General features: G+C 69.4%; 51 protein-coding genes (2 of these 51 running past the window's edge). 18 read left to right on the top strand and 33 right to left on the bottom strand.

Annotated elements, in window-relative coordinates; translation table 11 throughout:
- The 7 genes from dut to JJL56_RS07835 all read left to right on the top strand — a co-directional run.
- A protein-coding gene (gene dut, locus JJL56_RS07805; RefSeq protein WP_200484827.1) for a dUTP diphosphatase crosses the window boundary here: on the top strand, positions 1-40 show its final stretch. Its footprint begins 455 nt before the window's first position; the window shows 40 of its 495 coding nt (coding positions 456-495); the start codon falls outside the window, past its left edge; the stop codon is at positions 38-40.
- The gene (locus tag JJL56_RS07810; RefSeq protein ID WP_014238770.1) at positions 40-495 is read left to right on the top strand and encodes an RrF2 family transcriptional regulator; all 456 of its coding nucleotides are present in this window, start codon (positions 40-42) and stop codon (positions 493-495) included. Before dut ends, JJL56_RS07810 begins: the two co-directional genes overlap by 1 nt.
- A 75-nt stretch (positions 496-570) precedes the next feature.
- Positions 571-1,530 carry a cysteine synthase A gene (gene cysK, locus JJL56_RS07815; RefSeq protein ID WP_145623054.1) on the top strand — a complete coding sequence of 320 codons (960 nt, stop codon included), beginning with the start codon at positions 571-573 and terminating at the stop codon, positions 1,528-1,530.
- Between the two features lie 309 nt (positions 1,531-1,839).
- On the top strand, positions 1,840-2,652 hold the full coding sequence (locus JJL56_RS07820; RefSeq protein WP_145623055.1) for a hypothetical protein: 813 nt from the start codon (positions 1,840-1,842) through the stop codon (positions 2,650-2,652).
- 74 nt (positions 2,653-2,726) lie between these two features.
- Positions 2,727-3,515, top strand: a complete 789-nt coding sequence (locus JJL56_RS07825; protein ID WP_200484828.1) for a HesA/MoeB/ThiF family protein — start codon at positions 2,727-2,729, stop codon at positions 3,513-3,515.
- Between the two features lie 25 nt (positions 3,516-3,540).
- Positions 3,541-3,978 carry a DsrE family protein gene (locus JJL56_RS07830; RefSeq protein WP_145623057.1) on the top strand — a complete coding sequence of 146 codons (438 nt, stop codon included), beginning with the start codon at positions 3,541-3,543 and terminating at the stop codon, positions 3,976-3,978.
- A gap of 5 nt (positions 3,979-3,983) precedes the next feature.
- On the top strand, positions 3,984-4,241 hold the full coding sequence (locus JJL56_RS07835) for a hypothetical protein (RefSeq protein ID WP_145623058.1): 258 nt from the start codon (positions 3,984-3,986) through the stop codon (positions 4,239-4,241).
- 163 nt (positions 4,242-4,404) lie between these two features.
- Here JJL56_RS07835 and phoB read toward each other — a convergent pair whose 3' ends face one another.
- The 17 genes from phoB to ccoN all read right to left on the bottom strand — a co-directional run bounded on the left by phoB (position 4,405) and on the right by ccoN (position 24,145).
- A complete protein-coding gene (phoB, locus tag JJL56_RS07840) occupies positions 4,405-5,109 on the bottom strand; it encodes a phosphate regulon transcriptional regulator PhoB (protein WP_145623059.1) in 705 nt (234 codons plus the stop codon).
- Between the two features lie 31 nt (positions 5,110-5,140).
- On the bottom strand, positions 5,141-5,941 hold the full coding sequence (gene phoU / locus JJL56_RS07845) for a phosphate signaling complex protein PhoU (protein WP_200484830.1): 801 nt from the start codon (positions 5,939-5,941) through the stop codon (positions 5,141-5,143).
- Between the two features lie 45 nt (positions 5,942-5,986).
- On the bottom strand, positions 5,987-6,772 hold the full coding sequence (gene pstB / locus JJL56_RS07850) for a phosphate ABC transporter ATP-binding protein PstB (protein WP_174444024.1): 786 nt from the start codon (positions 6,770-6,772) through the stop codon (positions 5,987-5,989).
- A gap of 37 nt (positions 6,773-6,809) precedes the next feature.
- On the bottom strand, positions 6,810-8,108 hold the full coding sequence (gene pstA / locus JJL56_RS07855; protein ID WP_200484831.1) for a phosphate ABC transporter permease PstA: 1,299 nt from the start codon (positions 8,106-8,108) through the stop codon (positions 6,810-6,812).
- A complete protein-coding gene (gene pstC, locus JJL56_RS07860) occupies positions 8,101-9,483 on the bottom strand; it encodes a phosphate ABC transporter permease subunit PstC (protein WP_145623062.1) in 1,383 nt (460 codons plus the stop codon). The genes pstA and pstC overlap by 8 nt, the downstream gene beginning before the upstream one ends.
- Positions 9,484-9,575: 92 nt before the next feature.
- Positions 9,576-10,619 (bottom strand): substrate-binding domain-containing protein, encoded by a 1,044-nt coding sequence (locus tag JJL56_RS07865; protein WP_200484833.1) that lies wholly within the window; start codon positions 10,617-10,619, stop codon positions 9,576-9,578.
- A gap of 192 nt (positions 10,620-10,811) precedes the next feature.
- A complete protein-coding gene (locus tag JJL56_RS07870; RefSeq protein ID WP_145623064.1) occupies positions 10,812-12,323 on the bottom strand; it encodes an ATP-binding protein in 1,512 nt (503 codons plus the stop codon).
- 153 nt (positions 12,324-12,476) lie between these two features.
- On the bottom strand, positions 12,477-14,747 hold the full coding sequence (locus JJL56_RS07875; protein ID WP_145623065.1) for an NADP-dependent malic enzyme: 2,271 nt from the start codon (positions 14,745-14,747) through the stop codon (positions 12,477-12,479).
- A gap of 218 nt (positions 14,748-14,965) precedes the next feature.
- On the bottom strand, positions 14,966-15,628 hold the full coding sequence (locus JJL56_RS07880; protein ID WP_247889243.1) for a Crp/Fnr family transcriptional regulator: 663 nt from the start codon (positions 15,626-15,628) through the stop codon (positions 14,966-14,968).
- 180 nt (positions 15,629-15,808) lie between these two features.
- Complete coding sequence (gene ccoS / locus JJL56_RS32990; protein WP_237904913.1) at positions 15,809-15,949, bottom strand: cbb3-type cytochrome oxidase assembly protein CcoS; 141 nt, start codon at positions 15,947-15,949, stop codon at positions 15,809-15,811.
- Positions 15,903-18,386, bottom strand: a complete 2,484-nt coding sequence (locus tag JJL56_RS07885) for a heavy metal translocating P-type ATPase (protein WP_200484834.1) — start codon at positions 18,384-18,386, stop codon at positions 15,903-15,905. The genes ccoS and JJL56_RS07885 overlap by 47 nt, the downstream gene beginning before the upstream one ends.
- 48 nt (positions 18,387-18,434) lie before the next feature.
- Entirely contained in the window at positions 18,435-18,959 is a 525-nt protein-coding gene (locus JJL56_RS07890) for a FixH family protein (protein ID WP_200484836.1), read from the bottom strand.
- Positions 18,960-19,005: 46 nt separating this feature from the next.
- Positions 19,006-20,544 carry a cytochrome c oxidase accessory protein CcoG gene (gene ccoG / locus JJL56_RS07895; protein WP_145623069.1) on the bottom strand — a complete coding sequence of 513 codons (1,539 nt, stop codon included), beginning with the start codon at positions 20,542-20,544 and terminating at the stop codon, positions 19,006-19,008.
- Positions 20,545-20,822: 278 nt separating this feature from the next.
- On the bottom strand, positions 20,823-21,710 hold the full coding sequence (ccoP, locus tag JJL56_RS07900) for a cytochrome-c oxidase, cbb3-type subunit III (protein WP_145623070.1): 888 nt from the start codon (positions 21,708-21,710) through the stop codon (positions 20,823-20,825).
- Between the two features lie 3 nt (positions 21,711-21,713).
- Positions 21,714-21,875 carry a cbb3-type cytochrome c oxidase subunit 3 gene (locus tag JJL56_RS07905; RefSeq protein ID WP_014238792.1) on the bottom strand — a complete coding sequence of 54 codons (162 nt, stop codon included), beginning with the start codon at positions 21,873-21,875 and terminating at the stop codon, positions 21,714-21,716.
- Positions 21,876-21,888: 13 nt separating this feature from the next.
- Positions 21,889-22,629: a cytochrome-c oxidase, cbb3-type subunit II gene (gene ccoO / locus JJL56_RS07910; RefSeq protein ID WP_145623071.1), complete on the bottom strand. Its 741-nt coding sequence runs from the start codon at positions 22,627-22,629 to the stop codon at positions 21,889-21,891.
- A gap of 19 nt (positions 22,630-22,648) precedes the next feature.
- Positions 22,649-24,145, bottom strand: coding sequence for a cytochrome-c oxidase, cbb3-type subunit I (gene ccoN / locus JJL56_RS07915; RefSeq protein ID WP_145623072.1), 1,497 nt, complete (start codon positions 24,143-24,145; stop codon positions 22,649-22,651).
- A gap of 246 nt (positions 24,146-24,391) precedes the next feature.
- Here ccoN and JJL56_RS07920 point away from each other — a divergent pair, with 246 nt between their 5' ends.
- Positions 24,392-24,922: a hypothetical protein gene (locus JJL56_RS07920; RefSeq protein ID WP_200484837.1), complete on the top strand. Its 531-nt coding sequence runs from the start codon at positions 24,392-24,394 to the stop codon at positions 24,920-24,922.
- Positions 24,923-25,038: 116 nt separating this feature from the next.
- Positions 25,039-26,247, top strand: a complete 1,209-nt coding sequence (locus JJL56_RS07925) for a class I SAM-dependent rRNA methyltransferase (RefSeq protein WP_145623074.1) — start codon at positions 25,039-25,041, stop codon at positions 26,245-26,247.
- Between the two features lie 75 nt (positions 26,248-26,322).
- On the opposite strand, the gene JJL56_RS33910 is transcribed toward JJL56_RS07925, so the two are convergent.
- From JJL56_RS33910 to JJL56_RS07940, 3 genes are read right to left on the bottom strand one after another with little or no spacing between them, the layout of a single operon-like run.
- Positions 26,323-27,663, bottom strand: coding sequence for a methyltransferase (locus tag JJL56_RS33910; RefSeq protein WP_200484839.1), 1,341 nt, complete (start codon positions 27,661-27,663; stop codon positions 26,323-26,325).
- Positions 27,660-29,066, bottom strand: coding sequence for a multicopper oxidase domain-containing protein (locus tag JJL56_RS07935; RefSeq protein ID WP_200484841.1), 1,407 nt, complete (start codon positions 29,064-29,066; stop codon positions 27,660-27,662). The genes JJL56_RS33910 and JJL56_RS07935 overlap by 4 nt, the downstream gene beginning before the upstream one ends.
- Before the next feature lie 7 nt (positions 29,067-29,073).
- Positions 29,074-29,490, bottom strand: coding sequence for an acyl-CoA thioesterase (locus JJL56_RS07940; protein WP_145623077.1), 417 nt, complete (start codon positions 29,488-29,490; stop codon positions 29,074-29,076).
- Positions 29,491-29,652: 162 nt separating this feature from the next.
- On the opposite strand from JJL56_RS07940, the gene JJL56_RS07945 reads away from it, so the two are divergent.
- A complete protein-coding gene (locus tag JJL56_RS07945) occupies positions 29,653-29,895 on the top strand; it encodes a hypothetical protein (RefSeq protein WP_014238802.1) in 243 nt (80 codons plus the stop codon).
- A gap of 12 nt (positions 29,896-29,907) precedes the next feature.
- Here the strand turns inward: JJL56_RS07945 and JJL56_RS07950 are convergent, their stop codons facing one another.
- Positions 29,908-30,717 (bottom strand): ABC transporter permease, encoded by an 810-nt coding sequence (locus tag JJL56_RS07950; protein WP_145623078.1) that lies wholly within the window; start codon positions 30,715-30,717, stop codon positions 29,908-29,910.
- A gap of 10 nt (positions 30,718-30,727) precedes the next feature.
- A complete protein-coding gene (locus JJL56_RS07955; protein WP_200484842.1) occupies positions 30,728-31,612 on the bottom strand; it encodes an ABC transporter permease in 885 nt (294 codons plus the stop codon).
- A 169-nt stretch (positions 31,613-31,781) separates the two neighbouring features.
- Between JJL56_RS07955 and JJL56_RS07960 the strand changes: the two genes are divergently transcribed.
- The 3 genes from JJL56_RS07960 (at position 31,782) to JJL56_RS07970 (ending at position 34,650) form a co-directional block, all read left to right on the top strand.
- Positions 31,782-32,180 (top strand): DUF2946 family protein, encoded by a 399-nt coding sequence (locus tag JJL56_RS07960; protein ID WP_186452775.1) that lies wholly within the window; start codon positions 31,782-31,784, stop codon positions 32,178-32,180.
- Positions 32,181-32,475: 295 nt separating this feature from the next.
- Positions 32,476-33,003, top strand: a complete 528-nt coding sequence (locus JJL56_RS07965) for a YcnI family copper-binding membrane protein (RefSeq protein ID WP_145623081.1) — start codon at positions 32,476-32,478, stop codon at positions 33,001-33,003.
- Positions 33,004-33,018: 15 nt separating this feature from the next.
- Entirely contained in the window at positions 33,019-34,650 is a 1,632-nt protein-coding gene (locus JJL56_RS07970) for a copper resistance CopC/CopD family protein (protein WP_200484844.1), read from the top strand.
- Positions 34,651-34,656: 6 nt separating this feature from the next.
- Here the strand turns inward: JJL56_RS07970 and JJL56_RS07975 are convergent, their stop codons facing one another.
- From JJL56_RS07975 to JJL56_RS08015, 9 genes are all read right to left on the bottom strand, one after another.
- The gene (locus JJL56_RS07975; protein ID WP_145623083.1) at positions 34,657-35,718 is read right to left on the bottom strand and encodes an ABC transporter ATP-binding protein; all 1,062 of its coding nucleotides are present in this window, start codon (positions 35,716-35,718) and stop codon (positions 34,657-34,659) included.
- 241 nt (positions 35,719-35,959) lie between these two features.
- On the bottom strand, positions 35,960-37,144 hold the full coding sequence (locus JJL56_RS07980) for an extracellular solute-binding protein (protein ID WP_186452776.1): 1,185 nt from the start codon (positions 37,142-37,144) through the stop codon (positions 35,960-35,962).
- A 193-nt stretch (positions 37,145-37,337) separates the two neighbouring features.
- Positions 37,338-38,867, bottom strand: coding sequence for a chromosomal replication initiator protein DnaA (dnaA, locus tag JJL56_RS07985; protein ID WP_200484846.1), 1,530 nt, complete (start codon positions 38,865-38,867; stop codon positions 37,338-37,340).
- A 632-nt stretch (positions 38,868-39,499) separates the two neighbouring features.
- Positions 39,500-39,760 carry a 30S ribosomal protein S20 gene (gene rpsT / locus JJL56_RS07990; protein WP_014238814.1) on the bottom strand — a complete coding sequence of 87 codons (261 nt, stop codon included), beginning with the start codon at positions 39,758-39,760 and terminating at the stop codon, positions 39,500-39,502.
- Between the two features lie 173 nt (positions 39,761-39,933).
- A complete protein-coding gene (locus JJL56_RS07995) occupies positions 39,934-40,710 on the bottom strand; it encodes an enoyl-CoA hydratase (RefSeq protein WP_145623085.1) in 777 nt (258 codons plus the stop codon).
- 80 nt (positions 40,711-40,790) lie between these two features.
- On the bottom strand, positions 40,791-41,252 hold the full coding sequence (locus tag JJL56_RS08000) for a hypothetical protein (RefSeq protein WP_145623086.1): 462 nt from the start codon (positions 41,250-41,252) through the stop codon (positions 40,791-40,793).
- Positions 41,253-41,266: 14 nt separating this feature from the next.
- Positions 41,267-42,109 (bottom strand): bifunctional DNA-formamidopyrimidine glycosylase/DNA-(apurinic or apyrimidinic site) lyase, encoded by an 843-nt coding sequence (mutM, locus tag JJL56_RS08005; RefSeq protein WP_145623087.1) that lies wholly within the window; start codon positions 42,107-42,109, stop codon positions 41,267-41,269.
- A 99-nt stretch (positions 42,110-42,208) separates the two neighbouring features.
- Entirely contained in the window at positions 42,209-44,227 is a 2,019-nt protein-coding gene (locus JJL56_RS08010; RefSeq protein ID WP_200484848.1) for a tetratricopeptide repeat protein, read from the bottom strand.
- Positions 44,228-44,287: 60 nt separating this feature from the next.
- Positions 44,288-46,180, bottom strand: a complete 1,893-nt coding sequence (locus JJL56_RS08015; RefSeq protein WP_200484850.1) for a tetratricopeptide repeat protein — start codon at positions 46,178-46,180, stop codon at positions 44,288-44,290.
- 138 nt (positions 46,181-46,318) lie between these two features.
- Here JJL56_RS08015 and JJL56_RS08020 point away from each other — a divergent pair, with 138 nt between their 5' ends.
- The 3 genes from JJL56_RS08020 (at position 46,319) to JJL56_RS08030 (ending at position 49,540) form a co-directional block, all read left to right on the top strand.
- On the top strand, positions 46,319-47,128 hold the full coding sequence (locus JJL56_RS08020) for a class I SAM-dependent methyltransferase (RefSeq protein ID WP_247889245.1): 810 nt from the start codon (positions 46,319-46,321) through the stop codon (positions 47,126-47,128).
- 4 nt (positions 47,129-47,132) lie between these two features.
- Positions 47,133-48,674 carry a 2-polyprenylphenol 6-hydroxylase gene (gene ubiB / locus JJL56_RS08025; protein WP_247889246.1) on the top strand — a complete coding sequence of 514 codons (1,542 nt, stop codon included), beginning with the start codon at positions 47,133-47,135 and terminating at the stop codon, positions 48,672-48,674.
- A gap of 119 nt (positions 48,675-48,793) precedes the next feature.
- Complete coding sequence (locus tag JJL56_RS08030; RefSeq protein WP_200484851.1) at positions 48,794-49,540, top strand: cytidylate kinase-like family protein; 747 nt, start codon at positions 48,794-48,796, stop codon at positions 49,538-49,540.
- On the opposite strand, the gene JJL56_RS08035 is transcribed toward JJL56_RS08030, so the two are convergent.
- Positions 49,495-51,303, bottom strand: coding sequence for an extracellular solute-binding protein (locus JJL56_RS08035; RefSeq protein ID WP_200484852.1), 1,809 nt, complete (start codon positions 51,301-51,303; stop codon positions 49,495-49,497). The genes JJL56_RS08030 and JJL56_RS08035 overlap by 46 nt on opposite strands.
- A 148-nt stretch (positions 51,304-51,451) precedes the next feature.
- Here JJL56_RS08035 and ppa point away from each other — a divergent pair, with 148 nt between their 5' ends.
- The gene (gene ppa / locus JJL56_RS08040; RefSeq protein WP_200484854.1) at positions 51,452-52,009 is read left to right on the top strand and encodes an inorganic diphosphatase; all 558 of its coding nucleotides are present in this window, start codon (positions 51,452-51,454) and stop codon (positions 52,007-52,009) included.
- 93 nt (positions 52,010-52,102) lie between these two features.
- On the opposite strand, the gene JJL56_RS08045 is transcribed toward ppa, so the two are convergent.
- Entirely contained in the window at positions 52,103-53,044 is a 942-nt protein-coding gene (locus JJL56_RS08045; RefSeq protein ID WP_200484855.1) for an L-lactate dehydrogenase, read from the bottom strand.
- 299 nt (positions 53,045-53,343) lie between these two features.
- Here JJL56_RS08045 and JJL56_RS08050 point away from each other — a divergent pair, with 299 nt between their 5' ends.
- Positions 53,344-55,956, top strand: the 5' portion of a protein-coding gene (locus JJL56_RS08050; protein WP_145623095.1) for a bifunctional acetate--CoA ligase family protein/GNAT family N-acetyltransferase. It continues 72 nt past the right edge of the window; 2,613 of the gene's 2,685 nt are visible here — the first part of the coding sequence; its start codon is at positions 53,344-53,346; its stop codon lies off the right edge, out of view.

Below are 55,956 nucleotides of genomic sequence, written 5' to 3' on the forward strand. Positions count from 1 at the left end.
CCAGTTCGCGCCGCCCTCCCCCGCGCAGGAGTCGCGCTGATGCTCCGCATTTCCAAGAAGCTGATGTTCGCGATCGAGGCGGTTCTGGACATCGCCTACAACGCCGGCACCGAACCCGTGCAGTCCGGCGAGATCACGCGCCGCCAGGGCATTCCCAAGCGCTATCTGGAGCAGGTTCTCCAGCAGCTCGTCCGCGACGGCGTTTTGGCCGGCGTGCGCGGGCCGCGCGGCGGCTACCGGCTGGCCCGCGAGCGCCGGCGGATCACGCTGGGCGAGATCGTGAAGGTCGTCCGCTCCATGGAGACCGCGACCGACCCCATCGAGGAGCCGGCAGGCTCCATCCTGGGGCACAAGGTGGTGCGCCCGCTGTGGAACGAGCTTCAGGAGGAATGCATGAAGAAGCTCGACGACATCACCATTGAGGATCTCTGCCTGCGCGCCCGCACCGCCGGCGTCGAGAGCGAGACCGAAGACCGCATCGATTTTACGATTTGATCCCACCCGGAAAACGGTTAAATTCTACACATGCTGTAGAAAGTGGGAAAATACCACATACCGGAGGAGTGAAAAATGCCGGGTTCCGAGTTTCGCGGTAAGATCTACGACAGCATTCTCGACACCGTCGGCGCCACGCCGCTGGTGCGCGTCAACCGGCTGGCCGAGGACGCCGGGGCCAAGGCCCAGATCGTCGGCAAGCTGGAGTTCTTCAACCCGCTGGCCAGCGTGAAGGACCGCATCGGCTTCGCCATGATCGACGCCGCGGAGCGCGCCGGCGCCATCGAGCCGGGCCGCACCACCCTGGTCGAGCCGACGTCGGGCAACACCGGCATCGCGCTGGCCTTCGTCGCCGCCGCCAAGGGCTACCGGCTGATCCTGACCATGCCGGAAAGCATGTCGGTTGAGCGGCGCAAGATGCTGAAGCTGCTCGGCGCCGAGCTGGTGCTGACCCCGGCGGCGGAGGGCATGAAGGGCGCCATCCGCCGGGCCGACGAGATCGTCGCCACCGATCCGAACGCCTACATGCTCCAGCAGTTCAAGAACCCCGCCAACCCGGAGATCCACCGCAACACCACCGCGGAGGAGATCTGGAAGGACACCGACGGTCAAGCCGACATCCTGATCTCCGGAGTCGGCACCGGCGGCACGCTGACCGGCGTGTCGGAGGTCCTGAAGGCCCGCAAGCCCGGCTTCCGCACCATCGCGGTGGAGCCGGAGGACAGCCCCGTCCTGTCCGGCGGCATGCCCGGCCCGCACAAGATCCAGGGCATCGGCGCCGGTTTCGTGCCGGACGTCCTGAACAAGGACCTGATCGACGAGGTCGTCCGCATCTCCAACCAGCGCGCCTTCGAGACGGCCCGCAAGGTGGCGAAGCTGGAAGGCATCCCGGTCGGCATCTCCTCGGGGGCCGCGCTGGCGGCGGCGCTGGAGATCGGCTCCCGTCCGGAGAACGAGGGCAAGCTGATCGTCGTGATCCTGCCCTCCTTCGCCGAGCGCTATCTCTCCACCGCCCTGTTCGAAGGGCTGGAGTAAACCGGTCTCCCCTCTCCCATATCCGCCTGCGGCCGTGGGAGAGGGATGTCCGGCTTGCTGGCCGCGCAACCGGGCGGCGAATATTGCGCCGTCGCGCATCCTGTTGTAGAATGGGCTCCGTCCGGTCTTTGCGCCCGCCGTTGTCATCGGGCGGCGCTTTGACAAAAAGATTGGATTTTAGTAATCTAAACTGTCGGCGCCGGGGGTTTCGGCCGGCGCGGCTCCGCCGTTTCAGGCGACGGCCCGGCTTGCGGCACGGCCGCCCGACGATGCGGAGCTGACGGCACAGGACCAGCGGGGGAGGCCACCATGGGCGTTGCGATTCCGAATGCCTCGACGATGAACTGGTTCCAGTTCCGCGGCATCACCAACGAATTGGACTCCAACCTCGCATCCACCGACTACCGCCAGTTCACGGTGTCGAAGACCGGCGAATTCAATTTCAAGATCGCCGACATCAACACCAACATCAAGATCGTCGACCAGAACAACAAGGTCGTCGCCGAAGCCAAGGCGAAGAACGAGTCGGCGCAGACCAGCGCGAAGCTCGGCCCCGGCACTTATACGGCGGTCATCTCCCAGGCCGTGCGCGGGGTGAACGAGCGGGAATACACGCTGGACATCACCGAACGCCAGAGCGTCATGATGGTGGGGAGCGGCGCCCAGATGAAGGGCATCGCCCGCGCCGTCGTGGGCAACGACAGCGGCGTGCAGAAGCACTCGCTGACCGTCGCCCAGGGCGGTGAGTTCGTCGGCAACATGTCCCTGCCCTACACGCGCTGGGCCGTCATGAGCAAGGAGGGCAAGGTCGTGGCCTCCGGCGACACGATGGACCCGGCGAAGTCGGGCGAGGACATGCTGAAGAAGCCCAGCTTCAAGATCGAACCCGGCCAGTACGAGCTGGTGATCGTCCCGCCGAAGAACGTGGTCGGCGAAATCCCCTATCAGCTCAACTTCGTCCAGAAGGTGGCCAAGTCGCCCGACGACACGAGCGAGGAGCGCCCATTCGACAAGATCATGCGGGAACGCGAGGCCCGTCTGAAGCAGTGGGCGGCGGAGGATGCGAACAAATCGTCCAGCACGTCGAAGACCACCCCCTACAAGATGAGCCTGCTGGCCTGACGCTTCCGCCCGCGGCGGGGCTCTGAGCAAGGGGGCTTGCGCGGCACGGGGCGTTCCGCGCTATTCTGCGGACCATGGATTTCACCGACACCCAGCTTCACCGCTATTCCCGCCACATCATCCTGCCGGAGGTCGGCGGCGTCGGGCAGGAGGCGCTGCTGCGTGCCCGCGTCCTGGTCATCGGGGCCGGCGGGCTGGGCGCGCCGTTGCTGCTCTACCTCGCCGCGGCGGGGGTGGGCACCATCGGCGTCATCGACGACGACACGGTGGACCTGTCCAACCTGCAACGGCAGGTGATCCACGATGAGTCGTCGCTCGGCGTTCCGAAGGTGGAGAGCGCCGCCGCCCGCATCCGCGCGCTGAACCCCGACGTGGCGGTGGAGGTGCACAAGACGCGGCTGACCAGGGACAACGCGCTGGACCTGATCGGCCGCTACGACATCGTGGCCGACGGGTCGGACAATTTCGCCACGCGCTTCCTGCTGAACGACGCCTGCTACTTCGCGGGTAAGACGCTGGTGTCGGCGGCGATCCTGCGCTTCGACGGGCAGGTGTCCACCTTCAAAGCGCATCTCGGCGCCCCGCACCCCTGCTACCGCTGCCTGTTCCCGGAGCCGCCGCCGCGCGGGCTGGTGCCGTCCTGCTCCGAGGGCGGCGTTCTGGGGGCGCTGGGCGGCTTCGTCGGCTCGCTCCAGGCGACCGAGGTGCTGAAGGAGATCCTGGGCATCGGCGAGGGCCTGTCGGGCAGCCTGATGATGCTCGACACGCTGCACGCCTCGTTCCAGCGCATCACGGTGCGCCGCGACCCGGACTGCCCGCTGTGCGGCGCCCACCCGACCATCCACGACCTGTCCGCCCACTGAGCGGCGCTTGGGAGAGCCCTGACCCATGGAAGGTCCTGAAAACCTGTCCATCGTCCTGTTCGCGGGCGGCTTCGACCGGGTTCACTACGCCCTGGTGATGGCCAGCGCGGCGGCGGCGACCAACCGCAAGGTCACGCTGTTCTTCACCGGCCGCGCCCTGAACACGCTGCTGGCCGAGGACGCGGACGGCGCGCCGGGCTGGCACCGGCTGGACCCCGCCGACGACGGCCGCCGCCCGGCGGAGCGCGACGCCGCCTTCACCGCCGACGGGCTGGCCGGCTTCGAGGAGTTGCTGGAAGCCTGCGTGATGCTGAAGGTCACGGTCATGGCCTGCGAGATGGGGCTGCGCGCGCTCGGCCTGCCCGTTGGCGCCCCGCTGCGCCCCGACGTGCCGGTGAAGACCGGCGGAGTCGTCACCTTTCTGAACGACGCGCCGAAGACCGGCGCGATCCTGTTCGTGTGAGCGCCATGACCGACGACCACAGCTTGGTGATCGAACACGCGAACCGCTTCGAGGCGATCGCCGCAGAGGGTTTCGAGGGCCGGCCCTACCGGGACGCGCTGGCCCATCTGGCGCAGCATGTGACGGCGCATCCCGATCTCGCCCCGCGGGTGGCGTACGCCCTGCGCATGATGATCGGCTTCATCGAGGACAGCGACCCGGCGAAGCGCTTCGGCCCGAAGGTGGAGATTTTGCGGGAGGCGGTGGGGCTGCTGGAGGGGTGAACAGCTCCGCCACGTGGCCCCCACCCTTCCCACGCTTGCGCGTGGGCCCCTTCCCTCCCCCGCTTCGCAGGAGAGGGAGATGGTCGCGAAGCGGCGGCAGTCCCCTCCCCTGCGAAGCGGGGGAGGGTAAGGGTGGGGCAAGGTCAGCGTCCGGGCATTTCGGTTAGATGGACTTGCTGTCCAGCGCGTAGCCGGCCGAACGGACGGTGCGGATCAGGTCCATCTCCGTCTCCTCGTTCATCGCCTTGCGCAAGCGGCGGATGTGCACGTCCACGGTGCGCGGCTCGACATAGACGTCGTGGCCCCACACCACGTCGAGCAGCTGCTCGCGCGAGAAGACTCGGCCGGGATGCTGCATGAAATGGCGCAGCAGGCGGAACTCGGTCGGACCCAGATGCACGTCGCGGCCGTTCCGGCGCACCCGGTGGGCGGCCAGATCCATGGTCACGTCGGCGAACTGCAGCGTCTCGTCGGTCATGCCAGGCGCCGAACGGCGCAGCACGGCGCGCATGCGGGCGACCAGCTCGGTCGGGGAGAAGGGCTTGGTGATGTAGTCGTCGGCGCCGGAATTCAGGCCGCGCACGCGGTCCGCCTCCTCGCCGCGGGCGGTCAGCATGATGATCGGGATGTCGCGCATCTTGCTGTTGCGGCGCATCTGGCGGCAGACCTCCAGCCCCGACATCAGCGGCAGCATCCAGTCGAGCAGGACGATGTTCGGCGTCTGCTCCCCGGCCAGCAGAAGGGCTTCCTCGCCGTCGGTGGCGGCGTTAACCCGGAAGCCTTCCTTCTCCAGATTGTACTTCAGCAGCGTCACGATGTCGGCTTCGTCCTCGACGACGAGGACGAGCGGCTTCAGCGCCGAATTCATGCTTGTCCCGCTCCCACTGCGCGTCTCGCCGTCACGCGGCATGTCCCGCTCCATCGTTATCCGGGCCGCCGTCCCGCGGCAATCCCCGTTCCACCGCCTCGGTGGCCGCATCCATGACCGAACCGCCCGGCTCGACCACGGCGAAGCTGCTGCCGTCGTTCTTCGGACGCGCCGCGCGCAGCGTCGTCCCGACCACCAGATAGTGGATGGTCTCGGCGATGTTGGTGGCGTGGTCGCCGATCCGCTCCAGGTTCTTCGCCATGAACAGCAGGTGCGTGCAGGGCGTGATGTTGCGCGGGTCCTCCATCATGTAGGTCAGGACCTCGCGGAACAGGCTGGTGTAGAGGTCGTCCAGTTCCTCGTCGCGCTCCCAGGCGGCGATGGCGCGCTGGACGTCGCGCTCGATGTAGGCGTCCAGCACGTCCTTCATGATCGACTCGACCAGCCGCCCCATGCGCGGGATCGCCACCGCCGGGCGCACCACCGGCACCTGGGCCAGCGCCAGCGAGCGCTTGGCGATGTTGGAGGCGTAGTCGCCGATCCGCTCCAGGTCCGACGCGATCTTCAGCGCCGACACGATCTCGCGCAGGTCCTGGGCCAGCGGCTGGCGCAGGGCGAGCAGGCGCACGGCCTCGGCGTCGATGTCGCGCTCGTAGGCGTCGATGCGCAGGTCGGCCTGCATGACCTGGGCGGCCAGCGCGACGTCGCGGCGGGCCACCGCCTTCACGGCGGCGTCCACCTGCGCTTCGGCGACGCCGCCCATCTGGGTGATCAGGTTGGACAGGCGCTCAAGTTCGTGCGCGAAGGAACGCACGATGTGTTCGTTGCTCATGCTTCACGTCCTTCGCTGATGGAAGAGTAGTGGCGATGCCGGGGATCAGCCGTAGCGGCCGGTGATGTAGCCCTGGGTGCGCTCGTCCCGCGGGTTGGTGAAGATTTCCTCGGTGTCGTCGCACTCGACCATGTCGCCGAGATGGAAGAAGGCGGTCTTCTGGGAGACGCGGGCCGCCTGCTGCATGTTGTGGGTGACGATGACGATCGTGTAGTTCTCGCGCAGCTCGTCGATCAGCTCCTCGATGTGGGCCGTCGCGATGGGGTCGAGCGCCGAGCAGGGCTCGTCCATCAGGATCACCTCGGGGCTGACGGCGATGGCGCGGGCGATGCACAGGCGCTGCTGCTGGCCGCCGGACAGGCCGGTGCCCGGCTCGCGCAGGCGGTCCTTCACCTCGTTCCACAGGCCGGCGCGCTGCAGCGAGGTCTGGACGATCTCGTCCATCTCGTCGCGGTGGCTGGCGATGCCGTGGATGCGCGGGCCGTAGGCGATGTTGTCGTAGATCGACTTCGGGAACGGGTTCGGCTTCTGGAAGACCATGCCGACGCGGGCGCGGAGCTGCACCGCGTCGATGTTCTTGCCGTAGACGTCCTCGCCGTCGAGCGCGATCAGTCCCTCGACGCGGCAGTTCTCGATGGTGTCGTTCATGCGGTTCAGGCAGCGCAGGAACGTCGACTTGCCGCAGCCGGACGGGCCGATCAGGGCCATCACGCGGTTTTCCTGGATCTCCAGGTTGATGCCCTTGAGCGCCTGTTTGGCCCCGTAGAACACCTTGACGTCACGGGCGACCATCTTGGTGCCGTGGATGCCGGCGGCGGGACGCGAAGCCATGGCCGTGGCCGGGATGTGGGTCTGGACGCTCATGGGGTTACCAACGCCTCTCGAATTTCTTGCGCAGGAAGACGGCCAGGCCGTTCATCAGGATGAGGAAGGCGAGCAGGATCAGGATCGCCGCGGAGGTGCGTTCCGTGAAGGCCCGCTCGGGGCTGTCCGCCCACATGTAGATCTGCACCGGCATGGCCGTGGCGCTGTCGGTCAGGCCGCCCGGGATGTCCACGATGAAGGCCACCATGCCGATCATCAGCAGCGGCGCCGTCTCGCCCAGCGCGCGGGCCATGCCGATGATGGTGCCGGTCAGGATGCCCGGCAGGGCCAGCGGCAGGACGTGGTGCGTCACCGTCTGCAGCGGCGAGGCGCCGACGCCCAGCGCCGCTTCGCGGATCGACGGCGGCACCGCCTTCAGCGCAACGCGCGAGGCGATGATGATGACCGGCAGGGTCATCAGCGCCATCACCAGACCGCCGACCAGCGGGGCGGAGCGCGGCAGCCCGAAGAAGCCGAGGAACACCGCCAGACCGAGCAGGCCGAAGATGATCGACGGCACCGCGGCGAGGTTGTTGATGTTCACCTCGATCAGGTCGGTCCAGCGGTTCTTCGGCGCGAACTCCTCCAGATAGACCGCGGCGGCGATGCCGATGGGCACCGACAGCAGCATGGTCACCACCAGCGTCAGGGCGGAGCCGACGACGGCCCCCAGGATGCCCGCCTGTTCCGGCTCGCGGCTGTCGCCGGCGGTGAACAGGGTGGTGTTGAAGGTGCTGCGGATCGACCCGTTGGCGACCAGCGCGTCGATGGCGGTGATCTTGACGTCGCTCAGCCGGCGCTCGCTCTCCGGCACGTCGCGCCGGATGAAGCCCTTCATGAACTGGTCGATCTCGTCGTCGGCGCGGACCCAGACCGTCTGCGTGGTGCCGACGATGGACGGGTTGGCGTTGACCATCGCCTCCAGCTCGTACGGCGCGCCTGAGGACAGCAGGTCGTTCAGCGAGCGGCGGGTGGCGCGGTCGGTGGCCGCCGGGACCTGGGCGTAGAGCGCCTGCCGGACGATGGCGGTGTAGTTCCGCTCCTCGACCTGCTGCTTGTCGAGCGTCACCTCCAGCCGGATCTGCGCCTGCCAGAAGGCGGTGTAGCCCTTGCTGACGATGGAGCCGAGCAGAACCACCAGCATCAGAGACGCGATCCCGACGGCGAGCATCCCGGCGATCCGGAACCGGCGCTCCGCGGCGTAGCGGCGGCGCAGGCGGGCGGAGAACTCCTCGCTCTGGTAGCGCGACTTGGTGACGGCGACCGACATGGCCCGCGTATCCTGTTCCACGAGGTCAGTCATATTTCTCTCGATACTTCTGGACCACCCGGAGGGCGACCATGTTGAGGGTGAGGGTCACGACGAACAGGACGAGGCCCAGCCCGAAGGCCGACAGCGTCTTGGGGCTGTCGAACTCCTGGTCGCCGACCAGCAACGTGGCGATCTGCGTCGTCACCGTGGTCACGGCGTCCAGCGGGTTGGCGGTCAGGTTGGCGGTGAGGCCGGCGGCCATGGTGACGATCATCGTCTCGCCGATGGCGCGGCTGACCGCCAGCATGATGGCGGCGACAATGCCCGGCAGGGCGGCGGGCAGCACGACCAGCCGGATCGTCTCCGACTTGGTGGCGCCCAGCCCGTAGGAGCCGTCGCGCAAGCTCTGCGGCACCGCGTTGATGACGTCGTCCGACAGCGAGCTGACGAAGGGGATGATCATCACGCCCATCACGAAGCCGGCGGCCAGCGCCGATTCCGAGCTGACGCTCAGCCCCAGGCTGTTGCCCACGTCGCGGACGAAGGGCGCCATGGTCAGGGCGGCGAAGAAGCCGTAGACCACGGTCGGGATGCCGGCCAGCACCTCCAGGATCGGCTTCAGCCAGGTGCGCAGGCCCGGGCTGGCGTATTCCGACATGAAGATGGCCGCCATCAGCCCGACCGGAACCGCCACTGCCATGGCGATGCCGGTGATCAGCAGCGTGCCGGCGAACAGCGGGATCGCGCCGAAGGAGCCGCTGGAGCCCACCTGGTCGGCGCGCATGGCCATCTGCGGGCTCCAGTGCGTGCCGAACAGGAACTCCAGGGGATTGACCACCGCGAAGAAGCGGATCGCCTCGAACAGAAGCGACAGCACGATGCCGATGGTGGTCAGGATGGCGACCAGCGAGCAGATGACCAGCGCGATGTTGACCGTGCGCTCCACCCGGTTGCGGGCGCGCAGGTCGGGGTCGATCCGGCCGCGGGCGTAGAGCAGGCCGCCGATGGCGATGCAGCAGCCGATGACCAGCAGGCTCCAGTCGCCGAGCGCGTGCAGCCGCAGATAGCGCTCCGCCGCGGCGACCACCTCCGGATCGGGCTCGCGGCCCGTGGTGACGCCGTGGGCGAGGTTCAGGATGTCGGCGCGCAGCAGGCCGAGCGACTGGGCGTCGCCGTTGACCAGCCGGTCCGGCAGGCCGGACAGGACCATCTGCATGACCAGCCAGCCTTCCGACGCCCCCCAGAAGGCGAAGAGCAGCAGGGCCGGAAGCCCCGCCCAGAGGGCGACGTAGAAGCCGTGGTAGGACGGCACCGAATGAAGCTCGACGATGCGGCCGCCGACGGAGGCGACGGCACGCGACCGGCCCATCTGGTAACCGATCACTGTGAGCAGGGCCAGAATGATGAGCAGTACCGTGAGCTGCATGCGAAACCGCCGGAAATGGGCTGAAAACGGGCTCTTGGCACAAACGGGAAACCGGCGGCCCTCCGAGGAGAGCCGCCGGTCGCGTCAGCCGGTCAGAGCTGGAGCGGGGTCAGGTTGGTCGCCGAGGTGCGGGCGGCGTCGCGCTCCGCCTTCGGCAGGGAGATCAGACCCTTGTCGGACAGGTAGCCGTCCTCGCCCATCGCGCGCTCCGAGGTGAACTCGGCGACCAGCTCGCGGATGCCCGGGATGACGCCGGCGTGGGCGTTCTTGATGTAGATGAACAGCGGGCGCGACAGCTCGTACTTGCCGGCCTGGACCGCTTCCGGCGACAGATCGACGCCGTCCATCTTGGCGGTCTGCAGCTTGTCGCGGTTCTGGTCGTAGAAGCTGTAGCCGAACACGCCGAAGGCGTCGGGGTTGGCGGTCAGCTTCTGGACGATCAGGTTGTCGTTCTCGCCGGCCTCGACGTAGCCGCCGTCCTCGCGGATGGTCATGCAGGCCTTTTCACGGGCCTTCTCGTCGGCGACGATGGTCTTCACCTCGGCGACCTTCTTACAGCCTTCGAGCATCACCAGCTCGTTGAAGCTGTCGCGGGTGCCGGACGTCGGGGGCGGGCCGAGAACCTCGATCTCCTTGTTCGGGAGCTTCGGGTCGATGTCCGACCACTTCTTGTAGGGGTTGGCGACCATCTTGCCGTCGACCGGCACGTCCTTGGCCAGGGCCTTCCACAGGACCTGGGTGGTCAGGTCGGTGTGCGGGGCCTGCTTGGAATAGGCCAGCGCGATGCCGTCGTAGCCGATCTTCAGCTCGGTGATCTGGGCGACGCCGTTGGCGGCGCACTGCTCGACCTCGGACTTCTTGATGCGGCGCGAGGCGTTCGCGACGTCCGGATGCTGCGGGCCGACGCCCGCGCAGAACAGCTTCAGGCCGCCGCCGGTGCCGGTCGACTCGACGACCGGGGTCTTGAACTTGCCGCCCTTGCCGAAGGCCTCGGCAACCGCCGTGGTGAACGGGAACACGGTCGAGGAGCCGACGGCGCGGATCTGGTCGCGCGACTGGGCGTTCGCAGCACCCGCGAAGGCGGCGGTCATGGCGACGACCGCAGCGGCGGTGACGGCGAGCTTCTTGGAATTCACGGTGATCCCTCCGATGGTCCGGATGTCTCTTTACCGGGGAACGCGATGGTCCAACCCCGTGCCGCTTCCCCCAGGGGCGGGCGGCTTGCGGGGCGGACACTAGTCGGGGTCCGCGACGCGCTGATTACGGTTTTATGACAGTTTCATGACGACGCCCACTTTCGGTCACGCCGATGGGGGTAACCGCAACCTCTACGCTTGGCGCCGCGCGGGCTCCGCGGCGCGGCCCTCTGCGGACTCCTCCGACGCCGCCGGCAGATAGACCGTGAAGGTGCTGCCCACCCCGACCGCGCTCTCGATGGTCAGGCGGCCGCGGTGGCGGTTCACGATGTGCTTCACGATGGCCAGCCCCAGCCCGGTGCCGCCCATCGCCCGCGACCGCGCGGCGTCGACGCGGTAGAAGCGTTCGGTCAGGCGCGGCAGGTGGGTGCGGGCGATGCCCTCCCCCTGGTCGCGCACGGCGACGGCGACCATCGGCATCCCACGGCCGGCGCGGCCCGCCGGGCCGGATACCCCGACCGCCATGCCGTCGGCGAGCGACACGGCGACGGTCACGTCGGTGTTCTCGCGCGTGTATTTGATCGCGTTGCTGACGAGGTTCTGGAAGACCTGGGTGAGCTGGTCCTCGTCGCCGACCACCGCGGGCAGGCCGTCCGGCGCCTCCAGCGTCAGGCGGATGCGGCGGCTGGCCGCCTTCAGCTCCAGCGCCGCCATCACCCCGTCCAGCCGGTCCAGCACGTCAACCTTTCCGGCGGGGGGCATGTGCTCGTCCAGCTCGATCCGCGACAGCGACAGCAGGTCGTTGACGAGGCGGGCCATGCGGCTGGCCTGATCCTGCATGATCGACAGGAAGCGCTCGTGCGCCTCCAGATCCTCGCGGGCGGGGCCGCGCAGCGTCTCGATGAAGCCGAGCAGGGAGGACAGCGGCGTGCGCAGCTCGTGGCTGGCGTTGGCGATGAAGTCGGCGCGCATCTGCTCCGACCGGCGCAGCGCGGTGATGTCGTGCAGCGTCAGGATGACCATCCGCCCCGGAACGGTTCCGGCGGCGGCCGGCGACCCGTCCTCGCCGGGGATCGGGCGGGGGACGCGCCGCTGGAAAGGCTTGACCCGCACCTCGAACATGCGTTCCACCGGCACCGGCAGGCTGAATTCCAGAATGCGCGAGGCGCCGCCCTTCAGCACCGCGTCCACCGCCTCCAGCACCGCCGGGTTGCGCAGCGAGGCGGCAAGGTCGCGGTCGAGGATGCGGTCGCCGAACAGGGCGCGCGCCGCCTGGTTGGCCCGCGCCACCTGCCGTTCCGCCCCCACCAGAACCAGCGGGTCGTGCAGCGCCTCGATGATGGATTCGTTGGCTTCGAGCTGGGCCAGCGCCAGTTCGGTGCGGGCGTTCATCACCCGGTGCAACCGCACCGCCGCCGCCGCCGCCGCCCGCACCGGACCGGACGCCGCGACGGGCAAGGACGGGACCGGCTCCGTCGGTCCGGCGGCGAGCTGCGCGGCGTGGGCGGCCACTGTCCGCAGGTCGCGGACATAGAGCTGGAGCATCAGCGCCACCCCGCCGATCCCGGCCAGCCCGCCCACAACCGCCACCACCGGACCGATCGCCCCCTGCCGCCACAGTCCCCACAGGGCCGGCAGCAGCGGCGCCAGCACCAGCGCGGCGGCGAGGATCAACCGGAGGGGCGGCATCGGCTTGGGAGTCATGGACGGCGCTTCTCGTGCGTCATGCGGACGGTTTTAGAGACGGAACTCCGCTTTTACACCATCCCGCAAGCCGGTGAGCGGGCGTCACAAAAGATTAACGCGCGGGCCGGGGAAATGCCCGACCCGCGCGTCCATAGGAAACCGCCTGTCCGCTTACCAGGGCAGCGAGTCGTGGGCCGCCAGCGCCGCCGCGGTGACCAGATCGTTGACCGAGGCGCCCATGGTGACGATCTGCGCCGGCTTGTCCAAGCCGATCAGCAGCGGACCGATCATCTGGCCGCCGGCCATCTTGTTGAGCAGCTTCGCCGTGATGTTGGCCGAATGCAGGCCGGGCATGATCAGCACGTTGGCCGGGCCGGACAGCCGGCAGAAGGGGTAGACCCGCTTCATCAGCTGGTAGTCCAGCGCCACGTCCGCCGACATCTCCCCGTCATACTCGAAATCGACGCGGCGGCTGTCGAGGATGGAAATGGCCTCGCGCAGCGGGTCGGTGTGGGGGTGCGGGTGCTGGCCGAAGTTGGAGAAGGACAGCAGCGCCACCCGCGGCTCGTGCCCCATCTGGCGCGCCTTGGCCGCGGCGCCGATGGCGATGTCGGCCAGCGTCTGGCCGTTCGGGCGGACATGCACCGTGGTGTCGGCGATCAGCACCGTGCGGTTGCGCGTCAGGAAGACGTGCAGGCCGAAGACCGGCTCGTTCGCCTTGGCGTCGATGACCCGGCGGATCTCCTCGAAGGCGACGCCGAAGGTGCGGGTCAGGCCGGTGACCATGGCGTGGGCGTCGCCCTGCGCCACCATCAGCGCGGCGAAGACGTTGCGGTCCTGGTTCACCATGCGCTGGCAATCGCGCAGCAGGGCGCCCTTGCGCTGCATCCGGCGGTACAGATAGTCGCTGTAGCGGCGGTTGGCGTCGGAGACGCGGGCGTTGTGGATCTCCAGCGAGACGGCGGACTGCCCCATCGCCGCCAGCTGCTCCTTGATGACCGCCTCGCGCCCGATCAGCACCGGCGTGCCGAATCCGGCGGCGCGGAAGGCCAGCGCGGCACGGATCGTCCGCTCCTCCTCGCCCTCGGCGAAGACGACGCGGCGCGGGTTGGCCTTCACCTTCTCCAAGATGAGTTGGAGGCTGTCCGCCGTGGGGTCGAGACGGGTGCGCAACGAATTCCGGTAGCCCGCAAGGTCGACGATGGGCTTGCGCGCCACGCCGGTTTCCATGGCGGCCTGGGCCACCGCGGCAGGAACCGTCACGATCAGCCGCGGGTCGAAGGGCACCGGGATGATGTATTCCGGCCCATAGCGCAGGCGGCGGCCCGAGTAGGCGGCGTCCACCTCGTCCGGCACGTCCTCGCGCGCCAGGGCGGCCAGCGCCTTGGCGGCGGCGACCTTCATCGCCTCGTTGATGGTGGTCGCCCGCACGTCGAGCGCGCCGCGGAACAGGTAGGGGAAGCCCAGGACGTTGTTGACCTGGTTCGGGTAGTCGGAGCGGCCCGTCGCCACGATGGCGTCGGAGCGGACGGCCTTCACCTCCTCCGGGGTGATTTCCGGATCGGGGTTGGCCAGCGCGAAGATGATCGGCTTCGCCGCCATCGACTTGACCATTTCCGGCGTCATCGCGCCCTTGGCCGACAGGCCGACGAAGACGTCGGAGCCGGCGACCGCCTCCTGGAGCGTGCGCTTGTCCGTCTCCACCGCGAAGGACGACTTCCACTGGTTCATGCCGTCGGTGCGGCCGCGGTAGACGACGCCCTTGGTGTCGCACAGGATGATGTTCTCGCGCGGCACGCCCATGGTGGTGAACAGCTCGGCGCAGGCGATGCCCGCAGCACCGGCGCCGTTGACCACCATCGTCACGTCCTTGAGGTTCCGCCCGGTGATGTCGCAGGCGTTGATCAGGCCGGCGGCGGCGATGATGGCGGTGCCGTGCTGGTCGTCGTGGAAGACGGGGATGTCCAGCAGCTCGCGCAGGCGCTCCTCGATGATGAAGCAGTCCGGCGCCTTGATGTCCTCCAGGTTGATGCCGCCGAAGCTCGGCCCGAGGAAGCGGACGCAGTTGACGAACTCGTCCACGTTCTTCGTATCGACCTCCAGATCGATGCCGTCCACGTCGGCGAAGCGCTTGAAGAGCACCGCCTTGCCTTCCATCACCGGCTTGGAGGCGAGCGCGCCGAGGTCGCCCAGGCCCAGCACCGCCGTGCCGTTGGAGATGACGGCGACGATGTTGCCCTTGGCCGTGTAGTCGTAGGCCGTGCTGGGGTCTTCCGCGATGCGCAGGCAAGGAACGGCCACGCCCGGCGAATAGGCCAGCGACAGGTCGCGCTGGGTCGTCAGCGGCTTGGTCGGCGCGATCTCCAGCTTGCCCGGACGCCCGGAGGAGTGCAGCAGAAGGGCTTCTTCGTCGGTGACGCGCTTTGTATCGGGTTCGGTCATCGGGGTTCGGTTCCTGAGCGTAGGCTGTTGCAGCCGTTCTTCTTTGGGCCGGCCGTCGTTGTTGTGATTGGTTCCGGCCGGTCGGGCGGCGGATGTTAGCCCGCGCGGGCGCGTCCCGCCAGAGCGGGATCGCACGAAAGATGCGAATTTTTCCTGGAATACGACATATCAGATCACGAACGATGATCGAAGCAATCGTTTCGTGTCCGGAAAGAGGCTCAGCAGCCCTCGGCCATGTCGTAGATGGCGTCCATGTCGCTGATTAGGACCTTGTTGCCTTCCTGCAGCGAGATGGTTCCGGCGGTCTTCAGCTGGGTGAAGGTGCGGCTGACCGTCTCGGTGGTCAGGCCCAGGTAATCGGCGATGTCGGCCCGGCTCATCGGCACGTAGACGGGGTTTTCCTTGTGCCCGCGCCGGGCGGCGCGCTGGGACAGCATCAGCAGGAAGGAGCAGATCTTCTCCTTCGCCGTCTTGCGGCCGAGCAGCAGCATCTGGTCCTGCGCCGCCGCCAGCTCGTTCGAGGCCATGGAGAAGAGACGGCGCTGCATCTTCGGGAACTCGTCCATCAGCGCGTCGATCTTCTTGCGCGGGAAGCGGCAGAGTGTCGCCGCCGTGACCGTTTCCGCGGTGTAGGCGTAGCTGTCGTTGACCGCCAGCCCCAGGAAGTCGCCGGTGACGAGGAAGCCGGTGATCTGGCGGCGCCCGTCCGGCAGCAGCTTGTAGAGCTTCACGGTGCCGGCGGTGACGTTGTAGAGCGCGTCCGCCGCGTCGCCTTCGCTGAACAGGGTCTGTCCGGCCTCGACGCGGGAGGTCTGGAGGATATCGGCGAGACGGCGCAGTTCCTCGGGGTCCAGGGCGGCGCAGACGGTCAGACTGCGCACGGGACAGGCCCCACAGGGATTCATCTCACTCGCCGCGCCCTTTTCGCGGGCGCGCCCCATGTCAAAGGGTGGCATGGCATGACCCAACCCTTAGCCGTACAACGCGCCCATAATCGTCATATTCGGTCTGTTTCGCAACGGTGCTCGCAGTGGCCGTCGCCGAATTGCCATACGAACGCCTTATGAGCGCCCCTTCGGCGGGCTGGACGGCTCGGCGTTGGGGCGCGGCGGCTCGTCGTCGAACAGGATGCGGTGGGCCGCCCCGTCGAGATCGTCAAACTGCCCGGACTTGAGAGCCCACAGGAACGCCCCCAGGCCCATCAGCCCCAGGCTCAGCGCGATCGCGATCAGATAGAGAAGCTCGGTCATCGGTCAGGTCCTTGGTCACCGCGCCACGGCTGAGCCGCAGGGCGTTGGCGATAACGATCAGGGAGGAGGAGGACATGGCCAGCGCCGCCAGCAGCGGCGTCAGCATGCCCGCCATGGCGATGGGCACCGCGAACAGGTTGTAAACCAGCGCGATACCGAAATTCTGGCGCACCAGCCGCCCAGAGCGGCGGGACACCTCGAACGCCTCCAGGATGGGGCGCAGGCGGCGGCCCTGGAACACCACGTCGGCGGCGGTCTGGCTGACGTCCACCGCGGTGGACGGCGACATCGACACGCTGGCCGCGGCCAGCGCCGGGGCGTCGTTCAACCCGTCGCCGACCATCAGCACCTTGCGGCCCTCGGCGGCGAGCGCGTCCAGAACGGCGGTTTTGTCGGCGGGCGTCTGGCCGGCCCGCCAGTCCTCGATGCCCAGCTGCGCGGCCACCGCGGCCACAGCACCACGGCGGTCGCCGGACAGCAGCCGGACGTCCAGGCCCCGCGCCTTCAGCCCGCGCACCACCGCCGCGGCGTCGGCGCGCGGCGCGTCGAGGAAGGTGATGCGGACCGGGGCGGCGCCGGGACGGGCCAGCCACAGCTCCGGCCCCGCGGCGTCCTCCGCCGCGTCCGGCGCGCCGGTGAAGGCGCGGCTGCCCAGCCGGATCTCCCCCCCAGAGCCATCCAGGGCGGAACCATCCAGGGCGAGGCCGGCGCCGGGAACCTCGCGCACGCCGGCGGCGACGGGAACGTTGGGCAGCGCGCGGGTCAGGGCGCGGGCCAGCGGATGGCGGCTGGCCCCGGCGAGCGCGGCGGCGAGGCGCAGGTCGTCCTCGGCCACGCCGTCGAGCTGCGGGACGGGGCGTCCCTCGGTCAGCGTGCCGGTCTTGTCGAAGACCACCGTGTCGATGACGGCCAGCCGCTCCAGCGCCGTGGCGGTCTTCAGCAGGATGCCCTGCCGCATCAGCCGCCCGCTGGCGATCACCTGGACCACCGGCACGGCCAGGGCCAGCGCGCAGGGGCAGGTGATGATCAGCACGGCGACGGCGTTCATCAGCGAATCCTGCCAGGGCAGCCCGCCGAGAATCAGCCAGCCCAGAAAGGTGCCCAGCGCCGCCACATGGACGACCGGGGCGTAATGGCGCGACACCCGGTCGGCGATGGCGACGTATTTTGCGCGGCCCTGCTCCGCCACCTCCATCAGCCGGACGATCTCGGCCAGCAGCGTGCCCTCCCCCACCGCGGTGACGGTCACGCGCAGCGGAGCGGTGAGATTCAGCATGCCGGCGAACACGCGGTCGCCGGGGCGAACGCTGCCCGGCACCGTCTCGCCGGTGATCAGGGCGGTGTCGAGGTCGGACACGCCGTCGGCCACCGTGCCGTCGACCGCGACCCGCTCACCCACCGCCACCAGGATGGTGGAGCCGGGGCTGACCTGATCCGGCGGGACGATGGCGCTTCGCCCGTCCTCGTTCAGCACGGTCACCGAGGTGGCGTGCAGGCCCAGAAGCTGCTCCGCCGCCGAGCGCGCCCGGCCCCGCGCCCGCTGGTCGAGATAGCGCCCGATCAGCAGGAAGAACAGCAGCATCATCGCGCCGTCGAAATAGGCGTGCTGGCCGCTGTTGATCGTCTCGAACAGGCTCATGCTGGTGGCGAGCAGGACACCGATGGTGATCGGCACGTCCATGTTCGTCCGCCCGCGCCGCAGCGCCTGGAAGGCCGAGCGCGCGAAGGGCCGCAGGGCGTAGGCGATGGCCGGCATGCAGACCAGCGCCGACAGCCAGTGCATCAGGTCGCGGGTGGCGGAGCCCATGCCCGTCGCGTGACCGGCCCAGACCGACACCGACAGCAGCATCACGTTGCTGGCGCCGAAGCCGGCGACGGCCAGCGAGCGCAGAAGTTCCTTCTCCGTCTTCGCTTGAGCGTCGCCCAGCCGCTCCGGATCGAAGGGAACGGCGCGGTAGCCGATGCGGGCGACGGTGTCGACCACCGTGTTGGCGTCGGTCTCGGACTCGCGCCAGGTCACCGACAGGCGGCGCGTGGTCATGTTCAGCCGCGCGTGGGTCACCCCCGGCTGGCGGGCCAGCGCCGTCTCGATCAGCCAGACGCAGGCCGCGCATTGCAGCCCGTCGACCATCAGGTGCAGCGAGGCGGTGCCGTCCTCGGCGTGCTTGGCGTGGGGGGCGTAGTCGAGCGGCGGTGCCTCGCCGTCCGGGCGCAGGGGCCGGGCGGCGGGATCGACGCAGCGCCGCTCGTAATAGCGTTCCAGCCCGAGCCCGCGGACGAGATCGTAGGCCGCCGCGCAGCCGGTGCAGCAGAAGGGGCCGGCGCCGTCGGAGGCGGTGGTGCCGGTGCCCTCGGGATGCTCCTGCCCGCAGTGGAGGCAGACGGTCATGTCACGAAACCCGTGTGCTGGTGTGCCGTAGGTTTGGGCGCTGGGCGCTTACTTGATGAAAAGGCGCTGCTCGTCCTGGTAGTCGCCCGTGGCGTGGTGGATCTCCACGCGCAGGTCCCACTGGCCGGGCAGCGGCAGCGACACCGGGGCGGCGAAGCGGCCCTCGCCCAGATAGGGCAGGTCGAGACGCACGTCGTGGCCCTCGCTGGTCGGGCGGATGAAGGCGACCTTCACCTCGGCGTCCTTCAGCAGGTTGCCGTACTTGTCGTGCAGCGTCAGCGCCAGGATGCCCTTCTGCGCCTCGGTGGCGGTGAAGTCGGTGGCGACCTTCCAGCCGCGCTCGGCCTGGGCGCGGGCGCCGGCCAGATCCTCGTTGTACTTCAACCCCTTCATGAAATGCTGCTCGGTCTGGACGCCGGTCCAGCTCGACAGGGCGAAATGCAGCATCACGCCGTTGACCGCGATCACGACGGCGAAACCGGCCACGAAGATCCAGGGGATGTACCAGCCGGGCTGGCGGCCGGTCCGGCGGGGCGGGGTGCGGCGGGTTCCGGCGTCGGTGGACAGCGTCATCGTCGTCTTGACCTTTGGTGAATGCAGCGCAAAGAGCCGGTCGGGATCAGTTGGCCGGCCCCATGAAGACGGAGTCATAGGTCGCCACCTCACCATCGGCCGAGGTAAGCCTGAAGGTAAGGGGCTGTGAGGCGCCTTGCAAACCGGTGCGCGGCGCGGTCACGAAAATTCTGTAGGTCGCCACCATGTCCGCACCGGCGGTCAGGCGCTGGGTGCCGGCCTGCTCGTCCTGACCGTCGCCGGCCACCGACAGGCTGGCCCCCGTCACACCGGAAACCGCCAGCGTGTAGGCGCGCGGGTCGCGGGTCATGTTGGAGATCTTGAAGGTGTAGGCGTTGCGCACCGACCCGTCGGACAGGGCCACGAACAGCGGGGCGCGGTCGCGCAGGACGCTGATGTCCAGCCCCGGCTTCAGCAGAAGCCCGACGCCGATGCCGCCGGCGATGACCAGCATCATCAGCGTGTAGAGGATCGTGCGCGGACGCAGCAGGCGGAAGGGCACCGGCTGCCCGCCGGTGGCGACGGCCACCTGGCTGGTCTGGGTGTCGAATGTGATGAGGCCGGTCGGCCGCCCGACCTTGGTCATGATCTCGTCGCAGGCGTCGATGCACAGGCCGCAGCCGATGCACTGCATCTGCAGCCCGTCGCGGATGTCGATGCCGGCGGGGCAAACCTGGACGCAGTTGAAGCAGTCGATGCAGTCGCCCAGCCCCTCGGCCCTGCGCTCCTCCCAGCTCTGCGACTTGCGCAGCAGGCTGCGGCCTTCGCCGCGCCAGTCCTGGTAGGTGACGATCAGGCTGTCCTCGTCGATCATCGCCGACTGGAAGCGCGGCCACGGGCACATGTAGGTGCAGACCTGCTCCCGCGCGAAACCGGCCAGCAGGTAGGTTGTGGCGGTGAACAGCCCGATGAAGCCGAGGGCGGTGGAGGACACCTCGAACCGCAGCATCTCGCCCAGCAGGGTCGGCGCGTCGGTGAAGTAGAAGATCCAGGCGCCGCCGGTCGCCAGAGCGATCAGCAGCCAGATCAGGTTCTTCAGAACCTTCCGCCCGGCCTTCCGGGCGGTCCAGGCGCCCTGGTCGAGGCGGATGCGCTCACCACGGTCACCCTCGACCAGCCGTTCGACCCAGACATAGAGGTCGGTCCACACCGTCTGCGGGCAGGCGTAGCCGCACCAGACGCGGCCCGCCAGCGAGGTCGCCAGGAAGAGGCCCAGCGCCGCCAGGATCAGCGCGCCGGTCAGATAATAGATCTGCTGCGGCCACAGCTCCACGAAGAACAGGTAGAAGCGGCGGTTGGCGAGGTCGAGCAGAACCGCCTGGTCGGGCGCGTTCGGCCCGCGGTCCCAGCGCACCCAGGGCAGCACGTAGTAGATCGCCAGGAGAACCGCCAGCGCCGCCCATTTGATGCGGCGGAAGGTGCCGTGCACCGCCTTGGGATAGACCTTCGAATGCTTCTGGTACATGGAGCGCGCGGCACGCCGCGGCGCCTTCGGAGAAGGGGCGGCGAGGGGGTCCCCGGCGACCGCCACCGGGCGTTCCAAGAGATCGGTCTGGGGCGGTTGCTGTTCGGTGGTCGTGCTCATGACCTCGCCTTCTTCCTCCGGCGTCCGCCGCGGGGCGGCTTGGCCATGCCGACATGGTTCGGCCGTGGCGAGGGGACTATGGCGTCAGAACGTCACAGGGGCATTGCGCTGGATCAAAGGATTTTCGGGCGGATTTTTCAGGCGCCGTCGCCCTTCCCTATCCCCCAGTCGCGGCCCGGAAAAAGAAAATGCCGGGGAGTCGCCTCCCCGGCACCGAAGTCCGGCGAACCCGCCGGGGAGGTATCCCCCTCCCGGCCGGCCGCTCCTGGCTGGGCGGCTTACTTGCCGCCGCCCAGGTTGTGGACGTAGACGGCCAGCGACTTGACCGTCGCGTCGTCCAGACGCTTCGACCAGGCGGGCATCACGCCGGCGCGGCCGTTCGTGATGGTCTCCACCAGCGTGGCCTTGTCGCCGCCATACAGCCAGTTGGCCGTGACGAGCGGCGGAGCGCCGACGTCCATGCCGACCGCGACCGAGCCCTGGGCGCTGTCGCCGTGGCAGGCGGCACAGTTCTCGTCATAGACGGTCTTGCCCTTCTCGGCGGCGGCCGCGTCGGTCGACCGCTTGTTCAGCGACAGGACATACTCCGCGACCTGAGCGATCTGCTCGCGGTTCAGGATGCCGTCCTTGCCGAAGGCGGTCATGCCGATGCCGACCGTTCCGCGGGTGTCGCCGTCATCCGCACGGATGCCGTGCTGGATGGTCTTGTAGATGTCGGCGGTGGTGCCGCCCCACAGCCACACGTCGTCGGCGAGCGTCGGGAAGCCCTTGGCGCCCTGACCGCCGGCGCCGTGGCAGGCCGCGCAGTTCTCGTTGAAGTAGGAGCGGCCGCCGGCCATCGCGAAGGCAAGGAGGTCCTTGTTCTTCTGGATGTCCTCGACGGAGGTCGCCGCGATGGCCGTCAGGTACTTTTCCTGAGCCTTCTTGCCCTCGGCGACCTTCTGCACCAGCTCCTCGCGCTGCGAGTAGCCGAGCAGGCCCTTCGTGTAGCTCTTGCCCAGCGGCCAGGCCGGGTAGAACACGTAGTAGACGAGGGACCACGCGATGCAGACGTAGAAGATGTACAGCCACCACTTGGGCAGGGGGTTGTTCAGCTCCCGCAGGCCGTCCCACTCGTGGCCGGTGGTCTCGACGCCGGACAGGGCGTCCTTTTCTTTCTGTGCCATGGCCTAAAACTCCTGACCATCTTCCTTGAGCGGGATCCGGGAGGCGTCTTCGAACTTGCCCCGGTTGCCTGGCCACATGGCGTAGACCACGATGCCGGTGAAGAGCAGGGCCAGCCAGACGGTCCAGAAGGACCGCAGGGCGACAGTGATCGAATCCAAATCCATGGACCCCTCCCGGTTACTGCTGGAGCTGCTTGGGCGACTGGTACTTGGTGAAGTCCACCATGGTGCCCAGGACCTGCAGGTAGGCCACCAGCGCGTCCATTTCGGTGACGCCCTTGTTGCCCGTGAAGTTCGCCACGACGGCCTTCGGGTAGCGCTTCATCAGCCCGGCCGTGTCGGCGTCCGGGTTCTTCTGCGCTTCGAGGTCGGCCTTGGCGCTGGCGATCTGCTCGTCCGTGTAGGGGACGCCGACGATGCGCAGGGTCTTCATGTGATCCTGGATGTCGGAGTACTTCAGCGGACGGTCCTTCATCCAGGCGTAGCCCGGCATGATCGACTCCGGCACCACGGCGCGCGGTTCGACCAGATGGGCGACCTGCCAGTCGTTGGAGTACTTGCCGCCCACGCGGGCCAGGTCCGGACCGGTGCGCTTGGAGCCCCACTGGAAGGGATGGTCGTACATGCTTTCCGCGGCCAGCGAGTAGTGACCGTAACGTTCCACCTCGTCGCGGAACGGACGGATCTGCTGGCTATGGCAGTTGTAGCAGCCTTCGCGGTAGTAGATGTTCTGGCCAGCCAGTTCGAGCGGCGAGTAGGGACGGACCCCATCCACCTTCTCGATCGTCGACTCGATCGTGAACAGCGGGACGATCTGGACGAGTCCGCCGATCGACACGGTGATCAGGATCAGGACGATGAGCAGAAGCGTGTTCCGCTCGATCGTGTCGTGACTAAAGCCCTTTTTTTGCTCAGCCATTTTCTCAGTTCCTCCGGCGTCAGGCCGCACCGACCGCCGCCTTGTGCGGGGCGGAGGCATAGGGCTTCTCGATGCGGACGTCACCCTTGGCCGTGCGCCACAGGTTGTAGACCATGATCAGGGCACCAGCCAGGAACAGGACGCCGCCCAGAGCACGGATCACGTAGAAGGGATGCATGGCCGCGACCGTCTCGACGAACGAGTACTGGAGGAAGCCGAGGTTGTCGTAGGCGCGCCACATCAGGCCCTGCATGATGCCCGACACCCACATCGCGGTGATGTAGAGCACGATGCCGATGGTGGCGGTCCAGAAGTGGTAGCTGACCAGACGCAGGCTGTAGAGCTGCGAGCGCTTCCACAGGACCGGGACCAGATAGTAGATCGCGCCGAAGGAGATGAAGGCCACCCAGCCGAGCGCACCGGAGTGCACGTGGCCGATCGTCCAGTCGGTGTAGTGCGACAGGGCGTTGACCGGCTTCACCGACATCAGCGGACCCTCGAAGGTCGACATGCCGTAGAAGGCCACCGACGTCACGAGGAAGCGCAGGACCGGATCGGTGCGCAGCTTGTCCCAGGCACCCGACAGGGTCATGATGCCGTTGATCATGCCACCCCAGGACGGCATCCACAGCATGACCGAGAAGGTCATGCCCAGCGTCTGCGCCCAGTCCGGCAGAGCCGTGTAGTGCAGGTGGTGCGGGCCGGCCCAGATGTAGAGGAAGATCAGCGTCCAGAAGTGCACGATGGACAGGCGGTACGAATAGACCGGCCGCTCCGCGCGCTTCGGAACGAAGTAGTACATGATGCCGAGGAAGCCGGCGGTCAGGAAGAAGCCGACCGCGTTGTGGCCGTACCACCACTGCACCATGGCGCTCTGCACGCCCGAGACGAACGGGTAGGACTTCATCCCGGTCAGCGACACCGGGACGTTGACGTTGTTGCCGATGTGGAGGATCGCGACGGTCAGGATGAACGCCATGAAGAACCAGTTGGCGACGTAGATGTGCGACTCCTTGCGGGTCATCACCGTGCCGACGAACTGGATGGCGTAGAGGACCCAGATGACCGTCAGGTAGAGGTCAAGAATCCACTCCGGCTCCGCATACTCCTTGCCCTGGGTGTAGCCGAGCACATAGCTGAGCGCCGCCAGGACGATGAAGATGTTGTAGTTCCAGAAGACGAACTTCGCGAGGCCTTCGCCGCCGAACAGGAACTGGCGGCTCGTGCGCTGCACGGAGTAGAGCGAGGTGGCGAACAGGACGTTGCCGCCGAACGCGAAGATCACGGCCGAGGTGTGGACCGGCCGCAGGCGCCCGAAGCTCGTCCACTCAAGGCCGAGATTCAGCGCCGGAAAAGCAAGCTGCAGTGCGATGAAGACGCCGGCCAGGAAGCCGACGACACCCCAGAACACTGAAGCGATGACGAAGAGTCGGACGGCGTCTTCGTAGTAACGCACATTTTCCGACACCCGCTGGCTGCCCAGGGCGGCCCCTGGCGTCAGAGTCGCTGATGTCATTCAATCTCTCCCGTTTGCCCCGGGCGGCTCGGGCCGCTTCCCCTGAGGTTGCACCACCGCTGGGTACGTACTGTTAAGGAGGGGGGCAGGTTCACATACGATGCACTTCTTATGCGGACGCCGGTTGCGCCTGCCTCCAATAATCCCAATATGTGTAGGGGTGGACCTTGCAACATTGATCTACGTCAACGACCGGTCTTACCGGTGCCTGCCATCGTTCACCGTCCTTCACGCGGTCGGACGGGCATGGACGAAAGCTTCATCGCGAAACCTCTCGGTCAGCGTCAGATCGACCAGGCCTATCCACTGGTGCGGGCCATCTTCCCGGACCTGCCGGTGGAGCAATGGCGCGCATTTGCCGCAGCACTTATCGGGCCGGTTGATACCCCCGCGACGCCAACCGGCATCATGACCGTGCAGAACGCACGGGGGTACCTCCATGGGCTTTTCTCATACGCTATTGCGGCGCATCTATGCCATGGCCGAATTCTGGCCGTGGAGAATTTCGTCGTGCTCGACCTGTTCGACATGACGGGTCCGGCGGAGACTTTGTTGCAATCCATGGACCGGCTGGCGCGCAGTCATGACTGCGCGGCGATCCATACCTCCCTGCCGGAATCATTGGCCGGACAGGCCGGGTCGCGCAGCTCCCTGCTGACCTGCTTTCACCAGGACGGGCACCGCACGGAAACCTTGCGGTTGTGCAAGGCGATGGACGGCGCCAACGACAACCGCGCGCATCGGTCGCAGGCGGAAAGCCCGTTCGGCATTCCGTAAGACACGCCGGAACGGGCCGGCACCCCGTCCCATCCCGCGAATCCGCTCCCCGTTTCCCACGACTCCGGCGACGTGACCGTTTGCTCGGCGGGCGCGAGCGGCTAGGATGCGCCATCATGACCGACACCCCCACCACCCCCGTCAAATACCGGGCGATCCATCTGCAGGCCGGCCGCCAGCGGCGCGTCCTGCACGGCCACCCCTGGGTCTATTCCAACGAAGTCCTGATGGACACGGCGGCCAAGGCCATTCCGCCGGGCAGCCCGGTGCGCCTGCTGGACCCCAGCGGGAAACCGCTGGGCATCGCCACCTTCAACCCGCACACCCTGATCGCCGCGCGGATGCTCTCCAGCGACCCAGGGGCGGTGGTTGACCACGCCTTCCTCGCCGGGCGGCTGAGGAGTGCGGTGGCGACGCGCGAGGCGCTGTTCGACCGGCCCTACTACCGCGTCGTGCACGCGGAGGCCGACGGGCTGCCGGGCCTGATCGTGGACCGCTACGGCGACGTGGTGACGGTGCAGGCCAACAGCGTCTTCATGGATCAGCGGATCGACGCCATCCTGGCCGCCATCGACGAGGTGCTGGCCCCGCGCGCGGTCATTCTGCGCAACGACAGCTCCCAGCGCGCGCTGGAGGGGCTGCCCGAGGAAAGCCGGCTGGTGAAGGGTGAGATCGACGGCCCGATCCGGCTGGAGGAGAACGGCGCCACCTTCTTCGCCGACCCGCTGGGCGGGCAGAAGACCGGCTGGTTCTACGACCAGCGCGACAACCGCGCCTTCATCGCCAAGCTGGCGAAGGGCAAGCGGGCCATCGACTTCTTCAGCTACAACGGCGGCTTCGGCGTGCTCTGCGCGGTCGAGGGCGCGTCGTCGGTGGTGTCGGTCGACCGCTCGCAAGGCGCGTTGGACAACGCCGCCCGCGCCGCGGAGGCCAACGGGGTGGCCGACCGCTTCGAGGCGCGCCGCGCCGACGCCTTCGAAGAGATGGAGCGGCTGAACGCCGAGGGCGAGCGGTTCGGGGTGGTCATCGCCGACCCGCCGGCCTTCGTGAAGGCCAAGAAGGACCTCGCCGTCGGCTGCCGCGCCTACCGCAAGATGACCCGTCTGGCCGCCAAGATCACGGCGCCGGGCGGCTTCCTGCTCTGCGCGTCGTGCAGCCACAACGTGGACCCGCCGACCTTCGCCGAGCAGGTCGCCCGCGGGCTGCACGACGCCGGGCGGACGGGGCGCATCCTGCGCAGCGCCGGGGCGGGGCCGGACCATCCGGTGCACCCGCACCTGCCGGAGTCGGCTTATCTCAAGGCCATCGTGATGCAGTTGGACTGAGGGTGACTCACCACGAAGGCACGAGGATGGTGATGGTCGTCGTGCCTTCGTGCTTCCCCGTCCCCCTCGCAGCACCTACGGGCGGCTGAACACCCCGACGACCTCGACGTGGGCGGACCACAGGAACTGGTCCACGGGGTAGACGCGGTTCAACACGTACCCGCCATCCACCAGGGCGCGCGCGTCGCGGGCGAAGGTCGCGGGGTTGCAGGACACCGCCACCACGCGGGGCACCTTCGACCCCGCCAAGGCCTGCGCCTGGGCGGCGGCGCCGGCGCGCGGCGGGTCGAAGACCACAGCGTCGAACCGGGCCAGTTCCTTCGCCGTCAGCGGATTCTCGAACAGATCGCGCCGCTCCGTGGTCAGGCGCAGCGCCCCCGCCGCCTTGTTCAGCGCGGCCAGCGCCGGGGCGTCCCCCTCCACCGCATGGACCGCCGCCTGCCGGGCCAGCGGGACCGCGAAGGTGCCCAGCCCGGCGAACAGGTCGGCCACCCGCTTCGGCTCCCCGATGTTGGCGAGGACGGCGGCGACCAGGGCGGCCTCCCCCTCGGCGCTCGCCTGGAGAAAGGCGCCGGGCGGCGGGGTCACCGGCAGGCCGGCGAAGGACACCGCCAACGGGCGGCGGTGGGCGATGGGTTCCGGCGTGCCGCGGCCATCCGGCTGTCTTTCATCGGCTTGCCAGGAGATGCGGGCCACCCCCTCCGCCTCCCCGAAGGCCACCAACCGTTCCCGCGCCGCGCGGTCCAGGCTGCGCGGGCCGACCAGAACGAGGTCGATTCCGCCCTCCAGTTCGGTGGCGATCACGTCGCAGCCGCCGCCGTCCGGCAGCACCGACAGCAGCAGCCCGCGCAGCGGCTCCACCAGGGCGAACAGGCCGGGCCGCAGCACCGGACACTCCGTCAGGTCGGTCAGCCGGTGGCTCATCCGCTCGTTGAAGCCGAACCAGACGCGGCGCCCCCGCTTCAGCGCGGCGAAGCGGGCGCGGCGGCGCGCTCCCGGCGGCGTCCGGGACAGCGGTTCCAGAGCCGCATCCCCCAGCCCGACACGGGCCAGCGCGCCCTGCACCAGCCCGACCTTCCAGGCGGCGTAGGCCGCGTCCTCCATATGCTGAAGCGTGCAACCGCCGCAGGTTCCGAAATGGGAACAGGGCGGCTCGGCGCGTCCGGGGCCGGGCTCCAGGATCTCCAGCAGGTCGGCGCGCAGCCCCTCCCCTTTGGCGTTGGCGGGCTCCTTCACGGCCACCCGCACGCGATCGCCGGGAACGGTCAGCGGCACGAACAGCTTGGCGCCGTCGAAGACGGCAATGCCATCGCCGCGGGCGCCAACCTCGGTGACGGTCACTTCGGCAACACGGGGGGCGGTGCGGGGTTCGCCACTGTGGGGGGACGGGCGGTGTTTGGGGGCGGGTCGTTTCACGCGGTCACTCTCAGAACGGCCATCATGCCGGTTTCCTGATGCTCCAGAACATGGCAGTGGAGCATCCAGTCGCCGGCCTCCTCGGCCACGAAGGCGATCTCGGCCGTCTCACGGGGGCCGAGCAGGACGGTGTCGCGCCACGCGCGGTGCTCGGCCGGCTGGCCGTTGCGCGAGAGGACGCGGAAGGGAAAGCCGTGCAGGTGCATGGGATGCCACCAGCCGGTCTCGTTGACGAAGGCCGTCACCTGCGTTTGACCGCGTTTGACGGTGATGAGCGGTTCCAGATGGTGGCCCATGGATTGATGCCCCATCGCCGCCACGCCGTTCAACGCCCAGAAGGGGCCGCGCGGCCCGGCGTTCTTCGGCATGGCGCCGTGCATCCCGCCGTCCAGAACCACGTCCTGACGGACGGCGCCGGCAAGGTCGGGTTCGGGCAGCGGGTTGGCGGCCAGCGCGATCGGGGCATCCAGCGGCGAGTCGCGCAAGGGCGCCTCGCCGCTGTAGCTCAACCGGGTCAGCCGGTAGGCCATGCGCGGGTAGAAGCCGTCCACCACGTCGAACCCCTCGCCGGGCTTGCCGGCCATGTCGATCACGAGGTCGGCGCGCTGGCCGGGCCCCAGCACCACCTTGCCGTCCGGCGGGGCGTGCGGCGTCACCGGCTGGCCGTCGAGCGCGATCACCTGCGGCGCGTGCCCCTGGAAATCGAGCGCGAAGACGCGGGCGTTCGCCGCGTTGATCAGGCGCAGGCGGACACGCTCGCCGGCGCGGACCGGCACGCTGTCCCGGACGGCGCCGTTGATGGTGACGGTGTTGCCGATGCGCCCGGCGTGGGTGGCGTCCATGGGATGGCCGAAGCCGCCGGCCAGTTCCGCCTCCTTGGTCAGCCGCCAATCGCCGAGCAGCCAGAGCAGGTCGCGGTCCACGCGGATCGGCTCGCGCTCCTCCACGATGAAGGCGCCGGTCAGGCCATGGGCCACCTGCACCCCGCTGTTGACGTGCGGGTGGTACCAGAAGGTGCCGGCGTCCTTCAGCGGGAATTCATAGTCGAACCGCCCGCCCGCCGGCACCGGCGGCTGCGACAGGCCGGGCACCCCGTCCATGGCGTTGGGAACGCGCAGGCCGTGCCAGTGGATGGTCGTCGGCTCCGGCAGGGTGTTGGCGAAGGCGATGCGCGCCGTGTCGCCCTGGCGGAAGCGCAGCTCCGGCCCCGGAATCCGCCCGTCATAGGCCCAGACCGCCGTGTCGGGAAAACCCTTCCCCACGAGATTGACACGGGCCGGGCCGGCGGACAGGCGCACCGCACCGCCCTGCCCCACAGCGGCACGGGCCGCGCGTGGCAGCAGAGCGGCCCCGGCCAGCAGGGCGGAACCGGTCAGCAGGGTGCGGCGGGTCAGCGGGAGCACGGCGTCCTCACACGTAACGGGCCAGGGCGTCGCGCAGGTCGGCCGGCACCGGGGTCGGGCGGTGACTGTCCTTGTCCACGATCACGCAGACGGCCTCCTGCACGGCGATGCAGCGGTCGCCCTCGAAGATCGCCGCCCCCAGGACGACGGAGGTGTTGCCGACCTTCGCGACCCGCGCGCCGACGCGGATGTCCGCCGGGAACAGCAGCTCCGCCTTGTAGTCGATGACGCTGCGCGCCAGAACCACGGTCCAGGGGGACTCGCCGCGGAAACCGCCGCAATCGTGGACCAGCGACACGCGAAGCTGCTCGAAATACACGCCGATGGCGTTGTTGTTGACGTGGCCGAGCGCGTCGAGGTCGGCGAAGCGCACATGCTCCGCGATCCAGAAGCGGTAGAGGTCGGGGCGGGTCGGATCGGTCATGGTCGCCTGTCGAATGATGGTTCCGGCCGAATGTGGCCGGTGGCCCGGGCGGGAGCAAGCCCGCGAATGACGGTCATTCCCCGCAACGTCCCGATTTGCCGCGCCAAGCCGGGCGGGCCGGTGTTATAGGAGTCGCACCATACACCCGCAACGGACCGCAAGATGAGCAAGGACAGCACCAACCAGACGGCCGAAGCCCTGTTCGAGAAGGCCCTGTCGGTCGCCGAGAAGCATCTCGACGCGGCGATCAAGGAAGGCGGGGTCCTGGGCCCCTACATCGCCGTCGCCATGATCGAGGCCGCCGTGAACACCGCCGTGGACGAGACCAGCCACGAGGACGTCATCGACATGCTGCGCGATCTGGCCGCCCAGATCGAAGCGGATGCGGACGAAAGCGAAGAATAAGGTCTGCCGCCGTCACGCGGGGTCCGGCTGCCGGCGCGCTTCGCGCCGGCGCAGGATTTCGTAGACGACGGCGCCCAGGATGGTCAGTGCGATCAGGATCAGCGACAGCGCGTTGACCGCGGGTGTCAGGCCCGTCCGCACCTTCGAGGCGATGTAGACCGTCAGCGTGGTGTCCAGCCCGCGCACGAACAGCGTCGTGTTGTAGTTCTCGAAGCTCTGCAAAAAGGCCAGGAAGGACGCCGACAGGATGGCCGGCGTCAGATAGGGCAGCGTGATCCGCCGGAACACCTGCCCGTGGGTGGCGCCCAGATCCAGCGCCGCCTCCTCCAGCGTCTGGTCGAACCGTTGCAGCCGCGCCAGGAACAGCAGCATCGCGTAGGCCGCGATGAAGCTGGACTGCGCCAGGATGGTCAGGAACAGGCCGCCGGTCACCCCGAACCACTCCCGCCAGAAGACCAGCGTGGAGATGCCGACAATCACCCCCGGCGTCAGCAGCGGCGACACCATCACGGCGTAGAGGAAGGTCCGCGCCCGGCTGTGCAGCCGGTCGAGCAGCAGCGCCGCCGCCAGCCCCAGCGGCACCGCCACCGCGATCACCCCCGCCCCGACCAGCAGGCTGGTCCCCAGCGCCTGCCACATGCGCTGGTCGGCCCACAGGGCGCCGAACCATTGCAGGGTGAAGCCCATCCAGGGGGTGATGGTCGGGAAGCGGCTGCTGTTGAAGGTCGCCGCCGCCATGATCCCCAGCGGCAGGAACAGATAGCCGAAGAACAGGACCAGATAGGCCCCGGTCAGCCAGCGGCGGAAGGTGGCAGCGGTCATTTCGCCCCCATCATTTCGCAATATCCGTAAGGCCGACGCGGAACAGCCGCATCATCAGCAGGATGAAGGCGATGCACAGGATCAGCAGGATGAAGGCGTAGGCCGCCCCCTGGTTCCAGTTCCCGCCCTCGAAGAACCAGTTGTAGATGACCTCGGTGAACCAGCGGCTCTGCGGCCCGCCAAGCAGGGCCGGCACGGCGTAGCTGCCCGCCGCCAGCATGAAGGTCATGATGCAGCCGACCGCGATGCCCGGCTTGGCGTGGGGAATGACGATGCGGCGGTGGATGCGCAGCCAGCCGGCGCCCAGGTCGCGCGCCGCCTCGATCTGGTTGCGGTCCAGCGACTCCATGGCGTTCATGAGCGGGAACACCATGAAGAGGATGTAGACGTAGACCATCCCGATGATGACCCCGGCGTCGCCGCCGAGCAGCCGCTGCGGCTCCGAATAGAGGCCGAGCCCGACCAGAAGCGCGTTCAGCGGCCCGTTGAAGGCCAGGATGATGTACCAGGCGAAGGTGCGCAGCAGCTCGTTGATCCAGAAGGGCACCACGAGCATCAACACGAGCAGCGGCAGGCGCCGCCGCGGCGCCACCTGCGCCATGTAGAAGGCGACGGGGTAGCAGACCGCCAGCGTCACCGCCGTGACGAGGCTGCTCGCCCAGATCGTCTTCAGGAAGATCGCCAGATGGATCTGGTTGGTCCACAGCGTCGCATAGTTGCGCAGCGTGTAGACGTCCTCCGGCCCGCCGGCCTTGCTGGGCGGCAGCGACGGGCGGAAGGAGAAATCCACCATCAGCAACTGCGGCAGCACGACCAGCAGCAGCAGCCACGCGGCCACCGCCAGCAGGATCGCCGCGGTCAACACCGGACCGTACCGGCGCAGCACGCCGCCCATGACCACTCCCCCACCCGCCCAGGTTCTAGGATCGAAAGCCTCTCATGACCACGGGCCGGAGCGCAAGCGAGGCCATGCCCCGGCAAATAGCCACACGTTTATTGCCTTTTTTCGAGGCTTGGACTGTGCCCATAGTGGCGTCATGCGTGCATGGCGGACATCCGGCGTGATGAGGGAGGCAACAGCGTGGGTCGCCGCGCTGGTGCTGGTCTTCCACGCCCTGGTCATGGCCACCCACGTCCCGGCGCCGCTGGCCAAGGTGCTGGCGGAGTCGGCTCCGTTCGCCATGGCGGAGTCCATCTGCCATTCGGGTCCCGCGCCCGACGCCTCCGCCGCGCCGCACACCGACCATGGCCCCGCTCCCGACGGCACGCCGGGCCACGTCACCTATTGCCCGATCTGCCTGTCGCTGGGCGGCGGGTCCCTGTTGGGTCCGGTCCTGGCGCCGGCCCCGCTGCCGCCGGCCGGGATCGTGCTGGCCGCCGTTCCGCTGCCCGCCGACGACGAGGCCGGGGCCGGGCGAACCCCGCGCGCCTTCTCCGCAAGGGCGCCTCCGGTGGGTGTCTGAACCGAGTTCCCTCGCAGACACACACGCATCCACAGGCACGGACCTGCGGCTGAACGGCCTTTTTCCGACACGCGACCGCCTTTCTTCCCGTCTCTCCGTCGTCGCTGACGGTGCCCCCACCCTAACCCTCCCCCGCTTCACAGGGGAGGGGACGGACGCCGCGTCGCGGCCCTCTCCCTCCCCTGCGGAGCGGGGGAGGGCCGGGGTGGGGGCCGCTGCGGGAACGGAAACGCCGTCGGTCGGAACAGGGTCCTACGGCCACATCCGGCGCCTGTGCACACACCGGAGAGTTTCCATGATCCGCAACACCCGCGGCGCCCTGCTGGCCGCCGCCGTCCTCGCTTGCCTGCCCCTGTCCGCCGCCCTCGCCCACACCACGCTGGAGACCAAGCAGGCCCCCGCCGCCAGCACCTACAAGGGCGTGCTGCGCGTCGGCCATGGCTGCGGCGCCTCCCCCACCATCGCCCTGCGCGTGCAGATCCCGGAGGGGGTCATCGCGGTGAAGCCGATGCCCAAGCCCGGCTGGACCCTGACGACCAAGGAGGGCCAATACGCCAAGGCCTATGATTACTACGGCGAGTCGCTGAGCAAGGGCGTCACCGAGATCGCCTGGACCGGCGGCTCGCTGCCCGACGCCCATTACGACGAGTTCGTCTTCCGCGCCCGCCTGCCCGACGCCGCTCCCGGCACCGTGGTCTATTTCCCCGTGGTGCAGGAGTGCGAGACGGGCGTGCACCGCTGGATCGAGATCCCGGAACCGGGCAAGACCGACCACGACTACAAGGAGCCGGCCCCCGGCGTCACCCTGACTGCCAAGCCGTAAGGGAAGGGAAAACGCATGCGCCGGCTGGTCGTGGGGTGGATCGCCGCCCTGATGCTGCTGTCCCTGTCCGCACCGGCTCTGGCGCATGCCGTGCTGGTGGAGAGCGCCCCGGAGGACGGGGCACGGCTCGACGGCCCGCCCGCCGAGGCCGTTCTGCGCTTCAACGAGCCGGTGCGTCCGGTCTCGGTGAAGCTGATCGGCCCCGGCGGGGTGGAGCTTCCCCTGCCCGCCGCGTCCGCCGCCGGGGATGGGGCGCTGCGCGTCGCCCTGCCCGGCGGGCTGGCGGTGGGGACCCACATCCTCAGCTACCGCGTCAGCTCGGCGGACGGCCATCCGGTCGCCGGATCGCTCCTGTTCGGGATCGGTGCGGAACCGGAACGACCGGTGGAACTGGGGGGTGAGACGCCGCCGGCCACGCTGCTCGCCGCCGCCGCGCTGCGGGCGCTCCATTATGGAAGCCTGCTCGCCGCGGTCGGCGGCGGACTGTTCCTGGTGCTGGTGGCGGGGCGGTGGAGTCCGCTGAACCGCCGCCTGCGCCCCGGCCTGTGCCTTGGCGTCGGCGTCGCCGCCCTGGTGGCGGTGCTGAACGCCGGGCTGGCTGGCGCGGTGCTGGAAGGGGCGCCGCTGTCCGCCCTGGCCAGCGCCCCGCCCTGGATCGCCGGCCTGACCAGCACGGCGGGGCCGAGCGTCCTCCTGGCCCTGCTCAGCCTGATCGCCGCCGCGCTGGGGCTGGCGCTGGAAGACCGCGGGACGGCGGGCCGCGTCCTGCTCGTTGCCGGGGCGGTCGGGGCGGCGCTGGCGCTCGCCGCCACCGGCCACGCCGCGACCGCGGAGCCGCGCTGGCTCAGCGTGCCTCTGGTGGCTCTGCACGGTCTGGCGGTGGCCTTCTGGATCGGCGGCTTCTGGCCGCTGGCGGTGCTGCTGCGGACGGAGCCGCCGGCCGAGTCGCTGCGGCTGGTCCGGTGCTTCTCGGGCTGGGCGGTTCCGGCGGTGGCCGTCCTGCTGCTGGCCGGGGCGGGGCTGAGCGCGCTGCAGCTCGCCGACCCGCGCGCCATCCTGACCACCGCCTACGGCCGGATCTGGACGGCCAAGATCGTCTGCGCGCTGGCCCTGCTGGCGCTGGCCGCTTTCAATCGGTGGCGGCTGACCCCGCGGCTGGAGGTCATGGGCGGACAGGCGGCGGCCCGGCTGCGCGCCAGCGTCCACACGGAGATGGTGGTGGCGGCGCTGGTCGTGCTGTTCACCGCCGGGCTGGGCACCACGCCGCCGCCGCGCACCCAGGCCCTGCCGGTCTTCGCCGAGAAGCCGGCGGGCTTCAGCACCGCGGTCGTGGCGCGCGGGCGCACGGCCATCGTCACGGTGACCCCGGCGACGCCGGGACCGAACCGCATCGAGATGCGCCTGACGGGACCGGACGGCGCGCCGCTCGACGCGCTGGAGGTGTCGGCGGAGCTGGCCCTGCCCGCCGCCGGGATCGAGGGCATCACCAGCCCCCTGCGCAAGGTGGCGCCCGGCGTCTACGCGGCGGACGGCATGGTCCTGCCGGTGGCCGGGGCCTGGGCGGTGCGGCTCGACGCGCTGGTCAGCGACTTCGAGAAGGTGCCATTCCGCGCGGCGGTGCCCGTGGCGGTACCGGTCGGCCGCTGATTGCGGTCAGGCCGGGGCGTCCGGCAGCACCACGGCGTCCTCCGCCCGGAAGGCGATCCGGGCGGGCTCGCCGGGGGTCAGCGGCGGCTCGTCGCCCCGATGCGGGACCTGGATGGTGATTCCGCCCTCCAGGAAGGCGTTGATGAAGGCGCCCTCGAAATCCCGGTGGGTGACCCGTGCCTCCAGCGCGTTTTCCGCCCCCGCCCCCGCCGCCATGCGCTCCGGCCGGACGAACAGGGTGGCGCGGTCGCCGGGCGAGAGGCGGCGCGGGTTGCGCCCGACCAGCCGGCCATGGGGCGTGTCCAGAGCGGCCAGCCCGTCCGCCGACTCGGCGACGGTGCCGGAAAAGCGGTTGTTCTCCCCCACGAAGGAGGCGACGAAGGCGGTTTCCGGATGGTCGTAGATGGCCCGCCCGTCGCCCACCTGCTCCAGCACGCCCCTGGACATCACGCCGATCCGGTCGGACATGGTCAGCGCCTCGCCCTGGTCGTGGGTGATGTAGATGAAGGTCACGCCGGTCCGCTTCTGCAGGTCGCGCAGCTCGGCGCGCATGTGCTGGCGCAGCTTCAGGTCCAGCGCCGACAGCGGCTCGTCCAGCAGCAGGACGGCGGGCTCCACGGCCAGCGCGCGGGCGATGGCGATGCGCTGGCGCTGGCCGCCGGACAGCTCCGTCACCTTCTTCTGCGCGGCGTCCGGCAGGGCCACGAGGTCGAGCAGCTTGCGCACCCGCCTCTGGCGCTCCGCCGCGGGCACGCCGCGCACCTCCAGCCCGAAGCCGATGTTTTCCGCCACCGTCATCAGCGGGAAAAGGGCGAGGTTCTGGAAGATCAGCGCGGTCGGGCGCTTGTTCGGGCCGATGCCGCGCATGTCCCTGCCGCCGATGCGGATGGCGCCCTCCGTCGGCTCCATGAAGCCGGAGACCATGCGCAGGATGGTGGTCTTGCCGCAGCCCGACGGGCCGAGGAAGCTGAAGAACTCCCCCGCCCCGACCGTCAGCGACACGTCGCGGACGGCGGTGACGGAACCGAACCGCATGGTGACGGACTCGAGCTGGACGTCCTGACTCATAGGCACCTGATTTGATCGCTTGCCGCCACAACCCCAGCCCTCTCCCCTCTGGGGAGAAGGTGGCCCGGAGGGCCGGTGAGGGCGTTGCGCGTGGCGGTACGTCCGGCAAAAGAACATCCCCCTCACCCTAACCCTCTCCCCGCTTTCGGCGGACCAAAGGTCCGCCTGTCGCGTCAGCGCAAACTTCGTTTGCGCGAGAGCGGAGGGGAGAGGGGACACGGGGGACAGGAAAGGAGAATTGTCACGCCGCCAGGAAGCGGTCCTGGTACTCGTTGCGGATGGAGACGTACCAGGCCTCCTGGATCGGCCACCACCACAGCTTCTGCAGCGCGTCGCCCGGATAGGCGTCGGCGAAGAACTGCTTGTTCAGGTCGGACAGATGCGCCTCCGCCCCGACCGCCGTGCTGGAGATGCCGGAATGGTTGGTGTAGAGGGCGCCCGCCTCCGGCGTGTAGAACCAGTTGATCCAGGCGTAGGCCTGCTCCAGGTTCGCCGCCTTGGCCGGAATCGCGAAGCCCTCCATCCAGGCCAGCGCCCCTTCCTTCGGCGCCAGGAAGCGGATCGGCAGCCCCTCCTTGCGCAGGGCGACCGCGGACGAATCCCAGGTCTGGCCGATCACGCAGCCGTTGGTGCGGAAGGCGCCCTGGGCCTCGTTCTCGTTCGACCAGAACTGGCCGATGGCCTTCTTGTTGGCGGCGGCGACCTGAAGGATCGCGTCGAAGTTGGCCCGCGCCTTCGCCTCGTCCTTGAACTGCTCGCGGATCGGGTGGGGCAGCTTGCCCTGGCCTTCCAGCCACAGGCCGATGCCGATCAGGCCGGAATGGCCGCGCACCGTCACCTTGCCCGCATGCTCCGGCTTCCACAGGTCGCCGTAGCTGGCGGTGCCGTAGGTCAGCGGCGCCTTGGCCTGGTCATAGGCGATGGCCTCCGTCCCCCAGTCGGCGGGGGCGAAGAAGCGCTTGCCGCCGACCACGCCGCCCATGGCGGCGGAGCCTTCGACCGCCGACTTCAGGCAGCCGTCCCACTTGACCTTCGACTCGTCCAGCGGCTGGACCAGCTCGAACTCCACATAGTTCGGCACGCGGTCGACCGTGGGGTGGATGATGTCGAAGCCGGCGCCGCCCGTGGCCTTGAGCTGGTTCAGCAGCTCGTCGTTGGTGCCGTATTCGGTCAGGCTGGCCTTGATGCCGGTCTTCTTCTCGAAGTCGGCCAGCATGTCCGGGTTGATGTAGCCGGCCCAGGAGAAGATCTTGACGCTGCCCGACGCGGCGCGGCCCTCGCGCAGGATGAAGGGGCCGACGGCGGCGACGCCCGCGGCGGCGGCGGTCCCCTGGAGCAGCAGGCGGCGGGTGAAGCCTTTGGCGGCGCGCTGCGTCTCGGCGCTGCAGCGCTGTTCCAGGCTGGTGGTTTCCGGAACCTTGGTCATGGCACCTGCTCTCCCCTTTTCTTATTGGCCCGAAATCATGCCGGCCATGTCGATCGCTGGGCCGATCGCTGGGCCGGCCGCGGAGCCGGTCCAGCCGGACTCCGCCGCAGCGGCAACTGTGCCGCGATATCCGGGCGCCGTCCATGGCTCAAGCGGGAGTGGGCGCAAACTTCATCGACCTGTAACGGCCCGCTCAGCTCTCCAGCATGCGGCGGAGAAGCTCGACGTCCTCGGCGAAGGCGGGGTCGGTGGTGCGCAGCTCCTCCACCTTCTTCACCGCGTGCATCACGGTGGTGTGGTCGCGCCCGCCGAACTTGCGCCCGATCTCCGGCAGGGAGCGGGCGGTGAGCTGCTTGGCGAGGTACATGGCGACCTGCCGCGGGCGGGCCACGGCGCGGGCGCGGCGGGCCGAATGCATGTCGGCGACGCGGATGTTGAAATGCTCCGCCACCCGCTTCTGGATCTCGTCGATGGTGACGCGGCGGTCGTTGGCGCGCAGCAGGTCGTGCAGCACCTCCTGCGTCGATTCCAGCGAGATGGCCCGGCCGACCAGCTCGGCGTGCGCGACGATGCGGTTCAGCGCCCCTTCCAGCTCGCGCACGTTGGACGTGATCTTATGGGCGAGGAACTCCAGCACCTTCAGCGGGATGGCCGCGTTCAGCGCGTCCGCCTTGGCCTGGAGGATGCCCAGCCGCAGCTCGTAGGTGGTCGGGTGGATGTCCGCGACGAGGCCCCAGCCGAGGCGGGAGCGCAGCCGCTCCTCCATGCCTTCCAGGTCGGACGGGCTCTTGTCGGCGGAGATGATGACCTGACGGTTCTGGTCCACCAGCGCGTTGAAGGTGTGGAAGAACTCCTCCTGGGTGCTGTCCTTGCCGCTGATGAACTGCACGTCGTCGATCATCAGCACGTCCACCGAGCGGAACTGCTGCTTGAAGGCCATGGTGTCCTTGAAGCGCAACGCCCGGATGAACTGGTACATGAACTTTTCCGCCGACAGGTAGATCACCTTGCGGTTCGGATCGTTCCGCCGGATCTGCCAGGCGATGGCGTGCATCAGGTGGGTCTTGCCCAGCCCGACCCCGCCGTAGAGGAACAGCGGGTTGAAGGTGACCGAGGTGGCGTCGGCGACGCGCCGGGCGGCGGCATGGGCCAGCTCGTTCGGCTTGCCCACCACGAAATTCTCGAAGGTGAAGCGGGGGTCCAGCGGGGCGGAGATGTCGGTCCGGTCCTCCAGCACCGAGGCGACCGCCGTGGGCGACTCGTCCGACGCGAAGGAGGGCGGCCCCGCCGAATAGGAGGACCCGATGTAGGAGTTGGCGCCGTAGGAGGGGGATTGGCTGAGCGCCGCGGCCCGCGGGGCGGGCGCCGGGGGAACCGGGCCACCGCCGACGGTGCCGTCGGCCGCATCCGAATCGCGCGATGACCCGCTCGCGCCCTCGTCCGACGTCAGCATGGACGGGGCGTTGGCCGAGGCGACCACGACGTCGATGGACAGGACGTCCGGATTCTCGCCGGCCCACAGGTTGCGGATGCGGTCGGCGTAATGGGTCAGCACCCAGTCGCGCATGAAGCGGGTGGGCACGACGATGCGCACCTCCCCGCCGCGGATGCCGGCGAAGGAAAGCGGCTGCAGCCAGCTGCGGTAGGCGATCTCGCCCACCTCGTCCTTGAGGCGGCCCCGGATGCGGGCCCACTGCTGATCCAACGACGCGCCGACCGACATGCTTCCCCTACCCCGCTCCTTTCCCCCCGGACGGCCCCGCGCCGCAGGGGGCACCGTCCCGCTCGACTGAACACCGGACCCCTCAACTTAGGCCCCTTAACTTAGGCATCGCGCCTTCAAAACGTTCCTCTCCTGAAGACTCCAACGGTGGATGCCTCCCAACTGGGCGGCAATACTATCCCTTCGGCGAAGTTGGACTCCGCCTTTGCCACGTCGAGTTTTAAGAAAAGCATCGCTCCAGGAGCAACGGGTTGAGTCGAGCTTCTTGAGCGTCCCGCAGCGTTGCCCGCCGCTTTGAACGTCTCCGTCCTTTAGCAAACGGCGCGTGACATTAAAGGCAACATCAGTGCGCCATTCCCAACGGATCGAAAGTCTAATCAGCCGCCCTCGCCGTGGCAATAGGACAGAAAGCGAACGGTCCGGACTGCGGCAAAAATCACGCAACCCCTCCGAAACCGCCCCTGCCTTCACGAAAGACCAGGACCGCCGGGAGCGAATCGCCGCCCAGCAGCCGCGCTCCCTGCCCAACCGGAGTTCTGCCGGAGGACTCGGAAAGAACGGAGACTGTACTTATCAAAAACGCAAAAAGCCGCGCCCAGAACTGGTGCGCGGCTTTATAACGCCGAGTAAACTCAGAGAGCCTTGATGCGGGCCGACAGGCGCGACAGCTTGCGCGACACGGTGTTCTTGTGCAGAACGCCCTTGGAGGCTCCACGCATCATTTCCGGCTGCGCGGCCTTGAAAGCCTCAGCGGCTTCAGCCTTGTTGCCGGACGAGATCGCCGTCTCGACCTTCTTCACGAAGGTACGGATACGACTGACGCGGTTACGGTTGATCTCCGTACGACGCGCGGTTTGACGAATGCGCTTTTCAGCAGACTTATGATTGGCCATGAAAACCCTACTCCGGACGACACGCCTGTCCCAGTGCGAGGGGGCCTTATACGCTCCAGCCGAATGAGAGTCAAGGCACCGTCCAACACTGTTTTTCGGCAAAGGATAGATTACGAGATCTTGACGGATTTCTGGTCCTCCCCCGCTAGATACGGGGGAGGAGTCGGGGGATGTCAGCGATGCTTCCAATCCGGCTGACGCTTCTCGGCGAAGGCGGCCATGCCTTCCTTCTGGTCTTCGATGGCAAAAGTCGAGTGGAAGATTCGGCGCTCGACCCGGATGCCCTCGGACATGGTGGTCTCGTAGGCGGCGTTGACGGCGTCCTTGGCCATCATGACGACCGGGCGCGAGAGCTTGGCGATCTTCTCGGCGACCCGCACCGCCTCGTCCACCAGATCCGCCGCCGGCACGATGCGGCTGACGAGGCCGGCACGCTCGGCCTCGGCGGCGTCCATCAGGCGGCCGGTCAGGCACATCTCCATGGCCTTGGACTTGCCGACGAAGCGGGTCAGGCGCTGCGTGCCGCCGGCGCCGGGGATGGTGCCGATGGTGATCTCCGGCTGGCCGAACTTGGCGGTGTCGGCGGCCAGGATGAAGTCGGCCATCATCGCCAGCTCGCAGCCGCCGCCCAGCGCGTAGCCGGCGACCGCGGCGATGGTCGGCTTGCGGCACTTGGCCAGCCGCTCCCACTTGGCGGTGATGAAGTTGGCCTTGTAGACGTCCATGTAGGAGAAGTTCTGCATCTCCTTGATGTCGGCGCCGGCGGCGAAGGCCTTCTCCGAACCCGTGACCACGATGGCGCCGACGGAGTCGTCGGCCTCCAGCGCGTCCAGCGCCTGGCCCAGCTCGGTCACCAGCAGGTCGGACAGCGCGTTCAGCGCCTTGGGCCGGTTCAGCGTGACGAGCCCGACCGGTCCGCGGGTTTCGACGAGAATGGTTTCGTACGGCATGATGCAGCAGGCTCCCGTGGTTTGCCCCCTCGCTCCAAGGCGGGGGTGCTTCTGGTTTGCTCTTGGTCTCTTTTGGAGGATCAGCGCGGAATCAGCGAGAAGCGGACCACCGTGGCCGCCGCCTTCTGGACGGTGGCGCGGGCCGGCTCGACGAATTCCAGGCGCAGTTCCTCGCCCTCCCGCAGGAAACTGGCGCTTCCGCCCGCCCGTTGCGGGGCGCGGCTCCAGCCGAGCTGCGGCATGGTCTGGTTGTAGAAGGTCAGGACCGCGTTGCGGTCCATGGCGCCCGCCATGACGGACTGCGCGATGCGTCCGGCGGGCTTGTCGAAGACCAGCGGCGCCTCCTCGGCGGGGGCGAGGCCCGGCATGACCGGCACGTCCCCCATGCCTTCGACGTAGCGGGCGGAGTCGGCGCGGGCGGAGTCGGCCGCCCAGGCGGACGAGGTTGCGGGCAATGGAACCCCGGCCAGACCCGCAAGGGCGGGGCCGGCGAGGAGGAGGGCGGCGAGCGTCGCCCTCGCGGTGGCCGATGGAGCCGTCATACCCTCCACGTATATCAACGCTGGCGTTGCGGACAATAGAAAGTCGAACGGCCCGCCTGGACGATCCGGCGGACGCCCCCCGTCTTCGCCACGTCGCAGCTGCAGCCCGGACAGGGCGCGCCCTCGCGGTCGTAGACCGAGAACTGGTGCTGGAAATAGCCGAGTTCCCCCGACGCCTGCCGGTAGTCGCGCAAGGACGATCCCCCCGCGGCGATGGCCCGCTCCAGCACCGCGCGGATCGCCGTGGCCAGCCGCTCCGCCTTGGCGCCGGTCACCGTGGCGGCGATGCGCGTGGGGCTGAGGCGGGCGAGGAACAGCGCCTCCGACACGTAGATGTTGCCGAGCCCGGCGACCACGCTCTGGTCCAGCAGGGCGGCCTTGACGCTGGTCATCCGCCCGGCCAGCCGCGCGGCCAGCACCGGTCCGGAGAAGGCGTTGCCCAAAGGCTCCGGCCCCAGCGCGCGCAGCAGCGGGTGCTCGGCGAGCGTCTCCGCCATGGCGAGGTCCATCAGGCCGAAGCGGCGGGCGTCGTTGAAGGTCACCACCGTCCCGGCGTCGGTCTCCAGCACGACATGGTCGTGGGCGCCCCAGGCGGCGGGCCGTTCCGGTGTGATGATCATGCGGCCCGACATGCCGAGATGGGCGATCAGCACCGTCCCGTCGTCCAGATGGACCAGGATGTATTTGGCGCGGCGGCGCACCGACTCGACCCGGCGCCCGGTCAGCCGCTCGCAGAAGCCGGCCGGAAAGGGAACGCGCAGGTTGGCGCGGCGCTGGAGCACCTGGACGAGGGTCCGCCCCTCCAGATGCGGGGCGAGGCCACGGCAGACGGTTTCGACTTCGGGAAGCTCGGGCATGATGGCAAGGAGGATGGTGGGAAGCGCCGGTTGACGCAAGGGGCACCTGTTGACGCTCCTCAGGGAGCGGGCACCCGTGGCGGCGAATGGATGGCGCCCTCAGTCCTCCGAGCCGTCCACCAGGGTCCGCAAGGCGCGCGCCACCGCCTCCGCCGGGCCGGACCAGTCGCCGCTCCGGGTCTGGCGGAACAGCCGGGCGGTGGGATACCAGGGGCTGTCGTCGCGCCCCATCAACCAGCGCCAATCCGGTGAATGCGGAAGCACCACCCAGACCGGCACCCCCAGCGCCCCGGCCAGATGCGCCGGCCCGGTGCAGGAGGAGATCACGAGGTCGAGGTTGGCCATGATCGCCGCGGTGTCGGCGACATCGGCGATCTCCGGCCCGAGGTCGGTGAAGGAGGGCGGCAGGTCCACCCCCTCCAGATCCTCCCGCCCCGGCCCCTTCTGAAGCCCGAAGACGCGCACGCCCGGCACCTTCAGCACCGGCCGCAGCCCGGCCAGCCGGGGCGAGCGCTGCGCGTCGCCGTGAAAGGACGGGTTGCCCGCCCAGACCAGCCCGACCCGCAGCCCCGGCCCAGCCGCCAGCCGTTCGCTCCAGGCGGCGGCGCGCCGCGGATCGGGACGCAGATACGGCACGCGGGCGGGGATCGCCTCCAGGCTCGGGCAGAACAGGCCGGCGAGGCTCATCAGCGGAATCTGGACATCGGTGTCGGGCAAGCCGCTCACGCCCGGAAAGTCGGGAACCCGCGGGATCACCGTCACCCGCGCCGGATCGGTGTTGCGCTCCAGCAGCGGCAGGAGAGGGCCGTGCGCCTCCAGATGGACGCGCGCCGGAGCGGCTTGCAGCACATGATCCAGGAAGCGGATGAACTGGATGGTGTCGCCCAGCCCTTGCTCCGCATGGACCAGGATGGTCCGCCCCGCCAAATCGGTGCCGTCCCAGAGCGGCTGGCGGAAGGGGCGGCGCTGCCCGGCCAGGGCCTCGCTCCGCCAGCGCCACTCGTACTCCGCCCAGCCGGCGGCGTAATCGCCCAGCCGCAGCAGCAGATGGGCCAGATTCCAGTGGGCGACGGTCAGTTGCGGCGCCACCTGCAGGGCGCCGCGGAAGGCCTCCTCCGCGTCCCGCGGGCGGTCGAGATGCACCAGGGCGTCGCCGCGGACGACCTGGGCCTCGCCCAGATCCGGGGCCAGCCGCAACGCCCGGTCGGCCAGCCGCAGCGCCTGCGCGTCCTCCCCGATCTGGATGGTCAGCGCGCCGAGGTTGGACAGGGACGGCGCGTGCGCCGGATCGCAGGCCAGCGCCGCGCGGGCGGCGGTCATCGCCGCCGCCCGCCGCCCCTGGGCGGCCAGCGCCAGCCCCAACTTGGCGTGGGCCTCCGCCTCCTGCGGGGCCAGGGCGCGCGCCCGGCGGGCCAGCCGCTCCGCCGCCGCGTCGCGCCCGTCGAGCCGGCACAGCGACAGGTTCCACAGCGCCAGGGCCTCCGCCGGCCGGGCGGCCAGAAGCCCGCGGAACAGCCGGGCGGCCTCCTCCACCCGGCCATCGCGGTAAAGCGCTGCGGCGTGGGCGGAGAGGAGCGGCACGCCCACCGCCTCGGCCACCGGGCGGGTGAGCCGCGCCACCGCCAAGCCGAGCTCCCCCCGCTCCAGAAACGCCCGCCCCTCCCGCTCCACCGCCCGGTCGGCGAGGTAGCGCGCCTCCAGGCTGTCGGGCTGGAGCGCCAGCAGCCGTTCCAGCGTCAGCAGCGACTCGTCGTGCCTCCCGACGCCGCGGCAGGCCAGGGCGAGTTGGAACAGCGCCGCCGCATGGTCGGGCTGGAGCGCCAGCGTCCGCCGCAGGGCGGCCACCGCTCCTTCGCCGTCCTCCAGGATCAGCCGGACGCGGGCGAGGTCGTAGCGCAGGCCCGGATTGTCGGGAACCAGCCCGATCGCCCCCACGAACAGCGCCGCCGCCAGTTTCGGCCGGTCCGTCTGGCCATAGAGCACGCCCAGCAGATGCAGCGCGGTCGCCTGATGGGGATCGGCGTCGAGGATGCGGCCATAGAGGATCTCGGCCTCGGCCAGACGGCCGGACTCGTGATGGTCGAAGGCGATGGCCAGGGCTTCCGCGATTGTCGCCATGTTTCCGTGCCGGGCCGTAGGAGGGAGTGAAGGGGTGGGAGGACGCGAAGGGTAGCAGAGCTATGGGAAAAGCGCGCGCAGCCGGTCGGCCACCGCGTCCAGCGGCGTCCGCCAATCCCCCGCCGCCGGCTGACGGAACAGGCGGGCCGAGGGGTACCAGGGCGAGTCGTCCCGGCCGATCAGCCAGCGCCAGTCCGGGGCGTGGGACAGCAGCAGCCAGACCGGATGGCCCAGCGCGCCGGCCAGATGGGCGGTGGCGTTGTCGATGGTCACGACGAGGTCGGTGGCGGCGATCTGCGCGGCCAGCCCGTCCAGATCGTCCTTGCGGTCCAGCCCGGGCGGCAGCGCGATGGCGACGCCCTCCGCCACCAGCGCGGCGACCTCCCCCGCGCAGTCTCCGTATTGCAGGACGACCATGTCGACGCCCGCAGCATGCAGCGTGCGCGCCAGATCGGCCAGCGGCACGTTGCGCAGGCGCCCCCATTTCGGGTTGGTGGTGTGCCAGGCAATGCCGACCAGGGGACGCCGGCCCGTCCGCCGAACCGCCGGCATCCGCGCCGGGTCGGCGGCCAGGATGGCGCGGAGCCGGCGGAAATCCTCCTCGCCGCGCAGCAGAAGGCGCGGCAGGCTGCCGGACGGGATCTGCGCGGCGATGTCCGGGCCCGACAGGCGCGGGTCCGGCAGCGGGCCGCGCGGCACAACCTCCACCCCCGGCAGGGAGCGGGCGAACAGCGGCGCCAGCCGGGCGTCGCATTCCAGAAGGCAGCCCGCCAGGGCCTTCGTTGATGATTGCGTCTTATCTGTTGACGATTGCGTCAACAACGGGAACAGCGTGGCGAACATCACTTCGTCGCCGACTCCCTGCTCTCCCCAGACGAGCAGCCGCCCGCCGCCCAGCGGCTGGCCAGTCCACAGCGGCTGCGGGAAGCGCCCGACGGTGCGGCACCAGGGTTCGGCGGACCAGCGGTCTTCCCAGGCGTCCCAGCCCTCCGCGAAGCGCCCGAGCGCCAGCAGCGCCGCGGCCCGCGCCAGCCGCGCGTCGGCCAGGGCGGGATCGCGGGCGAGCGCCGCCTCCGCCTCGGCCAGCGCCGCCGCCGGATCGCCGCAGAGCATATGGGCGTCGGAAAGGTTGTTGCGGATGGCCGCCGAGTCCGGCCGGAACGCCGCCGCCCGCCGCAGGGCCTCCCGCGCGCCGCCCGGATCGCCCTGTCCCTTCAGAACGTTGGCCCGGTTGTTCCACAGCGCGGCGTCGGCGGGGTCCAGCGCCAGCCCGCGCTCGTAGGCATGGCGGGCGGCGGGCAGCGCGCCGCGGTCCTTCCGCCACGCGCCCAGCCGGTTCCACAGCGCCGCCCGTTCCGGGTCGAGCCGCAGGGCGCGGCGCAGGTCGGCCTCCGTGGCGTCGGGCCGCAGGGCCAGCGCCCCCAGCAGGGCGGCGTCGTCCGGCGCCAGAAGCGCGGCGATCCGCCGCTGCGCCAGCGCCTCGTCCGTCCGGCCCAGCGCGTCCAGCGCCTGGGCGCGGTTGATGCGCGGATCGGCCAGACCCGGCCGAAGGTCCACAGCGGCGCGCAGGGCCTGCTCCGCCGGGGCCGGATCGTCGGCGGCCAGCCGCCGCACCGCGAAATTGTTGAGAAGCGCCACGCGCTCCGGATCGAGGGCGGCGGCGCGGGCCAGCGCCTCCGCCGCCGCGCCGAAGCGGCCCAGCGCCTCCAGCAGGCTGGCGTGGTTGGCATGCAGGTCGGGCTGGCTTCCATCCTCGGCGATGGCCTGTTCGACGAGCGCGCAGCCCTCCTCCAGCCGCCCGCATTGGGCGAGGAGAAGGCCGCGCAGATGCAGGGCCGGCGGGTGGCCGGGAACGGCGTCGAGGATCTGCCCGTAGACCGAGTCGGCCTCGGCGAAGCGTCCCTCCCGCTGGAGGTCGAAGGCGATCAGCAGGGCTTCCTGCAGCGTGGCCATGGTCCCCCCTGTTCCGCCCGGAGGGCACGGTGGCGAAGGCGGGGCGCGGGGTCAAGCCCGCAAAAACCGCGCGCCGGGGGTGCGTCACGGCAACGCCCCGGCTGGCGCAAGCCCAGGTCGCGCGCTATGTTGCGCGCCATGACCGATCCGCGCACCCCCTCCGCCCCGTCCCAGCCCGCAGCTCCGGCCCCGGCCACCGGCGTGTCCGCCGGGGCCGAAGGGAACTGGTTCGGCTACCGCCCCGTCGACCCCGACGCCAAATCCGGGCTCGTCCGCGCCGTCTTCGACAGCGTGGCCGGTCGCTACGACCTGATGAACGACCTGATGTCGGGCGGCATCCACCGGCTGTGGAAGGACACGCTGATGGAGATGGTGGCGCCCAAGGCCGACATGACGCTGCTCGACGTGGCGGGCGGCACCGGCGACATCGCCTTCCGCTTCCTGGAACGCGGCGGCGGGCGGGCGGTGGTCTGCGACATCACCGAGTCGATGGTCCGCGTCGGGCGCGACCGTTCCTACGACCGCAACCTGCTGACCGGCGTGAACTGGACGGTCGGCGACGCGGAGAAGCTGCCCATCGCCTCCCGTTCGGTGGACGCCTATACCATTGCGTTCGGCCTTCGCAACGTCACGCGCATCGACGACGCGCTTTCCGAGGCGCGCCGCGTGTTGAAGCCCGGCGGAAAGTTCTTCTGCCTGGAGTTCAGCCACGTGGTCCTTCCGGTCCTGCGCGAGATCTACGACGTCTATTCCTTCCAGGTCCTGCCGCGGCTCGGCCGCATGGTGGCCGGGGACGAGGACAGCTACCGCTATCTGGCGGAGAGCATCCGCCGCTTCCCCGAGCAGCAGGCCATGGTCAAGCGCATCGAGGCCGCGGGATTCGGCGCGGTGCGCGTGCGCAACCTGACGGGCGGCATCGCCGCCATCCATTCCGGCTGGCGGATCTGACCGGATGCTGTTCCGGACCGCCCGAAACATCGGCCGCCTCTTCGTGATCGGCCGCACGCTGGCGCGCTACAACGCGCTGCCGGAAACGCTGCCGCAGACCGCCCCCGGCTTCGCGCTGTTCTGGCGCTGGGTCGGCAACGCGAAGGAGCCCGGCCGCGTCGGCCAGCGGCTGGCCCGCGCACTGGCCGATCTGGGGCCGACCTACATCAAGCTGGGGCAGCTGCTCTCCACCCGCTCCGACCTCGTCGGCGAGCGGATGGCGCTGGATCTGGCCGAGCTTCAGGACAAGCTGCCGCCCTTCCCCGGCGCCCAGGCCCGCGCCATCGTCGAGGAGGAACTGGGCGCCCCCATCGGGACGCTGTTCCGCAGCTTCGACGAGGTGCCGGTCGCCGCCGCCTCCATCGCGCAGGTGCATTTCGCCGTCACCGCCGAGGGGCGGGAGGTCGCGGTGAAGGTGCTGCGGCCGGGCATCGAGAACGCCTTCGAGCGGGACATCGACCTGTTCTATTGGCTGGCCGAGCTGGCCGTCGTGGTCATGCCCAAGCTGAAGCGGCTGCGCCCGCGCGAGGTGGTGGACACCTTCGCCCGCACCTCCCGCCTGGAGATGGAGCTGCGGATGGAAGCCGCGGCGGCGTCGGAGCTGGGCGACAATTTCAAGGACGACCCCACCTTCAACGTGCCGGCCATCGACTGGGACCGCACGGCGCGCCGCGTCCTGACGCTGGAGCGCATCCGCGGCTTCAAGGTGGACGAGTCGGAAAGGCTCGACGCCGCCGGCTTCGACCGCGACGAGATCCTGGCGAAGGCGTCGGCCAGCTTCTTCAACCAAGTGTTCCGCGACGGCTTCTTCCACGCCGACCTGCATCCCGGCAACCTGTTCGTCACCCATGACGGCAACATCACCGCCGTCGATTTCGGCATCATGGGCCGGCTGGACCGGGCGACGCGGACCTACCTCGCCGACATGCTGATCGGCTTCCTGACCGGCGACTACCGCCGCGTCGCGGTGGTGCATTTCGAGGCGGGCTACGTCCCCCGCCACCAGTCGATCGAGGTCTTCACCCAGGCCTGCCGCGCCATCGGCGAGCCGTTGCAGAACAAGCCGCTGAGCGAGATCTCCGTCGGCCGGCTGCTCGCCCAGCTCTTCGCGGTGACCGAGCAGTTCGAGATGGAAACCCAGCCGCAGCTCCTCCTGCTCCAGAAGAGCATGCTCACGGCAGAGGGGGTGGGCCGCTTCCTGAACCCCGACATCAACATGTGGGAGCTGGCGCGCCCGCTGATCGAGGACTGGATGCGCGAGAATCGCGGGCCGGAGGCCCAGATCCTCGACGATCTGGAGGCCGTGGTATCGACGGTGCGCCGCCTGCCCCGGCTGGTGAACCAGGCCGAACGCGCCGCCGCCGAGCTGGCCGACGGTGGCCTGCGCCTGCATCCCCATTCGATCAAGCACATGCTCGACCGCTGGGTGGAGCGCCGGATCAGCGAGCGCATCGCGCTGTGGATCATCGTCGTCCTGCTGACGGTGATCGCGGTGAAGGTGCTGTAAATCCATTTTGACTGAGCGCGGAAGGGGTGCGGCGGCGTGCCCCTCCTCCTTGGGCGTTGTTGACCCCGCCGGTGCCCGGCGGGACACTGGTATCGTCGCAACCGCCTGCGGAGGAAGCCATGGCCCGCGACGAATTCCAGGCGCTTCTGACCTACATCCGAACCGACCAGCTTCAACCGCACCGGCCCCGCTCCGGTCCGTTCGAGTCCCCGCCGCCCGTCGTCACCATCGCCCGCGAGCACGGCACCGGCGGCGAGGCGATCGCGGCGAAGCTCGCCGAGTCGCTGGGGGTGCCCTGCTTCGACAAGGAAATCCTCGACGCCGTGGTGGCCACGGCCACCTCCGACCCGACGCTGATGCGCCAGCTCGACGAGAAGCTGCCGGGGCGGGCGGGGATGTTCCTCTACGCCAGCCTGATGGGGCTGCACGACCCGCTGACCGAGTACCAGCGGCTGCTGACCCGCGTGGTCAACGGCATCGCCTTCCGCGGCGGGGTGATCGTCGGACGCGGGGCGCATCTGCTGCTGCGCGGGGCACCGCGCTTCCGCGTCCGCGTCGTCGGCTCGGACGCGGTCTGCGCCGCGCGGCTGGCCGGCGGCGATCCCGCCAAGGTCGCCGACGCGCTGCACGAGGTGCAGCGGGTCAACGCCGCCCGCGCCAAGTATTTCAAGGAGTTCTTCAAGGTCTCCAACAGCGATCCGCTGCAGTACGACCTGATCGTCAACACCGACCGCTTCACCGATCTGGACGCCGTGGTCGCGGTGATCCTGCATGCCTACCGGGTCCATGACGGCCAGATCCATGATGGGCACGCGGAGACTCAGCCGCCGTCCCCGATCCACCAGGACTCGACCAGCGGGCCGTAGAGGGGCGTCGCCTCCGGGTGTTTCAGTCGCAACCAGCGGGCCATGCGGTCGGCCGGGCTGTGGAACAGCGGCACCATGTAATGGCCCCACAGCAGCACCCGGTCGAGCGCGCGGACGCGGGCCACGAGGTCGGTGCGCGTCCGCGCCTCGGCGATGGAGGCGGCGATGGCGTCCACCGCCGGGTCGCGGATGCCGGGGTAGTTGCGGCTGCCCGGCTGGTCCGCCGCCTCGGACCCGTAATAGTAAAGCTGCTCGTTGCCCGGCGAGAGGCTGGAGATCCACCAGCGCAGGGTCATGTCGAAATCGAAATGATCCAGGCGCGCTTGGTACTGCGCGTTGTCCACCGTGCGCACCGTGGCGGCGATGCCCAGCCGCTCCAGCGAGCGGGCGTATTCCAGGGCCACCCGCTCGTCCGCCGGGTTGCCCAGCAGGATTTCGAAGGCGAAGGGACGCCCCGCCCCGTCGGTCAGCCGCCCGCCGCTCACCCGCCAGCCGGCCTCCGCCAGCAGGCGCAGCGCCTCGCGCAGGTTGCCCCGCGCGCCCGCCGGGCCGCTGCCGTCGGTGCGCGGCAGGGTGAAGGGTTCGGTGAACAGTTCCGGCGGCAGGCGGTCGCGGAAGGGCTCCAGCACCGCCCGTTCCTCCAGTCCCGGCAGCCCCTCCGCCGCCAGTTCGGAATTCGGGTAATAGCTCGCCGTGCGGACCAGTGCGCCATGGAAGAGGGTCTTGCCGATCCAGGCGAAATCGGTGGCGAGACCCAGCGCCCGCCGCACCCGGATGTCCTGGAACGGTGGGCGCCGGGTGTTGAAGATCAGGCCGCGGGCGAACTCCGGACGGCGGTGCGGCAACTCCTCCAGCACGATCCGCCCCGCGCGGAGCGCCGGGCCGTCGTAGCCGGTGGCCCATTTGGCGGGGTCGGATTCGCGCCGCACGTCGCCCTGCCCGGCCAGGAACGCCTCCAGCGCCACCGAGTCGTCGCGGTAATAGGTGAAATCCAGCGTGTCGGCGTTGAACAGCCCGCGCCGCGATGGCAGGTCCCGCCCCCAGTAGTCGGCCATCCGCTCGTAGACGATGCGCCGCCCGGCCTCCGCCTGTTTGACCCGGTAGGGGCCGCTGCCCAGCGGCGGGTCGAGCGTTGTGGCGGCGAAGTCCCGCCCCGCCCACCACGCCTTGGCGTGGATCGGCATCAACCCCATCAGCAGCGGCATCTCACGGTCGAAACGCCCGTCCGGGCCAGGAACGAAGGCGAAGCGGACGGTGCGCTCGTCCGGCGCCTCGGCGCTCGCCACCTTGGCGTAGAACTGGCGGCGGTTCGGCGTGCCATGGGCGCGCTGGACCTCCAGCGAGAACAGCACGTCGGCGGCGGTCACCGGCGTCCCGTCGTGCCAGCGCGCGGCGGGGTTGAGATGGAAGACGGCGCCACCGCGGTCCTCCGGCACCTCCAGGCTCTCGGCCAGCAGACCATAGAGCGAGAAGGGCTCGTCCCACGAGCGGGCAAGCATCGTTTCGAAGACGAAACCAAGCCCCAGGGCGGGCACGCCCTTGACCACATGGGGGTTCAGCGTGTCGAAGCCGCCGGTCACCGCCTGGCGCAGCGTGCCGCCCTTCGGCGCGTCGGGATCGACGTAGGCGAAATGCGCGAAATCCGGCGGATAGGCGGGGTCGCCATGCATAGCGATGGCGTGGACAGCCTTCGCGGGGGATTCGGCCCGCGCCGCAAGGGGAAAAAAGGCGAGGCAGAGCAGCGCAAGAAGGATGTGGGGCATGGCGAAGGCTCGTCCCTTTGCCGCACCTGCGCAAGTGGCTTTGACTTATGCCCGCATCTGCCTAAACTCCGCGCGCGCGGCGCCGGGAGCTTTGGCCCGCGTCCACAACCAAGCGCAACCCGCTTTTGCAGTCGAAGGATGGTTTTCCATGGATCTCAGCAAGGTTCCGGTCGGCAAGAACGCCCCGTGGGACGTGAACGTGGTCATCGAGATCCCGTTGCGCGGCGAGCCGGTGAAGTACGAGATCGACAAGGAGTCGGGCGCGATGTTCGTCGACCGTTTCCTGCACACCGCCATGTACTACCCCTGCAACTACGGCTTCATCCCGCACACCCTGTCGGGTGACGGCGACCCGGTGGACGTCTGCGTGGTCGGCCGCCATTCGGTCATTCCGGGCGCCGTGCTGCGCTCGCGCCCGATCGGCGTGCTGTTCATGGAGGACGAGGGCGGCGAGGACGAGAAGCTGCTGGCCGTTCCGGTCGACAAGCTGCACCCGTTCTACAGCAACGTGAAGTCCTACAAGGACCTGCCGGAGATCACCACCGAGCAGATCGCCCACTTCTTCCAGCACTACAAGGATCTGGAAAAGAACAAGTGGGTGAAGATCCTGCGCTGGGGCGACGAGCAGGAAGCCGCCAAGAAGATCCAGGAAGGCATGGAGCGCGCCGCCGCCGCCACCAAGGGCCAGCCCGGCCCGGTGGTCTGACGCGCCTCTCGACTGGACGGGTTGCAAGGGCCGGCTCCGCACTGCGGGGCCGGTCCTGCAACGCGAACCGGCCCCGCTTTCCTCCTCACCCCATCACGGCAGCGACTTCTCCACCGAGGTCACCGCCTCCTTCAGGATTTCCGCGCTGCGCTTCAGCGCCGCCGCCTCCTCCTCCGACAGGTCGGGCATCACCGTCTCCAGGACGCCGCCCGCCCCGATCACCCGCGGCAGCGACAGCGCCACGTCCGGCACGCCCAGCACCTCGTCGTTGAGGATGGAGCAGGTCAGCACCGCCCGCTCGTCCCCGGCGATGGCCGCGACGATGCGCGACAGGCCGCCGGCGATGCCGAAGGCGGTGTGGCCCTTGCCGTCGATGATGCGGTAGGCGGCCCGGCGCACGCCCTCGTCGATGGCCGCGCGGTCCTCCGCGGTCAGGGGACGCTTCAGCCGCTCGGCGCCGCGGTCCACCGGCAGGCAGGCCACGGTGGCGCCGGACCACAGCAGGACTTCCGAATCGCCATGCTCGCCCACCACATGGGCGTGCACCGACTTCGCCGTCACCCCCAGCCGGTCAGCCAGAAGCGCGCGGAACCGCGCGGTGTCGAGAATCGTGCCGGAGCCGATCACCCGCGACGGCGGCAGGCCGGAGATGCGGGTGGCGATCTGCGTCATCACATCCAGCGGGTTGGTCGCCACCAGCAGGATCGCTTCGGGCGCCGCCGCCAGGACCGCCGGGATGATGGCGCCGAAGACCGCCGCGTTGCGCTCCAGCAGTTGCAGGCGCGTCTCGCCGGGGCGCTGCGCCACGCCGGCGGCCAGCACCACCACGCCGGCCCCGGCCAGCGCCGCGTAGCCGCCGTGGCGCACCTGGGCGGCGCGGGCGAAGGGCACGGCGTGGGCGATGTCCTGCGCCTGGGCCGCGGCCAGCTTCTCGTTCATGTCGACCAGCACGACCTCGCTGGCCGAACCGCTCATCACCATGGCGAATCCCGCCGTGGCGCCCACCGCGCCGGCCCCGACGATCCCGACCTTCATGGCTCCCGCTCCCTGTTTTTTCCGTTGAGGGTCAACAGGGTGGAGCAACGCGCCCGCCCGCTCAAGCCCCGATGCGCGGCAGGGCTATCCGGTACGGAAGGGGGGCGCGACAAAGGGCGCCTGTACAAAGGTATGACCAATGTGTATGTTGCACTGCAACATGAGCGGCGATCGGTCGCGTTCCCGTCCCGCGATTGCCTCCTTACTCCAGATTGCAAGTCGACAGCCCCGGTCCGATCTTTAGCGGAATGGCGGCTGTTCGAGCCTTGCTGTGTGAGACGAACCTCCGGAACCCGGCCATGACCGTTCGCAACCTCGACCGCCTGTTCAAGCCCGCCTCCATCGCCCTGATCGGGGCGACCCGAAAGCCGAACACCATCGGCGCCGTGGTGGCCCGCAACCTGTTCAACGCCGGGTTCGACGGCCCGATCATGCCGGTGACCGGCGAGCGCGCGGTCGAGGGGGTGCTGACCTACAAGTCGGTGGACGATCTGCCGGTCACGCCGGATCTGGCGGTGATCTGCACCCCGGCCGCCACCGTGACGGCCACCGTCGACGCGCTGGGCAAGCGCGGAACCAAGGCGGCCATCGTCATCTCCAGCGGCTTCTCCAAGGAGCAGACCCAGACCCTGCGCGAGGCGGCGAAGCCCCACCTGATGCGCGTGCTGGGTCCCAACAGCCTGGGCATCATGGTGCCGGGCCGCGGTTTGAACGCCAGCTTCGGCCATGTCACCCCGAAGAAGGGCGACGTGGCGCTGGTGGCGCAGTCCTCCATGGTGGTGACCTCGATCGCCGACTGGGCGACGGCGCGGGGGATCGGCTTCTCGCACCTGATCTCGATGGGCGACAAGGCGGACGTCGATTTCGGCGACCTGCTGGACTATCTGGCCGGCGACGCCAACGTGCGCGCCATCCTGCTCTACATCGAGAGCATCAGCGACGCGCGGAAGTTCATGTCGGCGGCGCGCTCCGCCGCCCGCCAGAAGCCGGTGATCGTCATCAAGTCCGGCCGCACCGACGAGGCGCTGGAGGCCTCCACCTCCCACACCGGGGCGCTGGCGGTGTCCGACGCCGTCTATGACGCCGCCTTCCGCCGCGCCGGCATCCTGCGCGTCAGCGGCCTGGACGAGCTGTTCGACGCGGTGGGCACGCTGGGCACCGGGTCGCCGATCACCGGCGACCGGCTGGCCATCCTGACCAACGGCGGCGGCATGGGCGTGATGGCGACCGACAGCCTGATCCTGTCCGGCGGGCGGCTGGCCCAGTTCGCGCCGGAAACGATGGACGCGCTGGAGAAGGCGCTGGGCGCCGGCAGCGCCCGCAACCCGCTGCGCATCGGCGGCGACGCCCCGCCCAAGCGCTACGCCGACGCGCTGAACGCGCTGATGGCCGACCCCAACAACGACGCCGTGCTGGTGCTGAACTGCCCGACCGCGGTGACCGACGGGCTGGCCGCCGCGCAGGCGGTGGTCGACACCATGATCGCCAACAAGACGCGCAAGCACCCGGTGCTGACGAGCTGGCTGGGCGACAACACGGCGGCGGAGGCGCGCAAGCTGTTCGCCGCCAACCGCGTCCCCACCTACGACACGCCGAGCCACGCGGTGCGCGCCTTCCTGCATCTGGTGGAATACCGCCGGAACCAGGAGCTGCTGATGGAGACCCCGCCGTCGGTGCCGGAGGATTTCCAGCCCGACGGCATCACGGTGCGCAAGATCATCTCCCGCGCCATCGCGGAGAAGCGCGACTGGCTGAGCGAGTATGAGGCCAAGCGCGTGCTCGCCGCCTACGGCGTCCCGGTGGTGGACACCCGCCGCGCCGACACGCCGGAGGAGGCCGCCCACTGCGCCGAGATGATTGGCGGGCCGCTGGCGCTGAAGATCCTGTCGCCGGACATCACCCACAAGTCAGACGTCGGCGGCGTCGCCCTGCACCTGACCGAGCCGGCGGAGGTCAAGGCCGAGGCCGAAGCGATGCTGGCCCGCGTGCGCGAGGCGGTGCCCGACGCCCGCATCGAGGGCTTCACCGTCCAGGAGATGGCGGTGCGCGCCGACGCCTACGAACTGATCGTCGGCATGACGGAGAACGAGCTGTTCGGCCCCGTCCTGCTGTTCGGCGAGGGCGGCATCGGGGTGGAGGTGGTGGAGGACTATGCGCTGGCATTGCCGCCGCTGAACATGAAGCTGGCGACCGAACTGATGGGCCGCACCCGCATCTGGCGCCAGTTGCAGGGCTACCGCTCGCGCGCCGCGGTCGATCTGGAGGCGGTGGCGCTGACGCTGAACAAGATCTCGCAGCTCATCGTCGATTTCCCGGAGGTCGTCGAGCTGGACGTCAACCCGCTGCTCGCCGACTCGGAAGGCGTGCTGGCGCTGGACGCCCGCATCAAGGTCGGCGTGCCGGCCCTGCCCGGCGCGAAGCGTCTGGCCATCCGCCCCTACCCCAAGGGGCTGGAGGACCGGATCACCATCAAGGATGGCCGCCAGTTCGTCGTCCGCCCGATCCTGCCGGAGGACGAGCCGCTGGTGCACCACATGGTGGCCAACCAGACGCAGGAGGACTTGCGCCTGCGCTTCTTCGCGCCGCTGAAGCGTCTGTCGCACCAGGCCGCCGCCCGCCTGACCCAGATGGACTACGACCGCGAGATGGGGCTGGTCGCCGTCGGGCCGGACCCGGAGACGGGCGAGACCATCATGTACGGCGTGGTGCGCATCACCGCCGACCCCGACAATCTGCGCGCCGAATACGCCGTGATGGTGCGGTCGGACATGAAGGGCCAGGGGCTGGGCTACCAGCTGATGAACAAGATCCTGGACTACGCCCGCTCCCGCGGGATCAAGGAGGTCTACGGCGAGGTTCTGCGCGAGAACACCAACATGCTGGGCATGTGCCGCGCGCTGGGCTTCATCCGC

This window comes from Azospirillum aestuarii (genome assembly GCF_016632405.1).
GTDB classification, from domain to species: Bacteria; Pseudomonadota; Alphaproteobacteria; order Azospirillales; family Azospirillaceae; genus Azospirillum; species Azospirillum aestuarii.

Coding starts and splice junctions, on each gene's coding strand:
- JJL56_RS07810 (WP_014238770.1), top strand. CDS start 40: ATGCTCCGCATTTCCAAGAAGCTGATGTTCGCGATCGAGGCGGTTCTG.
- cysK (WP_145623054.1), top strand. CDS start 571: ATGCCGGGTTCCGAGTTTCGCGGTAAGATCTACGACAGCATTCTCGAC.
- JJL56_RS07820 (WP_145623055.1), top strand. CDS start 1,840: ATGGGCGTTGCGATTCCGAATGCCTCGACGATGAACTGGTTCCAGTTC.
- JJL56_RS07825 (WP_200484828.1), top strand. CDS start 2,727: ATGGATTTCACCGACACCCAGCTTCACCGCTATTCCCGCCACATCATC.
- JJL56_RS07830 (WP_145623057.1), top strand. CDS start 3,541: ATGGAAGGTCCTGAAAACCTGTCCATCGTCCTGTTCGCGGGCGGCTTC.
- JJL56_RS07835 (WP_145623058.1), top strand. CDS start 3,984: ATGACCGACGACCACAGCTTGGTGATCGAACACGCGAACCGCTTCGAG.
- phoB (WP_145623059.1), bottom strand. CDS start 5,109: ATGAATTCGGCGCTGAAGCCGCTCGTCCTCGTCGTCGAGGACGAAGCC.
- phoU (WP_200484830.1), bottom strand. CDS start 5,941: ATGAGCAACGAACACATCGTGCGTTCCTTCGCGCACGAACTTGAGCGC.
- pstB (WP_174444024.1), bottom strand. CDS start 6,772: ATGGCTTCGCGTCCCGCCGCCGGCATCCACGGCACCAAGATGGTCGCC.
- pstA (WP_200484831.1), bottom strand. CDS start 8,108: ATGACTGACCTCGTGGAACAGGATACGCGGGCCATGTCGGTCGCCGTC.
- pstC (WP_145623062.1), bottom strand. CDS start 9,483: ATGCAGCTCACGGTACTGCTCATCATTCTGGCCCTGCTCACAGTGATC.
- JJL56_RS07870 (WP_145623064.1), bottom strand. CDS start 12,323: ATGACTCCCAAGCCGATGCCGCCCCTCCGGTTGATCCTCGCCGCCGCG.
- JJL56_RS07875 (WP_145623065.1), bottom strand. CDS start 14,747: ATGACCGAACCCGATACAAAGCGCGTCACCGACGAAGAAGCCCTTCTG.
- ccoS (WP_237904913.1), bottom strand. CDS start 15,949: ATGGGCCTGGGGGCGTTCCTGTGGGCTCTCAAGTCCGGGCAGTTTGAC.
- JJL56_RS07885 (WP_200484834.1), bottom strand. CDS start 18,386: ATGACCGTCTGCCTCCACTGCGGGCAGGAGCATCCCGAGGGCACCGGC.
- JJL56_RS07890 (WP_200484836.1), bottom strand. CDS start 18,959: ATGACGCTGTCCACCGACGCCGGAACCCGCCGCACCCCGCCCCGCCGG.
- ccoG (WP_145623069.1), bottom strand. CDS start 20,544: ATGAGCACGACCACCGAACAGCAACCGCCCCAGACCGATCTCTTGGAA.
- ccoP (WP_145623070.1), bottom strand. CDS start 21,710: ATGGCACAGAAAGAAAAGGACGCCCTGTCCGGCGTCGAGACCACCGGC.
- JJL56_RS07905 (WP_014238792.1), bottom strand. CDS start 21,875: ATGGATTTGGATTCGATCACTGTCGCCCTGCGGTCCTTCTGGACCGTC.
- ccoO (WP_145623071.1), bottom strand. CDS start 22,629: ATGGCTGAGCAAAAAAAGGGCTTTAGTCACGACACGATCGAGCGGAAC.
- ccoN (WP_145623072.1), bottom strand. CDS start 24,145: ATGACATCAGCGACTCTGACGCCAGGGGCCGCCCTGGGCAGCCAGCGG.
- JJL56_RS07920 (WP_200484837.1), top strand. CDS start 24,392: ATGGACGAAAGCTTCATCGCGAAACCTCTCGGTCAGCGTCAGATCGAC.
- JJL56_RS07925 (WP_145623074.1), top strand. CDS start 25,039: ATGACCGACACCCCCACCACCCCCGTCAAATACCGGGCGATCCATCTG.
- JJL56_RS07940 (WP_145623077.1), bottom strand. CDS start 29,490: ATGACCGATCCGACCCGCCCCGACCTCTACCGCTTCTGGATCGCGGAG.
- JJL56_RS07945 (WP_014238802.1), top strand. CDS start 29,653: ATGAGCAAGGACAGCACCAACCAGACGGCCGAAGCCCTGTTCGAGAAG.
- JJL56_RS07950 (WP_145623078.1), bottom strand. CDS start 30,717: ATGACCGCTGCCACCTTCCGCCGCTGGCTGACCGGGGCCTATCTGGTC.
- JJL56_RS07955 (WP_200484842.1), bottom strand. CDS start 31,612: ATGGGCGGCGTGCTGCGCCGGTACGGTCCGGTGTTGACCGCGGCGATC.
- JJL56_RS07960 (WP_186452775.1), top strand. CDS start 31,782: ATGAGGGAGGCAACAGCGTGGGTCGCCGCGCTGGTGCTGGTCTTCCAC.
- JJL56_RS07965 (WP_145623081.1), top strand. CDS start 32,476: ATGATCCGCAACACCCGCGGCGCCCTGCTGGCCGCCGCCGTCCTCGCT.
- JJL56_RS07970 (WP_200484844.1), top strand. CDS start 33,019: ATGCGCCGGCTGGTCGTGGGGTGGATCGCCGCCCTGATGCTGCTGTCC.
- JJL56_RS07975 (WP_145623083.1), bottom strand. CDS start 35,718: ATGAGTCAGGACGTCCAGCTCGAGTCCGTCACCATGCGGTTCGGTTCC.
- JJL56_RS07980 (WP_186452776.1), bottom strand. CDS start 37,144: ATGACCAAGGTTCCGGAAACCACCAGCCTGGAACAGCGCTGCAGCGCC.
- dnaA (WP_200484846.1), bottom strand. CDS start 38,867: ATGTCGGTCGGCGCGTCGTTGGATCAGCAGTGGGCCCGCATCCGGGGC.
- rpsT (WP_014238814.1), bottom strand. CDS start 39,760: ATGGCCAATCATAAGTCTGCTGAAAAGCGCATTCGTCAAACCGCGCGT.
- JJL56_RS07995 (WP_145623085.1), bottom strand. CDS start 40,710: ATGCCGTACGAAACCATTCTCGTCGAAACCCGCGGACCGGTCGGGCTC.
- JJL56_RS08000 (WP_145623086.1), bottom strand. CDS start 41,252: ATGACGGCTCCATCGGCCACCGCGAGGGCGACGCTCGCCGCCCTCCTC.
- mutM (WP_145623087.1), bottom strand. CDS start 42,109: ATGCCCGAGCTTCCCGAAGTCGAAACCGTCTGCCGTGGCCTCGCCCCG.
- JJL56_RS08010 (WP_200484848.1), bottom strand. CDS start 44,227: ATGGCGACAATCGCGGAAGCCCTGGCCATCGCCTTCGACCATCACGAG.
- JJL56_RS08015 (WP_200484850.1), bottom strand. CDS start 46,180: ATGGCCACGCTGCAGGAAGCCCTGCTGATCGCCTTCGACCTCCAGCGG.
- JJL56_RS08020 (WP_247889245.1), top strand. CDS start 46,319: ATGACCGATCCGCGCACCCCCTCCGCCCCGTCCCAGCCCGCAGCTCCG.
- ubiB (WP_247889246.1), top strand. CDS start 47,133: ATGCTGTTCCGGACCGCCCGAAACATCGGCCGCCTCTTCGTGATCGGC.
- JJL56_RS08030 (WP_200484851.1), top strand. CDS start 48,794: ATGGCCCGCGACGAATTCCAGGCGCTTCTGACCTACATCCGAACCGAC.
- JJL56_RS08035 (WP_200484852.1), bottom strand. CDS start 51,303: ATGCCCCACATCCTTCTTGCGCTGCTCTGCCTCGCCTTTTTTCCCCTT.
- ppa (WP_200484854.1), top strand. CDS start 51,452: ATGGATCTCAGCAAGGTTCCGGTCGGCAAGAACGCCCCGTGGGACGTG.
- JJL56_RS08045 (WP_200484855.1), bottom strand. CDS start 53,044: ATGAAGGTCGGGATCGTCGGGGCCGGCGCGGTGGGCGCCACGGCGGGA.